Genomic DNA, 56,654 nt, shown 5'->3' on the forward strand with positions numbered 1-56,654 from the left:
CAAAAACCCGATGGCCACCGGAGAAAATTTATTTTCCATGCAAGATGCCCGCAATCTTATTCGCTACGGTGGAATGCGCTCAGACAAGGATATTCTCCAATTTGATTGTGCACTCAGCTATGGACTCGTAGAATATTTAAGAATTCTTGATATGCTTGGTGATTATGGATGGTCGCCAAGACAGTGTATTCCTCATGGAGGGCACCAAATGTCCTTGAATATTGCGGCAGGACTGGGACTTGGAGGAAATGAATCCTATCCGGGAGTGTTTGAGCCCTTTGGTGGATTTGCTGATAACCATCCGGTAGAAGATGGTTACGTAAGTCTTCCAGATGTGCCCGGAATTGGATTTGAAGCAAAGTCCAATTTATATGAGCTTTTACAGACGGTGGCCAAATAATCTTAGGAAAAGAAGTGCAGGCCGTTCAGGTCTGCGCTTCTTTGCATTTCCCGTAAGAAATATAGCTAGTTTTCCAGAAAAGGCTGTTGTCTTTTTTTTCTATTTTGAATTGTTGGCTGGTTGCTTTCACTAAACTGCTTTTTTCCTGAAGCGTATAGTAATCATACCAAGTAACAGTAATAGTATCCGTCTCGTGAAAAATACTTGAACTGCATCCATGAAAAAGATGGGTTGTAATGAAACGGACGGGCTGAGTCTTCATGAAAGAGGGAGAGGCATGAGATATACGGGAGGAAGCAAGTGAAGAAGCATCAACTCATGCAAAAAAGAAAAGAGCTTCAGCCTCATTTGCCAGCTACGGAAAAATATACTCATACAGTGTTGCTGAATTTTCTAAAAGAATATAACCAGGTAATGGTAAAGCCTGTGATTGGAAGAAGAGGGAGGAATATTTTAAAAGTAACACAGCTTGAAAATAACAAATTTGAAGTTCAGGAAAGAAGTCATAAGGTCACATACAGCAGCAGAGATAAAATGCTGGCATTTATTGATAAGTATATCAGCACCAGGAAACATCCACTGCAGCGAAACTACATTGTTCAAAGATACATTGATCTGGCCGAATATAATAACAGTCCCTTTGATATCAGGGTTATTGTTCAAAAAAGAAAAGTGACGAAAAACTGGGAAGCGACCGGGATGGTAACAAAGGTTGCTGGAAAAGGCTATATTGTAACGAATAACAAAATAAGCAAGGGTATAATTCTGTCCGTTCCCGAAGCATTAAAAAAAGCGAGCATCGATCCGTCAGTCAGCAGAAAAAAAATAATGGAAAAAGCAGAACGAGTCTCATTACTCGCTGCCAAAAGACTGGCTGTACGGTGGAAAAAGCATACCATCATGGGCTTTGATATCGGAGTGGATAAAAGGGGACACGTGTGGGTCATCGAAGGGAATTTGTGCCCTGGCATTAGAAATTTCAATAAGCTCACCGACAAAACAATGTATCGAAGAATTAAAAAAATTCGCAAGGAACATGAGAAACGGGTGCCTGGCACCTCATGAGAATGTAACACGTTTGTAATAAAGGAGAGTCTTAATAAAAAAGACCCTCCTTTTCCTGTTTATTGAATCCTTATTTTTAAAATATTTTTGACGTCTCGAAACTGCTGCTTGACTTGTCCGTGATGGATGGTGGTCATCATAATAATTACCAGGTTAAGGACTGAAGTCAGGATCATGCTCCAGACAACAAGACGGGGCACGTTGTATCGTAACATTGTTATCACCACTTTTTTTCTTACTATGTCACAAATCGAAAGGAATCATTCTTCATTCAGAGAAAGAATAATGAAAACAGAAAAAGCAAATTGTATTAAACCAGAAGATAAAATGATATGTTACGCACACTATAAAAACAGGTATACTATAGAACAGATTATTTGAAAGGATGATTGGATGCCAATTTACAACAAGCTGGTACGTGATCATATTCCTGATATGATCCGGCTGTCGGGAAAAGGGTACCAGGCCGAAGAGCTGTCAGACGAGAAGTATAAGGAAGAAGCTCAAAAGAAGCTTCAGGAAGAATTAAATGAATATCTATCTGCTGAAACAGATGAAGAAGCACTGAATGAGTTAGCTGATATTCTTGAACTTCTTCATGCTTTATCAAATCAACATGGGGCCTCTCCGGAAAAGCTTGAGGAAATAAGAAAGGAAAAAGCAAGAGTCAGAGGCGGTTTCGATGAGAAAAGATTTTAGTAATGGTTGAAGATAAGAAGTAACGAGTTCATTTGTTCAGCAGGCTCATAAGCTGTACAGTGACACCTGTTGAAGCAGAGAGACATGATCGTTTTTCTGTCTAGGAGCTTTAAAAGTTTGCCAAAACACCTTAGTTTTTACGCAGCAAGGGAGCTCGTTTCTAAAGAGCTCCTTTTTACATAGTGGATGTGAACAAGAAAGGAATTAAATTATGAACATTATCTCTGAATTTCTTTCAAAAAAACTGCCTTTGCTTATCATCTTAGCAGCTATCCTCACTTATTTTTCCCCTATTTATTGGGATGCTCCTGGCTGGGTTCCAGGTGTTCTTCTTGGAATCGTCATATTTTTTACCGGGCTTTCCATGGATATCACAGCAATTAAGGATGTGGGAAAAAAGAAAAAAGACCTTTTTATTGCGTCAATGTTAAAGTGGACATTAACGGTAGGGGTGTCCCTCGGTCTTGCTTATCTCTTTTTTTCCAGCCGCCCTGAAATAGCGGCAGGAGTGATTTTGTCAGGGACGGTTCCAAGCGCAACGGCAGCCACTCTTTATACCTTTTTGGCAGGAGGGAATACCTCACTTGTGATTGCCGCTTCCTTACTTGATGTAGGAATCAGCCCATTGTTACTTTATTGGCGATGGCAGGGCTTCCAGGAAATCAAGTAACGATATCATTTGTAAGTCTTCTTCAATCGTTTCTATTCATTGTCGTTATTCCTTTGTTTCTTGGCATTATTGTTCAGCGCCTTTTCCCAACGGCCAGAGAACACTCCAAGTCTCTGACAAGGTTTGGGTCATCCGTTTCTTTGCTCCTTATCATACATACCATCGTTGGAGATGGAAAAGACACGATTGCAAGAGAAGCAGAGATCCTTCCCCTAATTGTCTTAGCTGCCTTTTTACAGGTTGTTCTTCCTATGGGGCTCGCCTACGTCATCGCTAAGAAAATAGGAGTACAGGAAGAGGAAGCAAGAGCAGTTTTATTTCACGTCGGTTTATGCAACACAGCACTTGCGGCTATTCTTGCTTTTGAGTTTATCGGAGAATTAGGAGCTGTTCCCCCCATCATTAATATGATCATCAATCTTTCCGTAGGAGCCTTTATTGCTAACCGGCTGAGCCTGCGCCGCCCCTCTTTAGGTGCCTGGCACCCGAAAGGATTGTAATGCTTCTGTAACATAACAAAAAGGACGGGCCCAGCCCGTCCTACAAGGATAAGATGTCTCTTATATCTTCTTCTGAGAGTGAGGTTAAGTTTGTTTCTCCTGATTGAATAAGGTTGTCAAACAATGATTTTTTCTTTTCCTGCAGAGCCTGGATTTTTTCTTCAATTGTTCCTTTAGTGACCATCTTCATGACCTGGACAACCTGCTTTTGTCCCATGCGGTGAGCCCGGTCGCAGCCTGAGTTTCCACCGCAGGGTTCCACCACAAATCATATAAAATGACTGTGTCTGCCCCGGTCAAATTGAGCCCGGTCCCGCCAGCCTTCAAGGAAATAAGAAACACTTCCTTTTCTCCGTTGTTAAAACGGCTGGCCAATTCAAGCCGTTCCCTCGATGGTGTACTTCCATCAAGGTAAAAGTATGAGATTTCTTCTTTCTCGCAGGCTTCTCCAATTAAAGAAAGCATGGTGGTGAATTGGGAAAAAATAAGAATCCGGCTTTGATTTGCTAGAGACTCTTCCAGTATGGACATCAGTTCTTCCATTTTTCCCGACTCGCCTTCGTAGTCATTTATAAAAAGAGAAGGGTGACAGCAGAGCTGGCGCAGCCTGGTTAAATTGCCGAGAATCTGCATCCTGGATTTTTGAAAGCCTCTGTGCTTAACTGCTGCATTGTTTCAGATTGGATTCTCTCAAGGTAAGCTAAATAAAGCTTACGCTGTTCCTTCGTCAACTCAGAGTAGCGTGTCTGTTCAATTTTATCAGGAAGCTCTGTTAACACTTCTTTTTTTGTCCGGCGGAGGACAAACGGAGCCGCTTTTCTTTGGATCGTGTCTAACGATACTTTTTTAAATTCTGTCCTGTCAGGAAAGAGGCCAGGCATAACTACCGCCATTAATGACCAGAGTTCTTCCATGCGATTTTCAATAGGTGTACCGCTAAGAGCAAATGCCTGGGCGGCTTTTACCTTTTTGATCGCTTTAAAGGTTTGTGAAGCATGGTTTTTAAAGGTCTGTGCCTCATCTAAAAGGAGTCCCTGAAAGGATAAAGGCTCATATAAATCGGTATCTCTTCGTAAGAGAGGGTAGGAAGTTATGCATACATCTGTGTCTGTAAGATCACTGAGCATCTCTTTTCTCTCCTCTTTACTTCCGGCTATTACTTTTATTCGCAGAGAGGGAGAAAACGTCTGCCCTTCTCTTTCCCAGTTATATAGAAGAGAAGAGGGTGTGACTACGAGAAAGGGAAGTCCGGTTTTCTTTTCTTCTTGTTCAGACAGAATAAAGCTTAAGGCCTGTACAGTTTTCCCAAGACCCATATCATCAGCCAATATCCCGCCAAAACCGTAATGAGACAAAGATTTCAGCCACTGGAAACCTCTGAGCTGGTAATCTCTAAGCTCGGCATTCAGGGAGGCCGGGATCCTATGCTCTGTTGTTTCCGGGTGGAGAATGGACTGAACTAACGTTTCAAATGCCTGAGAGCGGTGAAACGACCCCTTTCCTTTCGCAAGTTCATCTGCTTCAAGAGCCTGATACTTTGGAAGGAGTGAAGGACCGTCAGCTAAGCTTTCCGGATGCAGCCCTGTCCTCTCTAAAAAATGCAAGGTATCTTTCCAATGATCTTGATCCAAAGACATGATTTTTCCTTCTTTTGTTGTATGATAATGCTTTTTTTCTTTCAGTGAAGATAAAATAGACTCTATTTCATCTCCGGAAATATCATCTGTTCTGAAGCTGACTTCAAACCATTGATTAGAAGGGTCAATATCAAAAGTAAGGACAGAGTCGGGAAGCTCATAGGCAATCATCTCTTCTGCTTCGTCGGAAAGCGTAACGGTTGCATGTTTTCTTAAGTCAGGAAGGATGCGGTAAAAGAAACGCCCGATGTTTTCATCACCGTTTAAGGATAATCTACTGCCGTTCCAATGGAAATAGGCCTCTTCAATTAATGAGACTACTTTTCGCTCTGTTTTCATGTCACGTGCAATGAGGACCTCTTGATCCTCTCGTTCTTCAAATGGATAGATGACTTGTCTTCCGTATTGAAACGACAAACGAGCAAGCAGCTGGCTTCCGTCTTTTTCAATGTCTACAACAGGGTTACACTTTTCTGTTTGGATGTTAGTCATAATGTTTTGGTCAAGACGGATAAGGTTGTATTTTCTAAAATAGGAATCACGGTACCCGCTATCTTCTCAAACTGAGGCCTTGTAAGAGCCATGGAGGAGGAGCGGGTTTTCTTTATGGCTTTATATAGGGAAAAAGCAGAAAATTGAAGCTCTTCATTTACTTTGTAAAAGATTCCCTGATCCATTATAAAGTCTGTCCCTTCCAGGCTTGTTAGGATTTTATATGAATCGGAAAGGGAAAGAACAATATAATCGTTCTCCTTTTTTACATAAAACAAAAGAGGGAAGGTTCTTTCTTTTACATGTAAAGGAAAAAAATCCCTATCGTCTTGGACATAGACTTCCTCTAAGGTGAGTAGATGGTCTATTGTCTGTTGAGAAAACATAGGAGGGATATTGATTTCATCCTTTTTCGAGCTGTAACGATAGTGGTCTTCACCGTACCAGTCATTATGATCAGAGATTTCTTTCAGCAGCTGTAAAAACTGCCCTAAAGGCTCAGCAATATAATGTTCACTCGGATCATAAGTGAAATAAGGTGTAAAATAGTGATTTCTTTTCTCGGCTATTGATTCAAGAAAATCTTTAGCGTTTTTCACCACATAAAGCTTGCTGTTCGTACCTGCCTTTAACCGCAAGGAAAAAGTCCCTTTGTTCCAGTACGTGATTCCCACATCCGGCTTGATTGTGAATTGGACTGTTAAAGGGATCTCAGGATGGAAAGAAGGATCTTGTTCATCTGTCAGCTGGGAAATAATTTCTTCAGTAAATGATTCACTCACGTGAGGATCGTAGGATACCGTTGCTCTGTTTACGAGAGGATCTGTCTCGTATGGAAGCATATCGTCATGTGAGAAAGCATTCACAGCTTTAATCAGCACAGCAGTCATGTGTTTGCAGGTATCCATCATCTCAGCTGCCGGACAGCTGCAATGTCCTGATACCTGGCCGGTCCTATGCTCTAGAAACAAGTCAACCTCATAGATCCTCCTGCCCGCAACCTTTGCAGTTACGATTGTTTCTTCTTCTTCTGTATCTATATTAAATTTATGGACAGAGCCTTTTTGATAATAAGTGAGGCCCCTGGAGTAAACGGAAACTCCTGCCAGGTTTTTAATGTCGTCTAAGGTTAGTGGAAACATATCTTACTCCTTGAGAAGTTTGTAATTCCTCTATTATACCAAGGATCGGAAGAAGATTTCCATGCTCTTATTTCAAGCAGGACCGTATGCAGGAATTTTCCAGAAAACGGTGAAGAAAGTTCATTTCAGTAAGGAAAAAAACATATCTATTAAACTAGCGAAAAATTGGGAAATATAATCTCTCATGCCATATTAGTATATTACTTGTAAAATAAGGTAGTAGATTGATAGGATGAAAGAAGGGATGGACTAAATACTTAATAAAGGGGTTATAAGTTATGGTGAAAAAACTATCAATCTCGTTATTTGGTTTTGTATTTTTATTGATGGCCGCTCTGGCTTTTGCATTGCCGGCAGGAGCTCAGGACAGAAACTGCGGGGACTTTAATTCCGGGTCTGAAGTATGGGACTTCTGGGAATCTAATGGGTATCATTCTCAAAATGACCCACATGGCCTGGATGGTGACAGTGACGGTATCCCATGTGAAAGCCTGACTCTTCCAGACTATGAAGCAGAATTCACGGCTCATGAAGAAGCCATGACTGGTACAACCGAGGAAGACACGACAGAAGATGCCACTGAGGAAGAAGAGGCAGTAGAAGAAGAGGATGCTGCTGAAGAAGCAACAGAAGAAGATGGCACAGAGGAAGAAGCATCTGAGGAAGATGCAGAGGCACCAGCACCGGTAAAAGAGGACAATGGTTCTGAAGAAGAGGGAGGAGCCCTTCCTGCAACAGCGACAGCTAATCCTTTCATGGTGCTTATGGGCACATTAGCTGCCGCAGGGGCTGCAGTGCTGTTAACCATTCGCAGACGAGCTACTGTGTAATTTTCAAAGATAAAATAGTCCATCCTCCTGACAAACGCGGCTTTTCAGAGCCGCGTTTTTTTATGCGCTGCTGTCAAATGTTTAAAACTAAAAATATTTTACGCTATTTGACCCGGTGAAAAAGATGTTATGGAGAAATACCGGTTAAATCCTTCCTCTCTTGGGAATGGTGTGAAAAGAGATTGGTAAAATGACATCAAGGAGAGAGGTGAAATGCAACGTGAGGCAGAGAGAAGTGGATGCCCAGGTCATTGCCCACCATTCAGATCTAGGAGAAAGTCCGATCTGGGATGAGGAAAAAAGAAAGCATACTGGGTGGACATTACCGGGGAGCGGATTCATGAATACAATCCAGAAAATGGAAAGGTTCGTTCCATCAAGACAGGACAGATGGTGGGAGCGGTAGCTCCTACTTCACAAGGAAAACTAGTAGCAGCGATGCAGCATGGATTTTATATCGTTGATATGGATAACCACGATTTTCACTTTCTTTCAGACCCGGAAGAAGAGAAATCCAATAACCGCTTTAATGATGGAAAATGTGACACGGAAGGACGATTTTGGGCAGGAACCCATCTCCTTAACGAGGGAGAAAGGAGCCGCAGCCTTATATTGTCTCAATGAAAGACGGAAAGTGAGAAAAATGCATTCCCCTGTCACAGTTTCTAATGGGCTGGCCTGGAATAGAGATCGGAATTGCATGTACTATATAGATACTCCTGAACAGCAGGTTGTCGTGTTTAACTATGAATTCCAGACTGGAGATATTTTTACGCCTCGGCCTGTGATTGATTTTACTGAGGAAAAAGGAAAACCAGATGGCATGACAATTGATTCAGAAGGGAAACTGTGGATTGCTCACTTTGAAGGTGGAAAAGTCAGCAGGTGGGATCCTGATACAGGAGAAAAACAGGAAGAAATTAATCTTCCCGTTTCCCTGGTAACGTCTTGTACTTTTGGGGGGAAGGACTTAAATCAGCTTTTTGTCACTACAGCCGATGTGAAGCTGACAGAAAAGGAGAAAAAAGAACAGCCTATGGCAGGGTTTACCTTTGTCATCACCCTGGAACACGTAACCGGCCTGCCTCCAAACCGCTATCAGGGTGCATAACACCCAAGGCACTTGTAATATTCTGAAGTAAAAACAGATCATATGAAAGTGTTGAACGCTATTATATGACAGAGGGCCCAGGAGTCCAGGTGGTTGTTTGTAGGAGATAAGTACCTTTTTTTACTAAAAGTGACATTTCTCACTAGATATTATATATTCTTTGCTTAAGATGAAGATAAAGGTAAAAAAGGAGGAAAACAATGGGGATGATTCCATCTGAAGCGCTGGCTCTTGATTCTATTGGTGCACCTTTGTATATAATGCTTGAAGTAGAAAAAGAAATTGAACACCTTGCTTTAACCTTTGCCAAATCAATGGAGGAAATACCGCTGTACCGATCAGCTGGAATGTATTTTTCTATTGAAGAGCTGCAGGCATGCCAGACCTACAGCAAAAAAGATGTAATGGCAGTCATAAGAATAAACGCTTTAAAGCGTATGAAACATAAAAGAAAAGAACTGCAGGGGCAAGCATTGCCAAGCCCCAGGGATATAAAAGAAACAAACGATGTACTGGTTACAAGAGAATCAAAAAGCCCAAATATTGCCGAAATTGCACGCATGCTCCATATTTCCGAAGAAGACATTCTTGAAATAATGGAATTTTCTTCCTGGTGCCTGGCACCCGATTCAGCTGTAACAGAAAAAACGGTGGAATCCTTTCATAAGAAGGATTCTGCCATTTTTTTATGACATTCGAGCAGGGTGCCAGGCACCGATTTTTCTGCAGTTTTGGTCATATGGGAGAGGTCCGACTTCGTATAAAGTCTTTCAGCCCGGCTTCCGACGAGAAGAATCCCTTTTACTTTATCATTCATTTTAATTGGCACAGCAGCTGCGGCAAAAAGGTTCTCTGCAAGCATAATTGGAGATTCCAGCCTCTTACGCTCTAAATTGGGATTCTCATTATCTAATCGAAACGGCCTTCCTGCAGTAAAGATTACACCTGCAAGACCTGAGCCATTTCTTTTGCAAATATTTTTTGTATCTGTCATTTGAAAAGCCGACAGCATCCTTCCAGCGGTGGGTTTTGCCCCCTTCCTCAGTCCAGGCAATAGCGGCAAAGTCACTATTTGTCTCTTTTTTATCATCTGTAAATCCTGTTCAAAACAAGAATTCATAAAAAGCTCTCCCTTGCTATGTCCATTGCTTCTGGACAGTTAGATTGCTGTGCTGCAAGAATAATTCTGCCGTGCCTGCTAAATAAGCCAGAATCCTGTCTTTATCTATTAACATCCCGAGAGTTAATAACCGTTCTTTTATAGCGTTGCTTTTGTTTACATCTTCTATATAAGTGATAAATTCGTCTATGCTCATAGTCTGGTTGCTTGCTTTTAAGGTGATCAGGTCATAAGCATTTATTTGATAATGAGAAAGAAAGTCCATCAACATGCTTATCACTCTCCTTTATCCTGTACTCTATTCATAAGAAAAGTATAGCAATCACAAAACAAAGGTTTTGTGATAGAAATCACTTTAAAAAGAAAAACAAAAAAAGAAAAGATGAGATCATGATAAAAAGGGAAAAGGGCAGACGCAAGGGGGAATTAGCGCAGGAAGAGTTCAGGATGGCCGCAAGGTTTATAAGGCTAATCAGCTTCCGGCTTTCTATGCACGCCGTGCAAAAGCACTTAACTGTACCAGGAGGGAAATACGCAGTTGCCACTGGATAGGCAGGAAAAACGATCAGAATAAAAACACGGCGTCCTTCAGGCTGCTGTGTTTTTTATTTTCAAAAATAATAGAAAATTTGCTTTACATTGTCATAACCATATATTGTATAATGGGAATAAAGACACAGTAATAATTGCCTATAAAAGAAGGGGTGGGGTGCCAATGATAAGATCTGCTCACGTCTTCCCTATCATTTTCATAGCAGTGTATATCATAACATACTACGTAGTGATACTTTTTTTGACTCCTGGTTCCCATTCATCCTTGCTCATCCAAAGTGTTTTTGCAATGGTTGGACCATTCCTTGCAGCACTCACAATATTTCATGCCTACACGAGAAGTGAACGCTGGATAAAACCCTTCTGGTTCTTTCTTGGAACCGGCACATTTATTTATTTTATTGGAGAGGTCTACTGGTTTTACGTGGAATCAGTTTTGCAAGAGGGCATCACTTTTCCCGGGCCAGCTGACTACTTTTATTTCCTGCAGGTCATTTGTTTTATAACCGCATTTGTTTATTTTTTGCTTCAAAAGAATAAAAATTTCCATAATGCACGCTTTTTAATAGAGATGACGATTGTAATGATAACAGCCTTTACTTTTACCTATCATTTTATCATTAGAGATATCATTGCAACTCGAGAAAGCGGAGACCTTTTTCTTCTTATTTATATAGGCTATCCGGCAGCTGATTTGGCGATTTTGTTTGGAGTCCTTTTAGTGTATTTCCGTTCGAAGGATTCGTATTTCAGGATTTGTCTACATGTTTTAACAACAGGCATAGTCCTCTTTACACTTGCAGATGCTTTATTATTATATTTGCTGGCTGCAGAAGCGTATATGACAGGAAGCCTGATTGATCCTTTGTTTACATTGGCTTTGTTCTTAATAGGGTATTCAGCTTATATGTACAGAACAGACAGGATGAAGGAGAGTCCAATCCATCAAGGGGTTCAAAGTCAATTTATTATAAGGGAAGTGATACTTCCATATGGAAGTACTGTCATACTTATTATTGTCTTTATCGCTTCAGATGGTTCAGAAGTAAACTCTCTTACCATAGGAATCAGCCTGGTCATATTTCTAATAACGCTAAGACAGGTTCTCGCTCTGTTAGGAAGCCGGAAACTTTTACATGAATTTAACAAGCAGAACAAACAGTTAGAAATCAGTACACAGAGGTACCGTTCCATCTTTGAGAATCATCCTGATCCAGTTTATTCATTAAATCTATCAGGAGAAATAACGATGATAAATTCTTCCTTTTCCAGGCTGGCGGGTGAAAAGAAGAATCTCTTCTTCTTAATCCTATTTTCATGTTTATAGAGGCCGCTTCAAAAGATGCTTTTTATATTCATTTTGAAAAAGCTGCTGGGGGCGCGTCACAAAATTTTGAGACGACGTTTCGAAATCAGGCTAAGAAAGGGTATATCACAAGCTGTACCTTTATTCCTATTTTTGTTGAAGAAAAAGTAGTAGGTATTCACGGCATTATGAAAGATATAACAAACCTTAAAGAATCCGAAGAAAAAATGGCCCGCATGGCCTACCATGATCCTTTAACAGGTCTTCCCAATCGAATAAAGTTTGAGAAGGCAGTTGAGGAAGCGTTAAACCAAATTGAAAAGGAAAAAGCAATAATGGCTGTCCTGTACCTTGATTTAGACAGGTTTAAATGCATTAATGATAAATTGGGCCATGAAATAGGAGACATGCTGTTATGTGCAGCTGCTGAACGGATGCAAACCAGCATTCGTCCCCATGATATGGTTTCAAGGCAAGGGGGAGATGAGTTTACGATCCTGGTAACAGGCCTTAAAACAAAAGAAGATGCCCTCGCACTTGTGAATCGCATGATTTCAACGTTAAGCAAGAAATATTCCATAAGGGGACACAATATCTTTTCCACACCAAGCATCGGGATTGCTTTCCCCAGGGAGGATGGGCATGAAACAGTAAAAATGCTAATTAAAAAAGCAGACTTTGCGATGTATGAAGCGAAGAAAAAGGGAAGAAACCAATATTCTGTTTACGATGAGGAGATTGGCATGCAAGACCGGGAGCTGGAAAAGCAGGGATGAGAAATAATGAATGCTTTGGAAAGCACAGAAGTTATTCTTGAACATGTGCCTGTCATGAATTTACAGACGGACATGATAATTGGAATAGAGTTTACACCTGCATGGAGTCACTCTTCAAAAGGAGAAATTCCTGAACAATTTCTTTTTCAGGAGGACGTTGCCTCCCATGTGGTTGTTCCTTTCAGCCGCTGGATGTTGAGGGAAGTGTGCGCACTGGGAAAAGAACGCGAGGAACAAGGCTGCAGTAAAAAAAATATAGTGACGATCGAAAGCAAACATTTTAAGGAGAGTACATTTGTCGACGAAGTACTAGAAGCCTTTTTTCAAACGGGTTTGAGTCCCTGGCTGTTAGAAATAAACCTGTCGCACACCACCGTAATGAAACATCTAAAGGAAGCTGAGCTGAAGCTTTCAGCACTTCAAGCCCTGGGAGTTAACATTTTTATTACAGATTTTAAGCCGGGAACTACTTTTTTAACTCAACTATCAAACCTTCCAATCCAGTATCAAAATACCCGATTTCATTATAGGAGGTCTGGAAGAATATATTCGCAACTTACTGATTATGGAAACGATTATCTTACATTGTCAAAGACTTCATTTAACAGTGAAGGCTGATGGGATTAAGACAGGCTATCAATACAAAAAAGTAAAAGAATTAAAATGTGGAATAGGACAGGGACCATACTTAAGCCCCTATTCATCTCAAGGTCTTTTGAAAAGCCGGAAAAACGTTGGAGAACACCTCCAAAGCTAAGAAAGCAAAAACGATCATGTAAGATTTGAAAACAAAGATGACGTCATGTGAAAACGAACCAGTCCTTTCACAGGTAACGTGATATGTAGCAAGCAAACAAAAAACAAAGAAAACCTTCTTATGGAGTGATGGTCACATCCAATAGAAGGTTTTTGTCGGGAGAGACTCGAACATTGTAAAAGGTTACTTTTGAACGCGAGGAAAAGAAACAGCAAGGAGGGAGAGTAATATGGTTCAAGCGATTGTTTTTGACGCATACGGAACTCTTTTTGATGTACACTCAGTGGAAAAGAAGGCAGAGCAATTATTTCCGGGAAACGGAAGGGAGATAAGTGAAAGATGGAGGCAAAAGCAAATTGAATACACGTTTTTACGTCAGCTTATGGGTATCTATGAGCCGTTTTCAAAAATCACTACAGATAGCTTGCGATATACGTGTAAAGAATTAGAGCTTGAGTTAGGTGAAAGTGACGAGCAGGCATTACGCAATGAATATCTGAATCTAGACGTCTTTCAGGAAGCCAAAGGGGTGCTCGAAGGGCTGAATGATTATCAGCGTGTGATTTTTTCCAATGGCTCCCGGGATATGATTGAACCTCTTGTAAGCCAATCTGTGATCTCTTCTCTTATTCACAAAATTATCAGTGTAAATGATTATAAACAATATAAACCTGTGCCCGCATCTTACCAGTCAGTTCTCAGGAACTTGAATGTAAAAAGAGATGAAGTATTATTTGTCTCTGCAAATGGCTGGGATATCATTGGAGCGTCCGCCTTTGGATTTCGTACAGCCTGGGTGAACCGCAAGCACTCGCCCCTTGAAGAGCTTGACGTAAGACCTGATATAGAAAGCGCTGATTTGTCAGGGGTTTTAAAGCTGTTAAATCATACTGACTGATTGGTGTGTATGATGCCGGGATAATGCTCGCGGACCCTTCTATAAGCGAGATCCAAGTCTTTGAGCCAGCGCAGGAAACCATGAAAAACAAAAGAAAAAAGAAAGCATCAATCATATAGATGATTCTCCACACATAACTGAAAATATTAAATGAGTAATGGGGATAGAACCGAGGTGAGGCTGGCTCAACCATCCGGTATAGAAAGACCATTCCCAGGCCGGTAAAGAGCTGTTTGTCATAGGTAGTAATAGTAAATGGAGAGAAAGAAATACAGCTGTGTGGAGGTAAAACCTTTGTTGCCGTTTTTGTTCGGACTGATTTTTCAGAGAAAACGCAGATAAGTCTTCCAGGATGTATCTCTTTTTTCAAACTTCTCCTTCATATACCTATCGATGCGTGAAATGTATGATTTTCCAAAGGTGGCCGCATAAAAAATAAAAAGGATCATGAGTACCTGGGTAAAGGAAACTTCTTGATTTATATAGTAATCGACTCCTACTAAATAAAGTTGAAAAGAAGTTAACGCAAGAATACTGACAATCGAGACATGAGTAAGAAACCTCGATGAAAGGAAGTAGCGGCTGAAAAATAATGACACGGCAGCTCCCCATGTCAGGACTTCGGCCGCTAGGAACAGCAGCCATCCATATTCATAAAAAAAATTCATAACAGCCCCCCTTCCATTACCTCAATGTATGTCCAAAAGGGGCAAGTTATGTTTTGTGTGCCAGGGTGTAAAGGGGTGCTCAAACAAAAAAGAGAGGACGTCCTCAAGTATTTGGGGACCTCCTCTTATCATTTACTGAATAGTTAATTCCTGACCGGGGAAAATTACGTCACTTTCTATATCGTTGTTGGCTTGCAAGGCGTGTACTGTCGTGCCTTCTGACTGGGCAATGTTATAAAGGGTATCCCCGCTTTCGACAACATATACCGCAGAATCTGGTTCAGCGGAAGGTTCCTGGGCCTCAGCATCTTCTATTGGTTCCGGAGGAAGGAGAATATCCTCTCCAGCAATAATATAAGTAGATGTTCCCATAGAGTTTTTATTTTGGATTTGCTCGACCGTCACTCCGTATTGCTGGGCTAACGAATAGAGCGTGTCTCCGGGCTTCACTTCATAAGGTTCACTGCAGGCGCAGGCATCGGAAGCGTTAGCGGATGAAACAAAGAACAACAATGCAAAGAAAGAAGCTGCTGCCAGTTTAATTGATTTCATTACGTATTCCTCCTTTTTTCTGGATACAGCTCCTTTCCCTGTTTTTTTGTTTTTAAAAGCATTAGGAGGAAAAATAAACCAAAGGTAGTGCTTGCTTATAGCTTTTAAAAGAGGTATTGACTAGGAGAAGTTCTCATTTATAAAATTTCACTTACCGTAATAAAAAATTATTTTAAAAAAGAATCATTAAACAAAAAGGACGAGATCATCTCACATCCAAAAAATAACCGCGAAAATTCTTGTGTTATTTTGTCAAACGAATAATGTTATATTCTGTTTTAATCAGGGAATAAGAGAGCTACCAAGAAGAATATTTTGAAAAATAGGAAGGAGTTATTATTATGTCTGTACTATTATTCAAAAATAAAAACGTTATCGTGGAAGGTAAGGTCATTGAGCACACGGTGCCCTATAGAGAAAAGTTTTATCAGTCCAGCTTGGCGGAGGAGCGATTTATGGAAAAGGAAAATTAGTACCGGGAACTGTGGAACTTGAATTTGTCTCTGGAATTGAAATAAATCATAATGATCAGTGCGAACTTATAATCGAAGATAGAAAAGTAAACCTTCGGATCAAAAAAATTTCGGCTTTAGTGTTAGATAACGGAGATATTGAATACAAGGTAGAGGTACTTACATGAATTAAAGAATCCAAAGCAACGTATTGAAAATAGTGCAGGCGTAATGCCATAATAAGCCTTGATTCCTTAAAAGAAACAAGGGCTTTTCAGCATGGCTACGACTCTATGCCAACAAGTACATACTCTTTCTGCTGGTTTAGCTGCTCTTTTGCAAACCTGAGTAACTGGCTCCGTTTTTCACTGGCTGGAAGCTCGTTAAGGAACAGACAGATTATGTCTGGAGTGACAAAAGCAGCCCAACCTCCCCAATCAACTTGTTTTCCTACGAACTCATTATTTTTTATTTTTTCCAAATAGAGTCTAAATGCTTTGTGGCCTTCTGGAAACCATGAGCTTATCTTCTTAGGAATATTGCCGCTCCAATTTCCACCTTCATATGAGAAACTGCTATCATCTAATGTACCGATATAAACATCTAGTAACATAAGTGGTCCCCTCCTTATGCTTCCTGCCTTTTTAAGTATTCTAAAACATTGCCTTTCTCCATTAACTAGTCGCACGCTTTTGTTTGAGTGTGATAAAAAGGGAATGTAACGAAGTGGAAGTGATCACAGAAGTTATATTATAATGAAACCCGAGCTTAGAACTTACCTATACATAAAACTCTACGTTAGGATGATATAACATGGCAGAGGAAATTACCCTTACCATCAAGAATCAGCAGGCAGGAAAAATGAAAGGCGGTTATCCTTTGATAACAAAGGAAGCCATTGTTAATATACAAGACCTTAAGGAAGAGGGTTCCTTGATCCGCCTTGTAGATGAGAGAGGAAGCTTTATTGGAAGAGGCTATTATGGACGCCAAAATAAAGGGTATGGCTGGGTGCTTACTCGAAAAGAAAAGGAATTCATTGATTTTAATTTTTTTGAAAAAAAGATCAGCTCCGCTCTAAACCAAAGAGCCATATTCTTTGATAAAGATGATACAACAGCTTTCCGCGTGTTTAACGGGGAAGGTGACGGGATTGGCGGGCTGACAATTGATTATTATGGTGGTTATTACGTAATAAGCTGGTACAGTGAAGGAATATATCAATTTAAAAGTACAATCCTCCATGCTCTTGAGAAGCTTGTAGAATATACAGGTATTTATGAAAAGAAACGGTTCAATACAGAAGGAAAATACATTGAAGATGATGATTTTATAAAAGGGGAGCGGGGCGAGTTTCCTCTTGTAGTAAAGGAAAACGGAGTCAGCTTCGCCGTTTATTTAAATGAAGGACCAATGACCGGGATATTTCTTGACCAAAAGGAAGTGAGAAAAAAGATTCGAGACAAGTATGCATCGGGCAAAACCGTATTAAATACGTTTTCATATACGGGCGCATTTTCCGTTTACGCAGCTCTTGGGGGAGCAGAAAAGACAACCAGTGTGGACCTTGCTAACCGCAGCCTGCCTAAAACAATAGAGCAGTTCAGTGTAAATGGCATCGATCATGAAGCGCATGACATTAAAGTGATGGACGTATTTAATTATTTTAAATACGCGGTAAAAAAACAATTGAAGTTTGGTATGGTTATCCTGGATCCCCCAAGCTTTGCCCGCTCAAAAAAGAATCGTTTCAGCGCAGCGAAAGATTACAAAAATCTGGTCAAAGATGCGATAGCTATTACAGAAACAAATGGCGTGATTGTAGCTTCAACTAATTACAGCGGCTTTGGAATGGAAAAGTTCAAAGGATTTATTGAAAAAGCATTCAAAGAAATGGGCAGAAAATATAAACTAGAAGAGGAATTTTCATTGCCTTCAGACTTCAAAACAACAGCGGACTTTAAGGAAGGTAACTACTTAAAAGTGGTCTTCATTAGAGTAACAAAATAATTAATTACAGGATTATTCTACAAGATACCCGGACTTTTGTTCTTCAGGAAGAATATATGGGCTTGAAGGATGTTCGTTAAGGTATTTGGAAACAATAAAGGTTTTCTTCGTTTCCTGGCCCGCTTGTACAAAAGTCATTCGATAAGGATTTACAAATTGAAAGTCGAAGAATTCTAAACGATCTATTTTAACAGAACTGTAGGGGCCAAGGGAGCCGAACTCAAAAATTAAGTTGTCGGAGCTTGTTTTGAAATCATCATCATATTGGCCTCCTATAGATCTGTTAGCTTGATCGATAAGATGTTCCGTGTTATTCACAAGATAGACGTCGTAGGCGTTGTCATAGCTTTCCACCAATGCCAAATAAATATTTGGGATTTCATTCATGCTTCTCACCCCTTCGTATGAAGATTACAATTCAATTATACCCCCAATGACAAACTTTGCCAATAAACTTCAAATAATATTCAAAATTATTTTATTTCTTATAAATTGTAATTTATTCTAACAGGTACAAGGAAATAGTACTTTTGTGCAGAAAGTATTTACTTGTAATTTACATAAAGGAGCAGAAGATGAATCAAATTGACATTTTAGAAGCATTTACAGAGTGGCAAAACCCCATACTTACTTTCTTTGCAACGATTTTCACCTTTTTAGGAAATGAAGAATTCTATTTTATTATTCTTCCGTTTGTTTATTGGTGTATATCCAAACCAATAGGCTTTCGGCTTTTTTATGTTTTTTTAGTATCAATCTTTATCAATGCCTTTTTAAAGATTCAATTTGCTGTTCAAAGGCCGATCGGGATCGAAGGAATCAACTCTCTGTTTGTTTCTTCAGCAGAAGTGGGGAGCCATTACCCATACGATTCATTTCCAAGCGGCCATGCTCAAGGATCAATGACCCTTTGGGGATATTTAGCTTTAATTATAAGAAACAAGTGGTTCTCGTTATTTGCAGTTCTCCTTATATTAAGCATTTCTCTTTCTCGTTTATATGCTGGAGTACATTGGCCAACAGATGTATTAACTGGAATAGGGATTGGGCTTGCAGTCATTCTGGCCGGGTATTTTCTTCAAGAAAAGATTGCCAGTCTGCCAGCAGGTGTACATTGGGGATTGGTTATCGCTTTTCCATCTCTGCTGACTGCGATATTCCCCCATTCAGAGGGATTAAAATACGCAGGGTTCCTCTTGGGAGCGGGGATTGGATATTTACTCGAAAAACAGCATGTCCAAATGAAAATTCCGCAAAACTGGCTCAAAAAAAGTATTGCATTTGGTGTTGGCTTTGTTGGTATCATTGCCTTTCAATCGGGGGTGAAAATAATCTTTCCAGAAACAGCTACTTATGATTTTATAAGATACGGGCTTATTGGCTTATGGGGACTCCTTGGCGCCCCTTATGTATTTGTAAAGCTTGGTCTTTATCCAAAAGGAGGACATTCAACTCAGAATAAAAAAACGTTATCGGCATAAAAAAGTAACATAATTCAAAGTGAGAGGTCCCGTGTATTTAAAAAGGCGGGTCCTCTGTTTTTTGGTGCTTTTAACGGCAGGGTCATCACAGCATAAGAGGAATGGAAACTTTCTTTAAGGACACCTTTTACATGTGTTTTCAGTTATGGAAAATACTACATGGGAAAATTCATTGTGAAAAAAAACTTTTTGTAAAGACTATGGGTGGAGATGAAAAAAGGAGGAATTTCTCTTGAAGCATGTTGTTGCACTTATTATCAAAGTATTAATGGTTGCTGTTGTTTTATTAATTGTTATGACGGGCATTTATGGATACCCAGCTGGAGCTACATTTGGCTTAAGCCTTATCATTGCAGGACTCAGCTACTTAGTTGGTGACTTAGGAATTCTTCGTGTTTCTAATAATACTGTCGCAACCATTGGGGATATAGCTTTGGCCGCTGTAGCGATTTGGCTGATCGGGCCGTTAGTGTATGGTACCGGCGTTCCTTTCACCGTTGCTGTTATTTCATCTGTTGTCATCGCTGTAGGAGAGTGGTTCTATCATAAATTTATCGCGGAAGGTGTTCTTCCGGACAGAGAGCCTACTCCGCAGTCATAAGTACGAACAGAAAGCAAAAAGCCGGTTTCGTAAACGAAGCCGGCGTTATTTAATTTTAAGGAATAAGTCAGCCATCGACTGAGCAATGTATATGCTTGCTCTTTTGTTGTAATCCACAAAGTTCTACATTCATTAGGTGGTAAGAGAGGAGATACGATGGAAGTAAAGGTAATGACCTATAACATTCACCATGGCAAGGGCATGGATAGAAAAGTAGATATTAACAGAATTGCAGATGTCATCGCTCAAAGTAACATAGATATTGTTGGTCTTAATGAGGTAGACAAACACTTTTCCAGGCGCAGCAATCATATGGACCAAATTAGCATATTAGCTGAAAAATTAAACATGTATGAGGCTTTTAGTGCCTCTATTACACTAAAATCTAAAAAAGCACTTCACTGCGGCAATATGGAAATGCAATCTTATCGCGCTTTCCGATCCTTTCTAAAAAAACTTACCAATTTGATTTTGTCCCCGGCTTACTTGAAGGCAGGTCACTCCTGCAGACATCAATCCAAGTAAACAGCAAGGTCGTTTATTTTAACATAACACACCTTAGTCTTAATCCATTTCTTCATCGCATGCAGACTAAGTTTATAATGAATCAGCTCACTGAGTACCCACCTTCCATAATAATGGGAGATTTTAATATGAGACCAGAATCAGAAGGATGGAGAAAGATAACAAGAAAGGGACAGGATGTTTGGCATTTTGCCGGGAATGGAAAAGGGCATACATACCCTTCTTTACAACCAAGGTTGAGATTAGATTATATATTTACCAGTAATAATATAGAGGTTACCGAAGCAGAAGTAGTGACCACTCACCCAAAAGCATCAGATCATTTGCCTTTAAAAGCCTGCCTGCATATTTAATGCCAAACTTTCACAGTGTGTTCGTTGTAAATAAAAGGAAAACCCTTTACACAAAGGGTTTGTAGTCTTTTGAAAAACCTGCAGCTTGGGCTAGCTTATGGAGCTTTTTATTAATAAATTGTTTGTCTAAGGAAAGCATAGCCTGATGATCTACTCCTTCAATAATGTATTGCGTAAACTCCCATACATTCTTCTTTATTGAAGAATGATTGCTTTCAGCTATTAAAGTTAACGCACCGAGAAGGGAAGAAAGAACAGAGATATCATTCGTTCCGTATTGGCGAATCTGGTAAAAGGACTTATATAAATAATCCAGAAAAGATGGTTTATCATATACCACTCGCAAATTGTTTTCTTTGTCGTTGTGGTAGGCATGAGGGAGGTGCTTCTTGCCCAGCTTTGACAGGATTTTACCTAGATTATCAATGCCATTTATGGCGGTATTGGGGTCATTTACACCCGGGGAAAGAGCCCGCAGGGCAATCTCAACCAGTTTGGTCAGTCCAAACTCAATGTTATCATAAGCAATTTTGCGTATGCCTATGGAGATGTATTTTTGATAGGCACCATGAATTTCATGTGGCTCTAAAGTATAGATAGAAAGTATGGGGGTGTCCTGGTCTACATATTCTCCGACTTTGCGTAATACTTTTACAATAGTATCATCTTTTTCTGCTTGCTTAACTAAGCCGAGTATGTCTACATCCTGGATATAACCCGCTTGATTTCCAGTTAGGGAGATCGGAACTAGATGGGTGAGTTCACCGCTTTCCCAGTCTTGCCACGCTGAATCCTCAGTGAATTCCTTTAAACTGCTGAGGTCTTGTTCAATTTTCTCCATTGTTTCCAGAGTGATGGTATGAATTAAATTACTGACCTGAATCCAGCTGCTTACATGGTGCACAAAAAATATAAATACAACTAAACATACAATAGCAAAGACGACAGCAATAGCCGGGGAAATATAGCCGGCTTCTGAACCAGGTTCATGAAGAAGAAGGAGAAGAAGGATGGTATAAATAAAGCCTCCAGAAAATACACCCAGTACACGCTGAGTATTACGGTCAGTGATAAAATTATGCAGAGCACGAGGCGAGAATTCAGATAAGTACGTGGTCAAGACGACAAGAATGGTAGAAAAGGTAATGGTCGTCATGGTAAGCAACGAAGCAGAAATAGAGCTTAGAATGGTTTCTGCCCGATCAAGGTCCGAAAACAATAAGTCAGGAAGAAACTGCTTTATTATGTCAAATCGGTAAAGGTTTACCTCAATCTGTAAGCTTACGTATGCAAAAAGGCATGCAAACAAACCATACACCAAAGGAAGGTACCAAAACCGTGACCGAAGCCAATGGATAAAATGGTGTAATGACATTGGAGGATCCTCCTTTGTACGTTTTACCCATAGGTTGTGCGCGGGAAGGAAGGATTATCCATAATTAATGGAAGGAAAAGAAGAACCCCCCTGCCAGGGAGGTTTTTCTTATGAATATAGCATGTGCAGGGTAAAGTTTCCTTCTTGATCATTCCTCTTGCAAAGGGAGTTTAATGGTAACTGTGGTGCCTTGTCCTTCCACACTGTTTATGTCAATTCGGCCATCGTGGTCTTCGAGAATCTTAAAACAGACCATTAACCCAAGGCCTGTGCCTTTTTCTTTGTTGGAAAAGAAGGGTTCTCCAAGTCTTTGTATTCTTTCAGGAGGTATGCCGACACCTTCGTCGGTAATTCCTATTTCCAAACAGGAATCAGTAATTTGGGTCTTTACAGACAAAATTCCGCCTGTTGGCATCGCTTCCATTGCGTTTTTGATGATATTTAAAAATACCTGCTTCATTTGGTTTTGATCACAGTTTATCAGAACATTTTCAGCATGAAAGATTGTCTCTATATTAATATTATTTAATAGCGCCTGGGCCTCAATGATAGAAAGAATATTTCTCAGAACGGTGATAATGTTTTCTTGTTTGAAATTGACTGCCTGCGGCTTAGCCAATGTAAGAAACTCATTGATAATCATTTCGATTCTGCTTAATTCTGAAAGCATTAACTCTGTATATTCTTTTTCAATTTTGTCCTCGAATAATTGAGTGAAGCCTTTAATTGAAGTAAGAGGGTTGCGTACCTCATGGGCCACAGCTGCTGCAAGCTGGCCTATAACTGACAGTTTTTCCGATCTGCGCAGGAGCTCCTCTGTTTTCTTTCGGTCGCGAATATCTCTTGAAATAGCTGAAATGCCGGATATGTTGCCGTGTTTATCTCTGATAGGGAATAAGTTATACTGACTTCAAATAACTCTCTATTCTTTGTTTTTCTCTTTGTTTCATAGTCCACAACTTTCTCGCCTTTTTTCACTCGTTCAAGGAGCGCATTCGTCTCCTCTCGCAATTCTTCGGGAATTAAATTCGTTTGAAGAATGTTAGAATCATCTGGTGAGTAACCATAGAGAGAGTAAAAGGCAGGGTTTGCTTTCAGCAGTTCTCCGTTTAGCTTAATAATAAGAATGGCATCAGCGCTGTTATTAAAAACAGCCTCAAGAAGTTCTTTAGTTTCTTTTAATTCCCCCTCCATTTCCTTGCGAACAGAGATGTCTCGTCCTATAGTGACCATATACTTTTTCTCGTTGTTATCACTAAATTGGGGCGCTTTTACTATTTCATAGGTTCGTGGCTTGCCATCAGAATGGACCATCTGTTGTTCATATTGAATAAATTCTCCTTTTTCCCATGCTTCTTTATCTTTTTTCACCCATTCCGACTTCTCTACTTGAGAGAACGATTCTGGATTTAACATGCCTGGAGAACCTGTTTGCGTTTGCCTATAGCTGAGCAATTGCTTTGCCGATTCATTTAGTTCAATGAGCCTTCCGTCTTTATCCTGGAAAATAACAAATTCAGGCATTGAATTCAGCAGAGCTCTCAGCTCCTCTTCACTTTCTCTTAAGCGCTCCTGTGCAAGTTTTTTATCTGTAATGTCGTTTACTATGCAATAAACCCCCACAGTTTTTCCACCAAGGATTACAGGGATATTCGTAATAAGGAGATAAACGGGCTGGCCATTTTTGTCAAGACCGACAGTTTCATAGGTAACAGCCTCGCCATTTACGGCTCTTTGGAAATACCCGTCTGTACTTTCAATGTAATCTGGATGAATATATTGCCGGTAGTATCCGTTAAATTCTTCTTTATGAAAAGAAAGCAATTTTTCCAGTGGACCATTGGTCGAGGTAATCTTCCCATCCAAGTCTAAGAGAGCAACAGGGTTGGCATTATAATAAAAGAGAGACTTATAATGCTGTTCGCTTTCTTCGAGCTTTTTTTCAGCGATTTTTTGCTCAGTAATATCCCTGCTTATCACGATGAATCGATATATATCGCCCTTGTTATTTCCTTTTAGGACGGGCTTGGCATTGCAGGCTACGGTGATGTATGTTCCGTCCTTCCTCCTGAATCGCACCTCTAGATAGCCTTCTTGCTTTGATTCATGTAAGCAGCTGATTTTTTCCTCAACTTCTGGACGATCGTCTGGATCAATATAATCAAGTACATTTTTTTGTTCTAATTCATCTCCAGAATATCCTGTGATGGGCAAGTGGGAAGGAGACGCATAAATAATGCAGCCCTCTTTGTTGAGAACGGTAATAGCGTCTCCGGCATAATGAGCAATCATTTCATATTCCTGTTTTTCTACCTGTTCCCATTTTTCTTTCATTTTTGTATGCCTGACCGCAAGAGCAATTAGACAGCTGCAGACATTTAGCAGTTTTATATCATGCTCCGTTGGTGCAGATGGAGCATTATGGTACATTGTAAAGATTCCCACGATATTTCCGTCTATGACTATGGGTTCGCACCAAATTGATCGTATATCGTATGAAGAAAGAAAGTGGTAATAATTTCTCAACTTTTCATTTTCCGAAAGGTCATAAACAAAAGAAGGTCTATTAGCAAGTACAGTTTCTCCATGGAGGCCGTCTTCTTTTGTGAGCCTTCGTCCATTAAGCCTTGGATACAAGCATTCTGTAAGAGTAGGGGAGATAACATCTGCTGCTTTATTTTTGTCTTCTAAAAGGACTAGAGAGTAGTGGGGCTCATCCAAAGCTCTCGTTTCACCACATCAGACAGGGCTGTAAGAATGTCAAGGAGAGAACCTCCATCTAATATTCTATTTGTCATCGTTTCTTTAATATCAAAAAGTTTTCAAATGTCGTCAGAGAATGGTTCCATTGAAAAAGGAGGTGCTGTTCATCCAGTACCGTCATATCAGCTGTTTTGAGGCTGCCATTAACCATGATTTCCACTTTCTCAGCAGCTTGTTTTGACATAAAAGCTTTAGGCGAGAATGTGTACTCTTTAACAATGCTTTCATAAGCAGCAGGTAAATATTGATAGAGACTGCTGCCGGTTACATCTTCTGCAACCTTTTTCCCTGCATCATTTATAAAAACAATTTTCCCATCTGAATTTGTAATCATAAGAGGAATTTGTATTTTATTAAAAAGGTCCTGAAACATGAGTATATTCTAACTCCTTTGTACACCAATTACTCGTACAACAGCTTTTTTCCAGCTTATAAGAAAGGAGAAAGCAAGCTGTCGCGCCTATTTCTAGAGTAACAGATTCCATAAGAGCGTGGTATAACTTCCACCAGTTTTTACTGAAATTGATATAGAAACCTTTCCATATAATAAAGAAACGTCTGATTATAGTAGCCAGGAAAATAGGAAACGCAGGCATGCCCCCCAAAAGGAGCCAACAAAAGTACTGATTGTAAATTGTATTGTTTGTAAGTCTGGTCAAAAGCCTGGGCAACAAATGGAGGTACCAAACCATCGTGTGTTCCTTGGAAAACAAGTGCTGGTGGACTTTTTTCAGAGATAAGCCGAGCCGGATCTGTCAGTTCCTTTGTTCCTTCTATCTCTAAATAAGGGGCTAACCCATTTGCAGGGTAGACAGAAATAATCCCTTTCACATGAAGTGATGGATTAATAAATTCATGCACTCCATTAGCGCCAAGTCCTGCAGCATTGGCTAATTGCCCGCCGGCAGAAGCTCCTGAAACAAAGACAGAATTCAAATTAGCACCATATTCCTGGTGGTGCTCAGCCAGGTAGTCTGTAAAAATCCCAATATGGCGGACCATATCATCTATGGAAAAACCGGCCACAATGTTTTCGGGCACCCGGGAAAAGGAAAAGAGTTTCTCTTCGTGGCTGAGACCGTACTGAACATCAAAAACAACAAAGCCCTGGCTTGCAAAATATTTATTTACCTGGGGATTATTAGAAGAACCTTTATCTCCGGCTGTCCACCCGCCGCCATGAATCCTGATCAGTACAGACTGTTTACCAGGAAGGTTTGATTTCCCTTCTGGAGGAAGATAGGCATCGAATTGCAGCTTGATACCTTTGTCAGGACCAGTTGTCCCTTCATAATAAGGGATGTTTTCGATCACACGGTATTCCCCAGATCGTTTTCCAAAAAAATAGTCAGGAAGGGAAAAAGGTATGTTCATCATCGTTTGAGGTTTTGCTTCTAAAGAAGTTAAAGGCTCAGAGGTTATTCCAAAGTTTTGTGTATAGGTACCCTCTGCATCAACCAGCCAGAAGGGGGTCACGGCCAGCGGGATCAAAAAGACGGATGCAGACCAAACCCCGCCAATGAGTACTGATTTATAGAAAAAAGAGCTTTTTCTGTTTCTGTGCATTTTTAAGAGGAGGCCTGTTAAAGCAAGATAGATAAGGCTGAAAAATACGGCATACTGGGGAAATGTCATTTCGATAATTCCTGCACTTTTCCCGATAATTAAATGAACCGAAGCGTATACACCAATGAAAATGGTGATGGTCAGCAGTACTGTTATCCCTTTTACAGTCAGGCTGTCTGGTATTGCCTTTTCAGAATTTGATGAACGCTTATGTAATTTCATGAAATTTACTATTAAACCTAGAAAGAGAAGAGAAAAGAGCAATACAACTGTAAGCGTGCTTCGAGACGACAAATGGCTAATATTTATTGAAGCGGCCCGGTTTAAGAGAGGAATGGCCACAAAGAATCCGGCGGTTGCCAGTAAATAAAGATAATCGATCCATGAATGGGGGCTTGGCGTAATTGCTGCGACTATATTGCCCAGCAAAGTTAACAGAAGAAGGACCCCAAGGGCATTCCACCAGGCATGAAGGGGAGCTGTGGCTAGATATACAGTGCAAAGAAGCAGAGTGAGGGTATTGGCACAAAGCAGAAGGTATAGAACCCTTTATAAAGGTTGTCTGCAGATCTACACAATTGGACCATAACAGCCTCTCCTTGTCGAAATTCAGTTGCCAAATAAGTTCTCACTATTAAGATGCACAGCATAGGGAAAATTACACTTTAAAATTTGGACTATCTTATGGGATCCTAGTGGATTAGTTATGTTAAGTTAACTATTCTTATCTGAGTAATCAGGTTAATGATGTAAAAATGGCTGTTGAGAAGAGCTTCTCAACAGCCTGAATCAGCAAGGCTGGATTCATCAGGCAGGAGAAATCCAAACGGAAAATGCTTCACTCTGCCTTTTTTAATTCCTCTAAAAGTTCCTGGTATACAGAAAGGTGTTCAGGCTTTTGCGAGAGGGACCCGGAAGTTTTCGGGGTGTTGGCCACAAATGTTTCAAACATCGGAATACTTTCAGTTACACAATAGCGCCTTGTTTCCTGCATAATCTGCTGGTGAAGGGTGGTTTCAAAATTTACTTTGACGGCAAATACACCTGCAATTTCAAGAGAAGGATGATATCTCTTGCTAAAGTCTTTGATTGTTTTAATCACCCGCTGTAAAGATCGCAGCGAGGATGAATCGGGCGCGTATGGGATGAGTACCTGATCAGCGAACTGGATAGCGTTCCCTGACAGCAAGGAAAAGTTTGAAGGCGTGTCCAGTAATATGTAATCATAGGTTTCCCGCAGCTTGGTGCACTTTTCCTTTATTAAATTAAAGGGGGCAGGGTACTTTTCTGGATTGCCTATGACTTCAATATCCACTCCAATTAAATCATCGTTTGCAGGCAAGAGATCAATATAGCGATGAACAGCAGCTGTGATTTTTGAAGGATCAACGTCTTTCATAATTACCTCATAAAGGCTTGTTAAAAAATTATCAATTGTGCTGACAAAAGAAAGGGAGACATCTGCTTCATAATTGGTGTCTATGATTAAAACCTTTTTTCCTTCCTTGGCTAAGTTTCTGGCTAAACTGATAACTGTTGTAGTTTTTAAACTTTCACTCTGATTATTATATATACAAATTACTTTCCCCATATCGATGTTCCTTTCTTTCATATAGTAAGACTAACAATAACACGTCGTTAGCAAGAATCCTGTGCCCGATATAATAGATATTCTGTAAAATCTTCCTCTTGCCTTTTTAGTCAATAGAAAAATAGTAAGTAAGGTAAGAGTAAACTATTTCCCTAGTCCCTGCTACCCTAATCGTATGAGAATTAAAAAAGAATATAAAATAAAACTAAAGATTCAAATTCACGGCTTCTATTTTAAGCACAGTCCCCTATAGGAAAGAAATGCGGCCAGCTTGAAACACGTTACGTAAAACATAAGCGAGACATATCCATCAATCGATGTGAATGGTTTGGTACAGGTTTAGAGCTGTGGGATCGGAAGTAGTATTTACCAGAGAAGGAAAACGGGTGAATACATCCGGTAACTCGAGTAACTGAGAGACAGTAAACTAGGAGAGAGGGCTCGCTCAGACTTGAAATAGAAAAAGAACCGGCTTTCTGCCGGTTCTTTTGTCTTTTATTTTATGTTTTTACTGAAACTCAGCTGCAATCTCACAGCCTTTTTGTAGTTTTCTTCTCGTGAGGCTTCAACGATCATTCGTTTATCCAGGCATCTGTCATATTCCGCGTACCCAAACCCGTGGGATTGGTACATCGCTTTTTCCATTTCAGTTGTGTGATTGGAGCTTATCCTATGGATGTCCGATCAACCCTTTCAAAATGTTTTTTTGACAGTAATAATCGTAGCACGAAGGGTAATAGTAAAACAAAAGCGATATACTGTTAAATTTTCTGACAAATCACTCTATATCTTATTTGTTATGTTTGGTATGTTTTCTTCCTAATAAAACGAATAAATGCTCCTTATTCCTCTGCTTTTTGTTTCTCTCTCAAAATTTGTTAGGAATATAACAAACAAAGTGGCAGATAGTTGAAAAAGCTAAAAAGTTATGAGAAGGAAGATGGGGTAAGAATAAGATTTATATGTTTAACGAAAATTAAAACGGGAAATCAATAAAATTGGATAACAAAGAATTATTTCATCTTACGATCGTCCATCACTGTGAGGAGGAATTTCAATTGTTGCTTGCCAAAAAGCTTTTATCCGTTTACTACAAGCCTAAGGAAATGGGTCTTTTAAAGTGTTACCGCAAATGGGGGTATCAGCCTTTTAAAGTGATCGATGGATATAAATATGAAAAAAGATAATAAATTTTCCCTTTAAAAAGCAGCCAAAGGGTGCTTTTTTGTTTGAGAACACAAATTGCAACTGATTACGAAGGGGTAAAGGGCAGCAAATTATTTTTTCTGGGATCTGTATAAGACCTTTTCTGCTTTTCATTTAGGGAATAGGCGTCAGGACAGCTTTATTAAATAAAGATCTGAAAAAACAATTGCCATAACCGCAGCCTGTTTCAAACAAATAACGGGCATCCTCCTTAGCAAAACAATCGTGTAATGAAAAAGTGGTAAAATCATTGACATTCATAACTGTAATATATATTATTACATTTAGAGGTCAACAAAAATGTTGATGGCTCACTTACCATTTAGTGAATGTTTGCAGGAGGCCATGGAAATGAACAGTAATTTTACACTAGCCGTACACAGCCTTACGCTTCTTGCCTTGAAACCAGACCGAATGTCTACAAGCGAGGCGATTGCAGAAAGTGCGTGCGTGCACCCAGTACGGATAAGGAAAGTGTTAAGTTTACTGCGAAAGCATGAGTTTATTACTTCCAAGGAAGGTACTGGCGGTGGATTTATTTTTGCCCTTGATCCTGGTCAGATAACACTGTGGGATATTTACCAAGTTACCTCTGAAGGAGCTTTGCAGCCTAAGTGTCCCGATTCCAATGAGGACTGTATTGTTGGGGCGAACATGAAAAATGTCCTGCTGCATATATTTTTAGGAGCAGAAGAGCACCTTGGTGAGTATTTAAAAGATTATACAATCAGAGAAGTTGTTAACTTTATCCATATCAAACAAAAGTAATTGACAAGGGAAATAAATGTATTAAGATAATAAACATCGAGGAAGCGCAACGCTTTCTTTTCAGTTTTTAAATGTAACAAAAATGATTACAGTTAATGAAGACCATAGAGAAAGAAATATACGTTAGCAATTTGTGAAAAACGGAAATACAATATATAAATAGTGAGGGTAACGGCCGGCGTGTCAATGAAAAAGAGCCGCTGATGGAATCAGAATGGACTGATTCAAATCGGACAAATACCACAGGAAGGTGAATGCTATTGTTTACAGTAAGTAAAGCATTTGTTGAAGAAAGCAGCTGGGTTACAGGAAAGACACCAAATGGAGAGCTAATCATAGGGTATATTGACAAGATTGACCCGGCAAAGGACATTGTAAGAGTCACTGTAGTCAACTCTGATAATGATGATATAGTGGGAGATACAATTGAAATGCTTCACCACTGGGTCGAAACAATTCCGAGCTCATTTGAAAAAAGCAAAACACAGCTTGAATTTCTTATAGATCTGGCTTTAGAAACGAAAGATGAAGAATGGTTCTTAGAGCTTTCTGCAGAATGGAAGAAAAAAGACCAAAAGGAATTATTATAAGGAAAAATGTTATCTTTCATCGGTGGCTTGCAAATCCTTACAACCAGACAGGTGCTGAACGATAAACGGAGGTGAGGGTTTGATTTTAGATTACCCGACAACCACACAAGAAGAAGTGGAAAAAGTTAATGAGGAATTAGATGGCAGGATAGCATTGGACATTGTGAAATGGGGATATGAAACGTACGGTGACGATCTGGTGTACGCATGCAGCCTTGGAGCCGAGGGGATGGTCCTCCTTGATCTTATCAATCGAGTGAAACCAGGAGCAAGAGTAGTCTTTCTTGATACCGACTTTCACTTTAAGCAGACTTACGATCTACTGAAAAAAGTGAGAGAACATTTTCCGGATGTTTCGATAGAGTCCATTAAGCCTGAGCTTTCCGTAAAGGAGCAGTCTGAACAGTACGGGGATAAACTCTGGGAAACAGCTCCTGATAAATGCTGCGCTTTGCGAAAGCTGGAACCATTGGAAAAAGAGTTGTCCAAGCATAAAGCCTGGATGTCCGGCTTGCGGCGGGAACAGTCTCCCACCCGAAAGAATACTCAATTTGTTAACATCGACAATCGTTTTCAATCCATAAAAATTGCTCCTCTGATCCATTGGACCTGGGATGAGGTATGGGAGCATATTAAAGAAAATAACCTTCCTTACAACATTCTTCATGACCAGAACTTTCCAAGCATCGGCTGCTTTCATTGTACGTCAGCTGTACTTGATGGGCAGGATTCAAGAAGCGGAAGATGGAGCGGCAGCGGTAAAACAGAATGTGGACTTCATAAGGAATAAGTAAAGAAGCGATCCTCTTTAGAGAGATCGCTCTTTTTGACAGGGAAAGTGAAAATTATCTGCTTTGGGCAAAGATGGTATAAATTACGTCTTCTGTCTCCACCTTGACTCCGTTGCTGTCTTTTTCGGTTTTTATCTCTCCACCTAATGGAATCTCGTATACATCACTAGGGAGATCTGTTGGTCCTTCATCAGTTTGAACTGTACCGGATCCATGAAGAATGATTTCTTTAGATGGAATGTAATCATCAATGGACGCTTTATTGTTTTTGACGTCTACAGAATCTAACGTAAACCGGACATTATCTGTATTCATCACTTCATCTTTCCCAGTTTCCAGTTCTTCTTTTTTGATAAAAAGGACATTTCCTTTTTGGGATTCAAGCCATTGTGATACTTGATCTATTCGCTGATCCAATTCATAACCTCCTTTAGTGAAATTTTCCATTCCTTTATCTTTACCCCAATATGACCATTTCATTCCTGAAACGCCAGATCAGGAAAAGGTAAATGTCGGCTGGAAATGAGTGGCTCTTACTACCTTACCCTCAGGCTTTCATTATTTAAACAGAAACGAAGCCAAACAAGGGAAATTCGGTAAAAAAAGAGAGCACAAGGCTCCAAAATGGAGCCCGTGCTCGTTAAAAGTGAAAATTAGATATATTATCGTAAGCTAATGTATCTCCTAAAAGGGGAGATATTAACGTAGCTATTAAAATACTTTGTCACCATTAAAGATAGAATTCTTTACGATTACATAGTCCACAGTACGAATTGATTCCAGCTTATTTCCTCCGGCATAGGAGATTGCTGATTGAAGATCCTGCTCCATTTCAGTTAATGTATCATGCAGAGATCCTTTATGCTCAACGTACATTTTCTTGCCTTCCACGTTTCTTTTTTCCCCTTTTTGGTACTCTGAAGCTGAACCAAAATATTCTTTGTATAGCTTTCCGTCTTTTTCAACTGTTTCCCCAGGAGATTCTTCGTGGCCGGCAAATAGAGAACCGATCATAACCATTGTTGCACCAAAGCGTACAGATTTAGCAATATCACCATGAGTCCGAATCCCGCCATCGGCAATGATTGGCTTACTTGCAGCTTTAGCACACCAGCGAAGGGCTGCCAGCTGCCAGCCGCCTGTTCCAAACCCTGTTTTAATTTTGGTTATACATACTTTTCCTGGGCCAATCCCCACTTTTGTCGCATCTGCACCGGCGTGCTCTAATTCTCTTACTGCTTCCGGTGTACCGACATTTCCAGCAATGACAAAGCTCTCAGGGAGGTGCTTTTTAATGTGCTGAATCATATTGATGACAGAGTTTGAATGGCCATGGGCAATATCTATGGTGATGAACTCAGGAGAAAGTTCTTCCGCTTTTAGCTGTTCAATGAAGGAGTACTCTTCCTCCTGGACTCCAACACTAATTGAGGCAATTAATCCACTTTCTTTCATATCTTTAATAAAATCTATCCGAGTTTCTGGTTCGAAACGATGCATTACATAAAAGTAATCGTTTTCAGCTAGGAACCTGGCAATCTTTTCGTCTATGATTGTCTGCATGTTTGCTGGTACAACAGGCAGCTTAAAGCTATGCCCGCCTAGAGTAACGGTTGTATCACATTCAGAACGGCTGTTAACTACACATTTTGCAGGAATTAATTGAATGTCTTCATAATCAAATACATTGTCCATAATTTACACTCCTAAAAACGAATGATGTAGAGTAAGGAACTTTTAATTGTTCGTCCCTTAGGTAATTTACCTCATTTCACGAAAGATGTCAAAGCCTTTTTGTAAGATTGTTAGGATTTAACCTTATACTGACTAGAAAATGGAGCTTAAAAGTTTTATTTCCCTAGAGAAAACAGATGCGCCATGGTGCCAGGCACCGCTGTCTGGATGTAACAGAAATCGAGAAGATCCTGTGATGTAATAGGAAAGTTATGTTACAGAGGATTGTGGTGCCAGGCACCGCTGCTGGATGTAACAGAAATCGAGATGATCCCGTAATGTAATGGGGAAGTTATGTTACAGAGGACTGTGGTGCCAGGCACCGCTGCTGGATGTAACAGAAATCGAGAAGATCCCGTGATGTAATGGGAAATTAGTATTACAGAGGACTGTGGTGCCAGGCACCATAATAAGGCACCATAATACAGGCACCATAATAAAGGCACCTTAGAATAATCTTCTGCCTTGGGTGTAAACTAACCCCGTCCAACTGTTAAGTATAAGCATATTATTTGTCGGTTCTTTTCCCAAGGTCGTAAAATTAGGGTGTAACATTAAAAAACACGTAGGAGGGGCTATTCACATGGCTAATAAACGAGTATTAATGGTAGTAACAAATCATACAACGATCTCAGACGATCACAAAACCGGCCTTTGGTTAGAGGAGTTTGCTGTGCCGTATAATGTCTTTAAGGAAAAAGGTTACGAGGTCAAGGTAACCAGCATTAAAGGCGGAGAGGTGCCTCTTGACCCAAACAGTATTCCTGAAGAGAAAAATGAAAAATGGCATGAGGCTGAAGAGGAATTAAAGAACACTGCAAAATTAAGCAGTGACGATGCCAATGGCTTTGACGCTGTTTTCCTTCCTGGAGGACATGGAACCATGTTTGACTTCCCGGATAATGAAACCCTGCAGCAGGTTCTTCAGGAATTTGCGGAAGACGATAAAGTGATTGGCTCTGTATGCCACGGACCAGCTGGTCTGGTGAATGTCACGTATAAGAATGGCACCCCGCTGGTTAAAGGGAAAAAAGTGAATGCCTTTACAGATGAGGAAGAAAGAGATATGAAGCTGGAAAAAGAAATGCCATTTTTACTTGAATCAAAGCTCCGTGAAAAAGGAGGAGAATTTGTTTCAGGGGAAAGCTGGAAGGATTTCTCTGTCCGCGATGGAAACCTGGTGACAGGACAAAACCCTATGTCCAGTGAAAGTGCCGCCCATAAAGTGGTAGAAGCCATAGAAAGTTAAGAGCAGGAAGCGTATAATAACCATGTGAAGGGAACTCCGAATATAAGGGAGTTTCCTTTTTTATAAGCAATAGCAAATAAAAAAACGAGGAGGTAAATGATGTATATCGTCCATGTATCCATGAAAGTGAAAGAAGATGCAGTCAACAATTTTATTGAGGTGGTAGAAGACAACCGAAAGCACAGTATCCAGGAAGAAGGAATCGTTCAGTTTGATGTATTTCAAGAAAAGGAGGAACCATCCCGCTTTTTAATTATTGAAGTCTATAAAACGCCTGAAGACCAGGCAAAGCACCGTGAAACAGAACATTTTACACGGTTTAAAGAAAGAGTTCCTGAATTGCTTGAAGAGCCTTATACAATTACTACATATAATAATGTATTTGCGTAAGGGCAGCGAGGAGCCACAGACAGTTACATCACTTTGTTATACCAGGCTGAATTTCTTTGCCTGGTATTTTTTATTTCTTGTTCTAGGAGAAGGGGGTGAACATATATTTTTCTCAGGGTGAAAGAGACCTGAAGGAGATGTGATAGATATAAGTAAAAAGGAGATAACACACATTGAGGGGAGGAATGAAGGATGGCACTGGATCCACAGTCTAAAGATCTTTTAGAACAGATAAAGGCAGCAGGCAGACCGCCGACACATGCTTTAACACCTGCGGAGGCAAGGGCAGCAACTGACTTCTCAAGTTTCTCCGGGGAGCCAGAGCATGTAGGGAAGGTAGAAAACAAATTGATACCAGGCCCTGAAAGACAGATACCCATACGTATCTACACTCCAGTAGGGGACGGACCTTTTCCGGCCTTAGTTTACTTTCACGGTGGAGGGTGGGTAGCAGGGGATCTCGATGGAGTAGACGTGTCATGCCGTTTACTTACTAATCGCGCTCATTGCATAGTCATATCCGTAGACTACAGGCTTGCTCCTGAGCATAAATACCCTGCAGCCGTGGAAGATGCCTACGCCGCTGTAAAATGGACAGCTGAGCAAGGGCCCACTATACAAGCTGACCCGGAATGGATAGCTGTAGGCGGGGACAGTGCCGGGGGGAATCTTGCTGCCGTTGTATCTTTAATGGCAAGGGACAAACAAGAAGTGTCTTTGAAGTTTCAAATGCTAATTTATCCTGTAACCCATCATGCCTATACTACAAAGTCCTATGAAGAAAACGGTGACGGATACCTTTTGACAAAAGACACGATGAAATGGTGCTGGGATCATTACTTAAACAGCCCAGAAGAAGGAAGGGAGCCATATGCTTCCCCTTTGCTTGCAGAAGATCTAACGGGGCTGCCTCCAGCCTTAGTTGTTACTGCCGGATATGATCCCCTTCGCGATGAGGGGAGAGCGTATGCTGAGCGTCTGAAGCACGCCGGTGTCTATGTGGAAGAGGCCCATTATGACGAGCTGATGCATGGCTTCTTTTGGATGCCAGGGGTTATAGATCAGGGAAAGAAAAGTATTGAGAAGGCAGCAGTTTCTTTGAAACAGGCTTTTAACAAGTAACTGCCTGCAATCTAATAATAAGGGACACTTCCTCTTGTGAAAAAGTGTCCCTTTCTTTCGTTTATGGATGATGGCCTGGAGCGATTAACGCACCAAAGTAGCTGTCATCTTCAGGCTCGCCTTCTAAAATGAGAATAAAGGTACCGGCCTCCTCTTCCCTGAAGGGGTCGTAGTCTTCCAACTTCTCAAAGGAATCTGCCACCAAATCACTTTGGTAAACAAGGACTTTTCTGAAATAATCAGGCTCTTCATAAGCATCTACTTTCACTGCATCCTCAGGAATCATACCGCTAAGTTCCTCAAGCACTTCACTTTCCGTTCTTCTTGGTTCATCAGTCATTTCAAATTGGGCGGTGACTGAATTTGCTATGCCTTCCAGAAAAGAAACGAGAATGTAATCATCCTGATAACTGGTCAGCGTATCACCCTCCTGTGTGGGCTCTCCGTAATTCTCATCAAACACTTCTTTTCCATCACCGATGCTCCCTGTTTCGCTCCCTGTTTCGCTCACTTGAAAGGAGCTGGTTTCCTCACTTTCCCTTTCTTCTGCTGCCGTTTCTTCAGAACTGTTGTCCCCGCACGCTGTTAACAGGACTAAGGCAGACAGTCCAAAGGTTAGCCATTTCTTTTTCATCATGCGTCCCCCTGCTTTTAATTTATGTAACGAATATTATAGTAGCATAACTATTATTAGAAAATATAACAAGCCGTTTCAAAGTGATCAACGTGGAAAAAGAGGAGGGTGAGCATATTTCTTGTTTCAAAATACAGTGGTGTTAAAATAAAATCTTAAATATCTTCTATACATTGAAAGGATGAGTAACCTTGACTTTGCACCTAGATCTACAATACATCAATGGATTCTGGAAAGAAGGCAGCAGTGAGAAAACGATAGAAAACAATAATCCTTTCTCAAATGAAAGAATTTCCACTATAAAATCAGCATCAGAAAAAGATGTAAATGAAGCTTATTCTGCTGCAGCCCATGCTCAAAAGGAATGGGCTGCTTATACACCAGCAGAAAAGCAAGGATACTTTGAAAAACTGCTTCAGGTACTTAAAGAAGAAAAAGATTTGATTACAGAGTGGCTGATAAAAGAATCAGGCAGTACGAGAATAAAAGCAGAAGCTGAGTTTGGGGCAGCTTATGAAGTAACAAGAGAAGCCCTTTCCTTTCCTTCACGGATGAATGGACAAATTCTACCTTCTAATGTGCCAAATAAAGAGAATTACGTATACCGTCGTCCCAAAGGAGTCGTTGGAGTCATCGGCCCGTGGAATTTTCCGTTCCATCTATCTATGCGCTCTGTTGCACCTGCGCTTGCAGCAGGGAATACAGTCGTTATCAAACCGGCATCAGATACACCAATGACATCAGGACTATTATTTGGATATTTGTTTGAAAAAGCAGGCTTTCCAAAAGGAGTCGTGAATGTGGTTGTCGGCCGGGGCTCTGAAATAGGTGATGCTTTCGTCCAGCATAAGGTGCCTAAACTGATTTCCTTTACAGGTTCCACAGAGGTAGGAAGCCACCTTGCATCAGAGGCAGGAAAGCTTCTTAAGGATACGGCCCTTGAGCTTGGCGGCAATAACGCGATGGTCATCCTCGATGATGCAGATGTTGACCGTGCCGTAGATGCGGCTATCTTTGGCAAGTTCCTTCATCAGGCCAAATTTGCATGGCCTCAATCGCATTATTGTGGATGCTTCTATTCATGATGAATTCGTAGAGAAATTTGTAAAAAGAGTAAAAGAGCTTCCTTATGGAGATCCAACAAATTCATTTACGGTAGTAGGACCGCTGATTAATCACTCACAAGTGGAGCGCATTCAAAAAGAAGTAGACCACAGTGTAAAAGAGGGAGCAAACCTTCTAACCGGCGGATCACATGAAGGAAACGTGTTTGAGCCAACAGTTGTAAGTAACGTGACAAAGGACATGGATATTTTCCAAAATGAATTGTTTGGGCCTGTTGTTTCTATTGTTAAAGTACAGTCAGAGGAAGAAGCCATTGAAACGGCTAATGATACAATTTACGGACTTAGCGGCTCTGTCTTTACAAAGGACCGCTTCCGGGGTATGGAGGTTGCCCGTCAAATTGAAACAGGGATGATCCATGTAAATGATCAATCCGTCAATGACGAGGCCCACGTTGCCTTTGGCGGAGAAAAGGATTCAGGGCTTGGCCGTTTTGGCGGAGAATGGGCCCTTGATAAATTTACTACCGTACAAACTGTGAGCGTAATGTCTGGCTACAGAGAGTATCCATTTTAAAAACAAACCAACATTGAGCGATGTTACGCGTCTTCTGTAGACAAGTAGTTGAACAAAAAAACCGAGCTGGAATGAATAACTCCAGCTCGGTTTTTTACGTGTAGACATCTTTTTTATTTTCTTACATTGTAGACCCAAGCACGGTCCTCATTCATCATTTTTATAGCAGCATAGATTAATAGGAACTGAATGATAATCACCGGCAAGCCCATAAGCCCCGAAATGACTTCCAGGGGAGCGAGTCCGCCCACTCTCATCAAAATCAAAGCTACTGCCGTAATAATAGCAGCTACCATGATACGCAGAAATTTCGAGGTTCAGTCTTACTCATATCTTCTGTACTTGTATAAGCTGCAATCGTGTACGTAGTTGAATCTAGTGTTGTAGTTAAGAAGATTAACGCCACAACCATAAAGACAATTAAAGCCACTTCAGGAAGTGGAAGAGAAGAGAGTATCGCAGGAATGGCTGCCATCTCATCTCCATTTTGCACGATATCAAGAACAGCCACTTCACCAGTCAGGTACTTGTATACACCAAGTCCGCCAAGAACCCCTGTTGCTGCCCATGAAATGAGCGTGGGAGCAAGGAAGTACGTGAGGATCATTTCTTTAATGGTCCGGCCCCGGGAAATCTTAGCGGCAAATACACTGTGAAGCATGGCCCATGTAGCACTGTAGGCAAACCAGAAAACCGTGTTGCTCTGGATGTGACTTACGTCACCGCCGGCTAAGGACTCTGTCATGAAGCTTATTTGCAGATAGTTGGAAAGAAGGAAAGCAACACTTTCCGTAAAGTAATCAAGGATGAAAATTCCAGGCCCTGCAATCATGATAAAGAGAGCAAAGGCGCCGGCAAGGTACATATTGAATTTACTTAGACGCTTTATCCCTTTTTCGATCCCTACATAGGCACTGATTGAAAATAACAATACCCAGATAATCGTTACGGTAAGAGTTAAGCCAAACGTTACTTCAATATCAAGTAAAGCTGATAAATTATAAGTGACAATCGGAGCTCCTAATCCAAGAGTTACAGCTGCACCAGCAAGAATACTAATGAGGAAAATAATATCCAGGAGCTTTCCTCCAAAACCATCTGTAAATCGGTCACCGAAAATCGAACGGCAGGCCTCAGAAATTCTCATAAGGGGGCGCTTTCTCACATGTAAAATGTAGCCCATAGCCGGGGCAATCATTACAAAGATTGCAAACACCTGAAAGCTCCACATGAACATACTGTAGGCGTTCCCCCACAGGATGGCTTCGGTGGACTGAGGGTCTACACCAAGGGGTGGGTCTATTGCCACGGAGGACCATTCAAGCATGCCCGTCCGCATGAGTGTTGATCCTACCCCCATGGCTACGAGAATAGAAGCATATTCAAAAAGAGTGAACCTCGGCTTTTCTGTGGGGTCTCCCAAAACGACATTACCGTACTTTGAAAATGAAAAATAAAGTCCTGCCACAACCAGGATTGCCCCGTACCAGAGATACCCCCAGCTGAATGCCCCGACAATAGAGTCAAACACTGCGTTTAATACTTCAAGAGATCCTTCTTCATTGATTGCAAACGGGATACTGATTGCAATAATGATGAATAAGGCGGGTAAAAAGATCTTATAATCTATTAATTTCAGTTTTGAATCATTTTCCGTTTTATTTACTTTTTTCGAACTCATCCAATTTCTCCTTCATTTCTATGATTTATATTCTAAGATGCAGGCTGTTGGGAGTATTGAGACTTATAAAAGCTGTCTTACAAGTCAGCCACTGTGTAACTTATAATTAATTATTGATTTCACCCACCAAGGTCATCTTCCTGTTCATATGCGCCATGGAGCTTAACGAATGCAACGCTTCCTAAAACGGTTGAAGAAACGGAGCCATCTGCATCTTTTTCCACCAGAGTGAGCTCCTGACTGTTAGGCGAACCTACAGGGATCACCATTTTTCCACCGGGCGCCAATTGCTCAAGCAATGCCGGCGGTATAACAGACGCTGCAGCTGTAACCATGATCCGGTCAAAGGGAGCATGTTCTTTCCAACCTGCACTGCCGTCTCCGAGCTTAAATGTAATGTTTTCAAACCCAGCTTGAGCTAATTTTTCTTTAGCTCGTTCATGGAGAGCTTCAATCCGTTCTACTGTATATACTTCGTTAGAAAAAGCAGCTAATAGGTCGGTTTGAAAACCAGATCCTGTCCCTATCTCCAGTACACGGTGATGAGGCTCAAGATCCAGAGTAATTGTCATTTTCGCTACAAGGGAAGGCTGGGAAATGGTCTGGCCATGGCCAATGGATACAGCCAGGTCCATGTGTGCCATATCTTTATCTGTATTCATATAAAAGCTTCTATCTATCTGGCGAAAGTATTGAATTATCTTTTTTTCTTGTAAACTCATCTCTACCTCACCCCGTTTTATTCGAAGTAACGAAGTAACCAAGAAGGCAAGCAGCCTGTCTCATTTCTTTGCATTTCCCTTTAAAGAGAAATGGAAACATACTTTTTCAATGACCTTCTAATCATTGGAAAATAAGGAAGGACCTATATAAGAATTCAAGTTTGAAGATCTTAGACTTTATCCAGAGTGAATTTTTTTCGTTGCTAAAAAAATGGTTGGAAGATTATGCTGAATCCTAGTGGTTACATATTCCATCTATATCAACGTGGAAAAAGGCACTTACATATAAAAGAGATTTCTGTAAGTGCCTGTGTTATTTATTCCTCCATGTGTTTTTATACCATGTTTTAAGAAGGCCTTGTTTTTGAGCTGGAGAAGCATTCCTTAATGTGGTTGCATCAAAAGAATTAAATTCTTTAAATCTTGTGGCTGGTTTCTTTGTTGCCAGAAAGCGTGCGTATTCAATTGGCTTTAAATATACAGCGTTAATCAATTCCTTATCATTAAGTCGTTTAACCATTTTCTTTTGTGGCCTTCCGTTTACTTCGATAATCCATGGTTTACCATGTTTATCTAGTCCAAAATCTACACACATTTCCCCCAAGTGACCGAGCTTATTTTCTAAAGCATATGCCGTGTTTAAACTTATGCTTCTCATTTTATTTAATTGATGAAATCCTAATTTCGTATTTCCTGTTACGATTCCATGATAATCTTTGATTTCAGTGCACAAGTTGCTAACATAGGAATTCGCATTTCCTATGCGGCTAAATCCTCCTGAAACTGTCCAGTTTCCATTTCCATTTTTTTGAACATACATGCGTATGTCATAAATTTTGTGATCAATCTCATCAAAAGGAACAAATTGCTGTAATAAAAATCTGCTATGACCAACTAGTTGATCAACCTTATCAGTAAAATGCTGTGCATTATCTGTGTTAATTTTGGCAGGGACAAACAGGTTTTGATTATTACTGAAAAGTTTTTTGAGGAAGTTTGCTTCTGTATTATCAGCGGGAGTCTCTTTATTCAAACTTTGATCTTGAGATATATTTCTATAAATATTTTCATACAATCGGTACTGATTATCTTCCGTTTGTTCAAGTAAATAAACACGTCTTCCTAGATAGCCTAAACAAGGTTTCAAAATAAGTCTTCGATACTTGGACAACAATTCTAATAGTTGTGCTTTTTGATAAGGGTAGGTATCTGGAAGGTAAGGTGAAACTGCAGATGTTTTTAATAGGTTGTGAATGATCGACTTATCGAATTGAGTAACACAATTAAATACCTTTCCCTTACCTGTAATCATTTCTAATTGTTTCACCAGGTAATCATTAGCGGCATAACGACGATAGTAGATAGCTGACGGAAAGGGACAGGTTTTCTTTTGCCATCGCCCTCCTGAGAGGAAGTGTCCTTTTATTTTCTTTTCTTTCCAATTTATACCATTGTAACTAAATAATAAAATGTCCACCTGTAACGTTTCAGCCTTGATATAATCTCTCTTTGCTGCTGCTATCTTAGTTACCATGATTCCAATTAAAGGTTTCTTCATGCCTATCACTCCGGTAGTAGTCATTAAGAACATTTGTTAGATACGGTGTTTTGTTATAATTTGTAAGGCGGCCAGTGGCCGCCAAAGGTTCATGGGACAAATTTTTTTATTATTGTGCAGCGACTGGCTGTGCATTAATTACAAGAGTGATATCGCCTAAAACGGGGACAGTAATACCTACCTCTAGGTCGACTGATGGACATGGTATTTCTAAGGTTGTTCCTAGAACCTCAACTACAACCAAGTTACCATTTGTTGTAGGAAATGTTCCCTCTAGAACGATTACCTCAGTGTCACCTATTGTTGTCGTGATGATGACAAAGCACAGTCCGTTTGGTACTCCCATTTTTATTCCTCCCTTTTATTAAATTTAGGTCTTACGGTGTTATCCTATGTATGTGCTTGTATTTTGGTTGTGTATTTATCACCTTTTACTAGATTTTCAAAAAAGGGGCTTTTGTAATAGAGAAAGATTGTAGTGAAATTTATGGTAGATATTAACCTAGTATTCATTTTGCCTGTTGTGTCTATAAGTAAAGACGCTGTGAACGTAATTTCAAGTGATTAATCTACTTTTTCATTACGCCTAGGGGGATCTTTCTTAAAACCAGTTCAATTGACCTTGATCACTTTATACTGGTAAAATTAAGTCCTTTGACGGTAATATTTCTTATTATTTTTATGGAGGAACAGGATGATGCGTATTTTCAGGATATTAAACAACAATGCTGTAGTGGTTGTAGACGGGCCGCAAGAGAAGATCGTAATGGGGAATGGGATTGCTTTTCAGAAAAGAAAGAATGATATCATTCCAAAGGATAAAATTGAAAAGGTCTTTTTGTTGCAGGAGAATACGTCAGAAAAATTCCAGCAGCTCCTTTCCACCCTGCCGGAAACACATATAGAATTGGCAGAAAGAATTATCAGCTATGCTGAAGGGCATCTGGAAGTTCCTTTAAATGACCATATCCATATTGCTCTTACCGATCATCTTTCTTTTGCGTTAGAGAGATTGAGTGAGGGAATTCCAATAAAAAATAAACTGACAAGCGAAATCAAGCTCTTGTACAAAAAAGAATTTGAGGTTGGGGTTTGGGCTAAAGAAGAAATTAAGAAGGAACTTGGAATAGAGATTCCGGATGATGAAGCGGCTCATATCGCTCTTCATATTCATACAGCCAAGCCTGAAAATGCTACAATGAGTGATACAATGAAGAAAGCAACGGTGATTCATGATTTTATCGCCCAGGTGGAAAACGAGATGAACCTTGAAATTGATGAAGAGAGTATTAATTACCAAAGATTGATTACTCATTTGCGATTTGCTTTGAATCGCATGGAACAGGAAAGCGAATTCGAACCTGTGGAAAAAGAAATGGCAGAGCTGATTAAAGAAAAATATGAGAAAGCCTACCACTGTGCCAAGATAGCCGCTGAATACCTGAAGAAGGAATACGGCATTGCTTTTCCATCGTCAGAAATAGCGTATCTTTCCCTTCATCTTCAGCGTCTCAAAAAGTAGCAAAATTCTTGGTTTTTTCTTTTTGTTTCTTCTTGACGGTACCGCTTTCATGGTGTAAGGTTATAAAAGTTAAATTTCATATCGCAGGATTGTGACTGGTAGTGCAGGCAAGACCTAAATTATGTAATGGGACACAAGAAGTCTGTCTTTTTTTGGACAGGATATGTGTACTTTTATATACTTTAGGTCTTTTTTGTTTGCGAAAAAATACAGGGGAGGGTATAAAATGGATCACAAAAAGATCGCAGAAGATTTAATCCCGCTTTTAGGCGGTGAAGATAATATTATCAGCGGCAGTCACTGCGCGACCCGTCTTCGCTTGGTAATTGATGACGAAAGCAAAATTGACAAAGGTGCCGTTGAAGAGCTTGATGGAGTAAAAGGGGCTTTTTCCAGTTCCGGGCAGTTTCAGATTATATTTGGTACAGGCACAGTAAACAAAGTATTCTCTCATTTTGCTCCTCTTGCTGGTCTTGGATCAGGGGAAAAAGAAGATTCAGGCTCTCATAAGGAAGCTGCTAATAAAAAAATGAACCCGATTGCTCGTTTTGCACGAACGCTGTCTAATATCTTTGTTCCGATCATTCCTGCCATAGTGGCATCAGGTATGCTGATGGGGCTTCTCGGATTAATGAGCACGTATAACTGGGTGGATGAGGACACTGCTTTATTTATAATGCTCGATATGTTTTCCTCCGCAGCCTTCATTATCCTGCCCATATTAATCGGTTTTAGTGCGGCGAAAGAGTTTGGTGCAACCCCGTATCTTGGGGCTGTTATCGGCGGAATAATGACGCATCCTGAACTGCTTAACCCATGGGGTCTTTCAGATGCTCAGCCGGAAACTATGGATTTCTTTGGCATCGGAGTTGAAATGCTTGGTTATCAGGGTACCGTTATACCAGTTCTCTTGGCTATTTATGTCATGGCGAAAATTGAAAAAGTTTTGCGCAGAATCGTTCCAAACGTAGTAGATTTACTGCTTACGCCATTCTTAACAGTCATTTTAACTGGATTTTTTACTTTACTATTTATCGGTCCTCTTGGTCGTATTCTCGGTGATGCGATTACAGGAGCACTAGGGTTTCTTTATGAGACCGCAGGGCCTGTAGCAGGCTTGATATTTGGAGGCTTGTACTCTACCATTGTGTTAACTGGTGTTCACCACAGCTTCCATGCAATAGAAGCCGAGCTCCTTACTCAGATTGGAGGAAATTACCTGCTTCCAATCTGGGCGATGGCAAATGTTGCCCAAGGCGGGGCCACGTTGGCTGTCTTCTTTAAGACAAAAAACAAGAAAACAAAAGAAGTTGCTGTTCCAGCTGCTGTATCTGCGTTTCTTGGTGTTACGGAACCTGCTATCTTTGGGGTTAACTTAAAGCACCGCAGACCATTCATTGGTGCGGCGATCGGGGGTGCCCTAGGCGGAGCATATGTCGTCTTCACACAAGTAATGGCAAATGGTATCGGTTTAACAGGACTACCAATGTTTGCTATTGCCCAGGACCCTATTAATTATGGCATTGGGGTAATTGTTGCTCTTATTGGTGCCATAATTGCTACCCTCCTGCTCGGATGGGATGATGAACCAAATAAATAAGTATTGTTTGAGGCACAACCTCGGCAGGCCTCTTGTGGCTTGCCCGGGTTGTGCTTTTATTAATAAAAAGGTGTAATAGTAAATAATTTCAGGAGGTTAACAAATGAAAAAAGGGATTATATCACTTGGTGAGGCGTTAATTGATTTTATTCCTCTTGACAAGGAGAATGTGAACTTTCAAAAAAGCCCAGGAGGCGCACCTGCCAATGTTGCAGTAGGACTGGCTCGTCTGGGAGCAAAATCAACGTTTGTCGGGAAAGTCGGGGATGATGTATTAGGTCGTTTTTTACAGGAGACACTCAGCGAGTACGGAGTAAGAACAGATCATATGCTTCTTTCAGCGGATGTAAGAACCGGGCTTGTTTTTGTGACAAACACGGAAGACGGGGAACGGAGCTTTGATTTTTATATTAATCCGAGTGCAGACCGTTTTTTGAAGCCTGAAGAAATTTCAGAAAGGGACTTACATAATCATAAAATTCTTCATTTTGGCTCGATCTCCATGATAAGCAATCCGGCTAAACAGGCCACTATTCATGCTGTCGAACTTGCCAAACAGAAGGATTGATCATTTCCTATGATCCTAACCTTCGGTTAGGGCTTTGGGACTCTGAACAGCAGGCAAAAGATACGATCATATCCATGCTCGGTAAGGCTGATGTCCTAAAGATCTCAGAGGAAGAGCTTGAATTTATTACAGGTGAGAAAGATATAGATACTGGCGTCGAAAAGTTATCCCAATATCACATCCCGTTAATTGTGGTGACCTTAGGTGCTGAAGGCAGCTATGTATTTACACAGGATGGGAAGGCTCATGTAGACGCTCTGAAAGTCAAAGCTGTGGATACAACAGGCGCCGGAGATGCTTTTGTTTCCGGAATGCTCTATTCATTGAACGAACATGAAGGATCCGTTGACTCCATAACGCTAACTGAAGCTGTTACCATGGCAAGATTTGCATCGGTTTCCGGAGCACTGGCGGCATCTACCAAAGGTGCAATGACCGCACTTCCTGTTCTGGAAGAAGTAAAGAAACATCTGAAGAAAGCGGGGATGTAAGGAATGACTCGTGATGAGCAACTGCGAAAAGAGGCTACAGCAGCTGTAAGTGAACACAAGAATACAGTCGTTAGTGACCCGTACCGCCTTCACTACCACATGATGCCTCCTGTTGGCCTGCTGAATGACCCAAACGGCTTTATACAATGGAAAGGTACCTACCACCTTTTCTATCAATGGATGCCATTTAAAACAGGACACGGAGCTAAATTCTGGGGCCATTACTCTTCAACAGACCTTGTCCATTGGAAGGAAGAAGAAATTGCCCTGGCCCCTTCTGAATGGTTTGAAAAAAATGGCTGCTATTCTGGTAGTGCCATTGAGCATAAGGAAAAGATATATGCCTTTTATACCGGGAATGTAAAGGATGAAGAAGGGAATCGAGAGTCTTATCAATGTCTGGCCGTTTCAGATGATGGTCTTACTTTTGAGAAAAAAGGACCGGTCATTGAGGTGCCGAAAGGGTATACGGCTCATTTTCGGGATCCTAAGGTATGGGAGCAGGGTGACAGGTATTATATGGTCGTCGGATCTCAGACAGAGGACCTGAAAGGAGCTGTGGCTCTTTTTAGCTCTGACAATCTAACCGAATGGACTCACGAAGGAATCCTTGCCGGAGGAGATAAAGGAAGGATAAAGGACTTTGGCTATATGTTTGAATGCCCGGACCTTTTTTCCCTGGATGACCAGGATGTGCTTATCTTCTCCCCGCAAGGGTTAGAGGCAGAAGGCATGAAATATCAAAACGTCTACCAGGCAGGCTACGTTATCGGGAAATTTGATCCTGAAACCTCATCCTTTGACCATGGTGAGTTTGAAGAACTGGACCGGGGATTCGACTTTTATGCGCCTCAGACCACTGTTGACGCAAAGGGACGAAGAATCTTATTTGCATGGATGAGTGTCCCTGACCAGGATGAACAGGCTCACCCGACGGTAGATTATAAATGGCTCCATATTATGACTCTTCCAAGAGAGCTGACGATTGTAGATCACAAGGTTATTCAAAAGCCGGCAAGAGAGCTTGAAGAGCTGCGTGAAGGAAGTGGTGTAATACACCAGGCACAGCTGAACGGGGAGACGATCTTTTTACCAGAAATAAACGGTAAAACAATAGAATTGATGCTTGAGGAGATAGACATTGAAAAGGCTGGTTTGAAATAAACATCAATGGAGCTGCTCGTTTGGTTTACTCCTCGGAACAACAATTGGTTACCCTTGAGAGAAAAAGCTACGTGGACGGCACCATAGAGAGACGCCAGTGTCAATTAAATGATTTGGAATCCTTACAAGTATTTGTTGACACCTCTTCTATTGAAGTATTTATCAATGAGGGAACGGAAACCTTTTCGGCAAGATTTTTTCCGGATCCAAAGAATAGTGAGGTCACTTTCGGATCCAGTCACAAATGCAGCTTTGTCGCTAAAAAATGGGACCTCAAAAAGGTCTTCTCCTGACTTTTGTTCTGCTGTAAGGAAATATTGGTATAGCGGTCTTTCTAATTTAAAGGAAGGCCGTTTTTTCTTTGAAAATGGAGTAAAAAGGTGAAGTCTTTTCATAGGAAAGGGAAAGCCATAGGCATAGTCGTTTTCCAAAATAGAGACATAAAAAAGACGCTGCCGGTAAGCAGCGTCTTTGTGAATTTAATTATTGTTTTTCAACGTTTCCAGCTTGTGGTCCACGTTGTCCTTCTACAACTTCAAACGTTACGTTTTGTCCCTCTTCAAGAGTTTTGAATCCGTCGCCTTGGATAGCAGAGAAGTGTACGAATACATCGTCAGCACCTTCACGCTCAATAAAACCAAATCCTTTTTCTGCATTAAACCATTTAACTGTACCTTGTTCCATGGAAAAAATCCTCCTAGTGCTTTTAAGCACGATAATTCTTAAACTTGCTCTACTTGGTGTTAAGACGAAGCGGGTTACCCTTTTTCTTCTTGAAGCAGTGAACAATCTTAAGTAATAATAGCTTACCATTATCCTGAACTAAATACAAGCTCTATGAAAAAATCCAATGATTATAAATGTTAGGAAAAATTTACAGGAGTGTGAGCCCATTAGTGAGGATGATCTAAAAAGATAGGAAAGCGGGAGGACTTTTCGTCTCACCGCCTGCCTACCCAGCGATCCATTCCTTTGCTTTTTCCTGCTCTGATAAAGTAAATCGACGGATATCCGTGTCGCTTGCCATATCCACAATTTTAGAAACAGCATCAAAAAGCTTCTGGTCTTCATCACCTACGAGGGCCAACTTTTCAATATAACCCAGATGATCTTTTAAAAAACTGATCCGGCTTTCTATCGTAGTAACTTTCCGAAATACAAAGTGGGGGAGAACGATCATGAGCCGGACGGTTTCATACTTATTAATACGGGATTTAACAGTTTCGGCTACCTGCTGGAATTCTTCTTCGGTAAGTGTTTCCTGGGCCTCAAAGGCCACAATCTCTTTCTCACTTATGGGAAGCTCTTTAATCATATGCCTCACCTCCGCGACGTAGTGTCCTTTTATAATACCCGTTCCAAGGGACACAATAATCGGATGATTAAGAGAGAAACAATTCATGATTTAAGCAGATTGAGGGAAGGTTGTATCTTTTATAGGAATAGTTAAGGGGGTATAGAGCATAAGGAGGAGAGGGAGGATGTTATGTTTGAAAAAGTGAAATTTAGTGCCTGAACGTTGGTTTTTATTGGAGCGATAATGCTCCTCATTGACTTTGAGGCAATGTGGATGTACGCATTGAGCGCCATGATCGTTGGTATTATCTTGCATGTCATCGCTTCACTTGTCGTAAAAAAGCCAAGCCTTTATTATGCAGAGTGGGTTTCCATCACTATGAACACAAGGGTTATGATCAGGAATTGAAGTCTGTTCGTGTGTATGTTTGTAAAAGATGCGGGTATCAAAAGAAGGCAATGCTGGGGGGAGCAGGATGAATAAGGGGAGGGGGCCCTTTAAGAAGAGGGTCCTTTCTTTTATCTCCTCAGTTTGTATAAACCATGGTCACCATTTTATAACAATTAGAGAAAGTAAAAAATTATTGAGAAAAGATTTTTTATGTTGTTATTGTCACCTGCAAATGTTTTTGCTAAAATCGTTTCATAGCTAATGATTATGAAAACGAGGTGGCCGTCATCCATTCCTTTGATAATGATAGTGAATTGCTTCCGGAAGAAATTGATACGATCAATCATTTAACGAAACTGCCTATCGAATCGTTACATTTAGAATCTATCGCAGTGGTTACAAATATTTATCGGATTGCACAGGGCTTGAGAAATAAAATGGAGCGTGAAGTCCTTGCAGATTACGGACTCTCCTGGACTGCGTTTCCATCCTTTATGATTTGTGGGTATGGAAAAGCGTTGAAACAAAAAGAGCTGCAGAACTCTCAGCAGTGAGCAAAGCGACGGTTAGCAACATTACGAAAACACTGGAGAAAAAGAATCTTTGCCAGCGAAGTACAGATAATCGTGACAGGCGTATGACGTACCTTTCGATCACCGAAAAGGGCAGGGAAGTCATGCAGGAGCTATATCCTCGCTTTCACCAGGGAGAGGTCGAGATTGTCAGTAGTTTAGGGGAAGAGGAAAAAAGCAAGTCTCTGAACTGTTGCGGAAAGTCATTAAAGGGAACAACTTTTAAGTAAAAGTAAATATAAAAATCGATGATAGGAACTTAGTAGTAGTCTACCTCCCTTTTGCAGAGAGTCAGTGGCTGGTGTGAACTGACATAAAGGCAGCTATGAATTACCTCCTAGAGATGTCTTTGTGAATGTGCAGCAGCAAAGAACGGGTGATACCGTTAACGAAATGAGTGGAAGAGCAGTTCATGCTCTTCAAAAAGGGTGGTACCGCGTACAACAATAACCACGTCCCTTTAGCAGGGGCGTGGTTTTTTATATTTTATTTAGAGAAAGGAAGACGATGATGAGTACAAGTGAAAAGCAATTAACAGAAGAACAGGCAAGAGAAGTCCAAAGACAATTAGATCTTTATGTGCAGGGAGTTCGTGAGATAATACCAACCGAAGAGCTGGAAAACAAATTGGTGAAATCTATTGTTGAAGGCAAGCCATTAAAAATTAAGCTTGGATTAGATCCTTCGGCTCCAGATGTTCACCTTGGCCACACGGTGGTACTCAATAAAATCAGACAGTTCCAAGAGAATGGCCATACCATTCAGGTCATTATTGGTGATTTTACTGGAAAAATCGGAGATCCTACAGGGAAGTCTGTTGCCAGAACGCAGTTGACCGATGAAGAAGTACGACAAAATGCAAAAACCTACTTCGAACAATTTGGAAAAGTAATTGATATGGAGAAAGTAGAACTTCACTATAATTCAAAATGGCTCAGTCCCTTACAATTTGAAGAGGTGATCAACCTGGCCGGGAAGGTCACTGTTGCCCGGCTCCTTGAAAGAGACGATTTTGAGGAGCGGATGGCATTTCGTAAACCGATCTCCCTTCATGAATTTTTCTACCCGGTCATGCAGGGATATGACTCTGTCATTTTAGAAAGTGATATAGAACTTGGGGGAACCGATCAACACTTTAATGTTCTTATGGGCAGGCACTTTCAAGAAAGGTTTAATAAAGAACCGCAGGTAGCGATGTTAATGCCTCTATTGGAAGGCATTGATGGTGTAGAAAAGATGTCAAAGTCAAAGAAAAACTACATTGGTATTGATGAAAGTCCAAATGAGATGTACGGAAAAGCAATGTCCATTCCAGATGAATTGCTCATCAAATACTTTGAACTCATTACAAATTTATCCCCAACTGAGGTTGAAACGATAAAGAACAAGGTACAGTCAGGGGAGCTTCACCCAAGAGATGCCAAGATGTTATTAGGAAAAACGATTGTTGAGATGTATCACGGAAGGGAAGCAGCTGAACAGGCAGAGCAGCACTTTGTCTCTGTCTTTCAACAAGGGAAAACACCAGAAGTCATTCAAGAGTATGAATGGGAGGGCAACCCCGAAGTATCCGTAATAGATCTCCTTGTTCAGCTGAATCTTTTGAAGTCTAAAAGCGAAGCCCGGCGCATGATTGAAAATAGAGGTGTCAAGGTGGATGGGAACAGAATAGAAAATACGGGAGCTGTTATTACCTTGAGTAATGGCTTAATCGTACAAGTAGGAAAACGTAAATTTGCTAAAATAAAATTATAATAGAGGGGAAGGTACAACAGCTTTGTTGTACTTTTTTTGATAATTTCTTCTTGGGGAACTTTTAAAATATTACATGGAAGTATAGCTTATTCTATTGATTCTAATCTAGCTAAATAAAAAGACCCAAGTGATCTTTTCTTGGGTCTATCTTAATAAACGTAATCTTTTAAAGAAAAGGTTATGGTTAACCGCTTATAGCTGATTTTTTTTCTTCTTCATTGGAAGTGTAAGTAAGCCTTTCTTCTGTATCAGGATGGAAGAAATGTACTTTATGCATATTGAAAGCAACCTCTAATTTACTGCACTAGCGATATCCGTTCGGGAATCAATCTTTGCAATCAATTTTTGGCCGTCTATGGTACTGTTAAGTAATGTTTCCGCTCCATTCATCTCTGCGACCTCAATATCTAAAGTGATCTTTGAATCTGGTGAAGAATCGATAAATACAAGCTCATCATGAACATCTTCAGGTCTTATCCCTAAAATCAATTTATTATGTGGCAAAGATTCTTGTTTTAATTGCTTAAGCTTTCCTTCTGGAATAGTTATTTCTGTGTTTTCTGTTACAAATTTGTTATTTTTTAATGTTCCCTCAATGAAATTCATAGCCGGAGAGCCTATAAATCCACCAACAAATACATTTATTGGTTTTTCATAAACCTCTTTTGGAGTACCTACTTGTTGGATAACTCCATCCTTCATTATGACTATCCGACTTGCCATAGTCATTGCTTCCGTCTGGTCATGGGTTACATATATCGTTGTAGATTGAAGGCGTTGATGGAGCTTAATTATTTCAGCACGCATTTGCACGCGTAGTTTTGCATCAAGGTTTGAAAGCGGCTCATCCATAAGGAAAACTTGGGGATCTCGTACAATTGCCCTTCCAAGCGCAACTCTTTGTCGTTGTCCTCCAGATAAAGCTTTTGGTTTTCTATTCAAATAGTCTTTTAAACCTAGAATGTCTGCTGCATTATCCACTCGTTCTTTAATTTCTTTTTTGCTAAACTTTCGAAGCTTCAGACCAAAAGCCATATTATCATATACACTCATATGAGGATAAAGAGCGTAATTTTGGAAGACCATAGCTATATCTCTGTCTTTAGGAGGGATATCATTCATTCGCTTTCCATTTATAACCAAGTCTCCATTACTAATATCCTCGAGCCCAGCAATCATTCTTAATGTAGTAGATTTTCCACAGCCTGATGGACCAACGAAAACAATAAATTCTTTATCTTCTATATCCAAATTAAAATTTTCTACAGCTGTGACATCTCCACCGTAAATTTTATAAATCTCATTAAGTTTGATTTTAGCCATATTCTCACTTCCTTTTTAAAGTGTAAGTATGTTTCTAGTATAAAATCAATGTAAGCGTTTTAATATATTACATCTGCATCAAAATAAGTTTCATAGTTTGTGCAGGTTGTATAACAGAAAGGTGAACTACTTTAGTACATAGGACGTTTTATACTACTGTAACTTTGTTAGCGGATAAAAAACGTTCTATTGCAAAAGCAGAAGACCCTAAAGCGCATGAATATATACCTTGATTTGAGAAGGTAACAGAAGTAGTCTCATAAAAATATGGAAGAAGCCTTTGCTGTAATACCAGTTTTATAGGATTTTGCAACCATTTCTCTAGTTTTGAGAACCTATTTCCAATGATAATCTGTTCAGGATTAAAAGAATTAATTATATTAGCTAATCCTATCCCAACGAATTCACCAACTTGAGAGAAAGTATTGATTACCTCCATATTTCCTTGTTGAGCTTTCTTAATTAGTACCTCTAATGTAAGATCTTCATCTGAAAAGTGAGGGTTTAATCTGTTGATTATTGCACTTTCTGAGCTATAAAGTTCCCAGCATCCTTTATTCCCGCATTCACATCGTTTACCGTTAGATTCAATTGTAAAGTGACCTACTTCACCAGAGATTCCTAAAGCCCCTCTATATAACTGATCTCTTATAACTACACCCGCTCCTATCCCTACCCCGATGCTTACGTAAATTAAATTTGAAGAGTCTCTCCCTCCACCATAAATTTTCTCTCCGTGAGCTCCTGCATTTGCTTCATTCTCAATTGTTATTGGTACGTTAAAATGTTCTTCCAGATATTCTTTTAAATGTACGCCATGCCAATCGAGGTTAGGAGCAAAAAGGATTCTTCCTTCATTGTTAATAATTCCAGGTACTCCAACTCCAATACCAATAATTCCGTAGGGTGAGTCTGGAGATTTTACTCCAATAGATTCAATTAAGCTTTTTAATTGTTGGAACACAGCTGCTGGTTCTTTATCAGTAATAGTAATTTCTTCTCTTTCAAGAATGTTTCCTTGTAAGTCAGTAAGAATAGCAAGAGCATAATTAACACCAAGATCAATTCCAATTGAGAAGCCTGCGTTTTTATTAAAGTAGAGCATAACAGGTTTACGACCACCACTGGATATGCCAGACCCTATTTCTTGAACGAATTGTTCTTCTAATAATTCGCTAACAAGGCTGGAAACAGTAGCTTTATTTAAACCTGTTAACTTAGAAATTTGAGCTCGAGATATAGGACTATTATTTTGGATCTTATTTAATACGATAGATTTATTTATTTTTTTACAAGGCTGTGATCTCCCGTTTTCATAGGTATCCCTCCTGTAACAACAATTTTAGAAAAAAGTAGCATGAATTTGAAAAAAATGAAAAATAATTTATAAGTTTAAAGTAATAATACCTTAACCATTACGGAATAATCAATAAACTTAGTTTAATAATATAACAAAGTTATAGGTTTTCTATTAGTTTAAAAAGCAAGGTATTAGATGTTAAAAATAATTTAACAACACTAAAGGTTATATATTCTAGGAAAAACTGATCAATAAATAACTAAATATTAAAAAACTATTTACATAAGCCCGGATTATAAGTTAAACTGCAATTAGTTTATACAGTAAACAAACTAATGAATTGAAGGACAGTGTCTATAGTTTTTAATTACTTTATTAAAGGATGGTGTGTTTTTTGAAAGCGTCTACAAAAAAAATAGTAGTTTTGTCAGTTTCAAGTTTAGTATTATTGGCAGGCTGTGGAAACGGAGCGGAAGAAGGTAGTACGGGTAATGAGGGTAATGAGGGTAATGGCCAAATTACCTTGACTGTTTGGGACTATTTTGAGAACGATGCTGCCCATGGTAGACAACAAATTGAGTTGCTTGAAGCATATGAAGAAGAAAACCCCCACATAACCTTTGAACGTACTTATGTACCAAATGCAGATCTTAATCAACGTATATCACAAGGAATAGCAGGTAATCAATTACCAGATATAGTCTTAGTAGATAATCCTGCTCACCAAGCGTTTGCTGAAGCTGGTGCTTTTGCAGATATTACAGAGGAAGTGGAAGAGTGGGGAGAGGCAGAACATTATTATGAAGGAGCATGGGAATCTACTATATTTGATGGAAGAAACTATGGGATCCCTAATAATAGTAATGCATTAGCTCTTTTTTATAATGTTGATATGTTGGAAGAGGCTGGTGTTACTGAACCTCCATCCACTTGGGAAGAACTGGAAGACGCGGCTGATCAGTTAACCACTGATGACACGTACGGTTTTGCATTTAGTGCTGTAAGAGATGAACAAGGCACCTTCCAATACCTTCCTTTTCTTTGGCAGTCAGGAGCGGATTTAGACAGCTTGTCTAGTGCAGAGGCTATATCTTCTATGGAGTTTCTGCAACAAATGATCGATGAAGGATCAATGTCTGAAAACGTAATTAACTGGGATCAACAAGATTTAAGAACTCATTTCCAGCTTGAAAACGTAGCATGATGGTTAATGGCCCTTGGCAAGTTCCAAATATAAGAAACGAGGCTGAAGATTTAAATTGGGACGTGGTTACTATGCCTGCAGGAAATCAGGAAGCGTCCATCCTGGGTGGGGAAAATTGGGCGATTACTTCGACATCTGAACATAAAGAAGAGGCTTGGGAATTTCTAAAGTATACTCAGCAGCCAGAAGTTTTAGGTCCAACTCATGAGGATGGAGGGCGATTACCAAGCAGAGTTGATGTAGGCGATGACGATGATTATATTTGGAATCAAGATGAGCAATTAAGAGTCTTTATAGATCAGCTAGAAACGGCTCAACCAAGGGCATACGGAAGCAACTATCCTGAAATTTCAACAATCATTCAAGAATCACTTCAAAGATCTTTAATGGGGGAAGATGTTGAGGAAGTTTTAAATGAAGCAGATGAACGCGTTACTCCTCTGTTACCTTAACCAAGTATCACCTCGTCACTATAAGGAGGGTAAAGATGGAAAAAAGAGTAACTCAACTTGGAAGGAGCAATAATTTGCTTCTTCCAAGGTTGATTTTTAAAAAGAGCTTATTTAAGTATTTGTTTCTTTTACCAGCTCTATTATATGTCTTGATATTCATGATTTACCCTATCGCCTATAACATAATACTTAGTTTTCAAGATGTAACCTTAATGAATTTAGGAGCTGGTGGATCATTTATTGGAATTGAAAACTATGTACAAGTATTACAGAACCCTTTATTCTTAACAGCTCTAGGTAACACGCTTATTTATACTGTTTCTTGTATCGTATTGCAGTTTGGGATTGGATTTTTGTTAGCTTTGTTTTTTAATCAAGATTTCCCTTTTTAGAAACTTTTTTTCGTTCTATTTTATTGTTAGCCTGGATGACACCAATGGTTATAACAGGAACATTGTTTACTTGGCTGTTAGATGTTGATTACGGAATTATCAATTACTTACTAATACAATTGGGGATAATTGATCAATCAGTTAATTGGTTAGGTCAGCAAAGTACAGCTTTGTTCGCAGTGATAGTAACTAATGTTTGGATAGGAATCCCTTTTAACATGATCTTAATCCTGGCAGCGCTTCAATCCTTGCCAAAAGATATCTATGAAGCAGCTAGAATAGACGGGGCTTCAAAAATAAAATCATTTTTCTCTCTTACATTGCCACTGTTAAAACCTTCTCTATTAGTAATTCTTGTACTAGGTATTATTTATACCTTTAAAGTGTTTGATTTAATTTTAATTATGACTGGCGGCGGTCCTGTAAATTCAACTTATGTTCTACCTTTTTATGCATATGAATTGGCTTTTGTAAATTATGAATTTAGTCTAAGTGGGGTTGTATCAACTGTTATATTAGTCATTTTAACTTTTGTGGCTCTAATCTACATCTATTTAAGTAGAAAGGAGGAGACAGAGTGAAGAAATATACACTTAAACAATATTTGTTATTTGTAGCAGCAATATTTATAACAGGTATTTTTCTC

General features: G+C 40.0%; 57 protein-coding genes, 9 pseudogenes and 1 other annotated feature (2 of these 67 running past the window's edge). Of the genes and pseudogenes, 38 read left to right on the forward strand and 28 right to left on the reverse strand.

The genetic code is table 11. From position 1 onward, the window contains the following. Both JCM19033_RS07195 and JCM19033_RS07200 read left to right on the forward strand, forming a co-directional pair. Positions 1-400, forward strand: partial view of a mandelate racemase/muconate lactonizing enzyme family protein gene (locus JCM19033_RS07195; RefSeq protein WP_054635808.1) — the end only. The gene continues 767 nt to the left of window position 1, outside the view; 400 of the gene's 1,167 nt are visible here — the last part of the coding sequence; the start codon falls outside the window, past its left edge; its stop codon occupies positions 398-400. Between the two features lie 300 nt (positions 401-700). Further along, complete coding sequence (locus JCM19033_RS07200; RefSeq protein WP_054635809.1) at positions 701-1,465, forward strand: YheC/YheD family protein; 765 nt, start codon at positions 701-703, stop codon at positions 1,463-1,465. A gap of 59 nt (positions 1,466-1,524) precedes the next feature. Here JCM19033_RS07200 and JCM19033_RS23280 read toward each other — a convergent pair whose 3' ends face one another. After that, the gene (locus JCM19033_RS23280) at positions 1,525-1,680 is read right to left on the reverse strand and encodes a hypothetical protein (RefSeq protein ID WP_157049782.1); all 156 of its coding nucleotides are present in this window, start codon (positions 1,678-1,680) and stop codon (positions 1,525-1,527) included. A 178-nt stretch (positions 1,681-1,858) separates the two neighbouring features. On the opposite strand from JCM19033_RS23280, the gene JCM19033_RS07205 reads away from it, so the two are divergent. Both JCM19033_RS07205 and JCM19033_RS25260 read left to right on the forward strand, forming a co-directional pair. Continuing rightward, positions 1,859-2,164, forward strand: coding sequence for a nucleoside triphosphate pyrophosphohydrolase (locus tag JCM19033_RS07205; RefSeq protein ID WP_054635810.1), 306 nt, complete (start codon positions 1,859-1,861; stop codon positions 2,162-2,164). Positions 2,165-2,528: 364 nt separating this feature from the next. Then, positions 2,529-3,334 (forward strand): annotated as a pseudogene (locus tag JCM19033_RS25260) (bile acid:sodium symporter family protein). A gap of 40 nt (positions 3,335-3,374) precedes the next feature. Here the strand turns inward: JCM19033_RS25260 and JCM19033_RS23285 are convergent. The 4 genes and pseudogenes from JCM19033_RS23285 to JCM19033_RS28020 all read right to left on the reverse strand — a co-directional run. Further along, positions 3,375-3,524, reverse strand: coding sequence for a hypothetical protein (locus JCM19033_RS23285; protein WP_157049783.1), 150 nt, complete (start codon positions 3,522-3,524; stop codon positions 3,375-3,377). Further along, a complete protein-coding gene (locus JCM19033_RS07215) occupies positions 3,521-3,967 on the reverse strand; it encodes a DEAD/DEAH box helicase (protein WP_054635811.1) in 447 nt (148 codons plus the stop codon). Before JCM19033_RS07215 ends, JCM19033_RS23285 begins: the two co-directional genes overlap by 4 nt. After that, complete coding sequence (locus JCM19033_RS28015) at positions 3,946-4,785, reverse strand: DEAD/DEAH box helicase (protein WP_374701214.1); 840 nt, start codon at positions 4,783-4,785, stop codon at positions 3,946-3,948. The genes JCM19033_RS07215 and JCM19033_RS28015 overlap by 22 nt, the downstream gene beginning before the upstream one ends. A 24-nt stretch (positions 4,786-4,809) precedes the next feature. After that, positions 4,810-6,605 (reverse strand): annotated as a pseudogene (locus tag JCM19033_RS28020) (SNF2 helicase associated domain-containing protein); the annotation flags it as partial. Between the two features lie 278 nt (positions 6,606-6,883). Here JCM19033_RS28020 and JCM19033_RS07230 point away from each other — a divergent pair. The 3 genes and pseudogenes from JCM19033_RS07230 (at position 6,884) to JCM19033_RS07245 (ending at position 9,238) form a co-directional block, all read left to right on the forward strand. Continuing rightward, positions 6,884-7,435, forward strand: a complete 552-nt coding sequence (locus JCM19033_RS07230) for an excalibur calcium-binding domain-containing protein (protein ID WP_054635814.1) — start codon at positions 6,884-6,886, stop codon at positions 7,433-7,435. Between the two features lie 315 nt (positions 7,436-7,750). After that, positions 7,751-8,546: pseudogene (locus JCM19033_RS07240) on the forward strand (SMP-30/gluconolactonase/LRE family protein). A 200-nt stretch (positions 8,547-8,746) separates the two neighbouring features. Then, on the forward strand, positions 8,747-9,238 hold the full coding sequence (locus JCM19033_RS07245) for a hypothetical protein (RefSeq protein WP_054635817.1): 492 nt from the start codon (positions 8,747-8,749) through the stop codon (positions 9,236-9,238). On the opposite strand, the gene JCM19033_RS07250 is transcribed toward JCM19033_RS07245, so the two are convergent. Together JCM19033_RS07250 and JCM19033_RS07255 are read right to left on the reverse strand one after the other, a co-directional pair. Then, positions 9,208-9,666: a GAF domain-containing protein gene (locus tag JCM19033_RS07250; protein ID WP_054635818.1), complete on the reverse strand. Its 459-nt coding sequence runs from the start codon at positions 9,664-9,666 to the stop codon at positions 9,208-9,210. The genes JCM19033_RS07245 and JCM19033_RS07250 overlap by 31 nt on opposite strands. Before the next feature lie 16 nt (positions 9,667-9,682). Beyond that, entirely contained in the window at positions 9,683-9,937 is a 255-nt protein-coding gene (locus JCM19033_RS07255; protein WP_054635819.1) for a hypothetical protein, read from the reverse strand. Positions 9,938-10,381: 444 nt separating this feature from the next. Between JCM19033_RS07255 and JCM19033_RS07260 the strand changes: the two genes are divergently transcribed. From JCM19033_RS07260 to JCM19033_RS07275, 4 genes and pseudogenes are all read left to right on the forward strand, one after another. Then, complete coding sequence (locus tag JCM19033_RS07260; RefSeq protein ID WP_054635820.1) at positions 10,382-11,545, forward strand: PAS domain-containing protein; 1,164 nt, start codon at positions 10,382-10,384, stop codon at positions 11,543-11,545. Next, a complete protein-coding gene (locus tag JCM19033_RS07265; protein WP_054635821.1) occupies positions 11,536-12,300 on the forward strand; it encodes a GGDEF domain-containing protein in 765 nt (254 codons plus the stop codon). The genes JCM19033_RS07260 and JCM19033_RS07265 overlap by 10 nt, the downstream gene beginning before the upstream one ends. Positions 12,301-12,354: 54 nt before the next feature. Further along, positions 12,355-13,057 (forward strand): annotated as a pseudogene (locus tag JCM19033_RS07270) (EAL domain-containing protein). Between the two features lie 229 nt (positions 13,058-13,286). Continuing rightward, positions 13,287-13,955 carry a haloacid dehalogenase type II gene (locus JCM19033_RS07275; protein ID WP_054635823.1) on the forward strand — a complete coding sequence of 223 codons (669 nt, stop codon included), beginning with the start codon at positions 13,287-13,289 and terminating at the stop codon, positions 13,953-13,955. Between the two features lie 323 nt (positions 13,956-14,278). On the opposite strand, the gene JCM19033_RS07280 is transcribed toward JCM19033_RS07275, so the two are convergent. Both JCM19033_RS07280 and JCM19033_RS07285 read right to left on the reverse strand, forming a co-directional pair. Beyond that, on the reverse strand, positions 14,279-14,623 hold the full coding sequence (locus JCM19033_RS07280; RefSeq protein WP_054635824.1) for a hypothetical protein: 345 nt from the start codon (positions 14,621-14,623) through the stop codon (positions 14,279-14,281). 132 nt (positions 14,624-14,755) lie between these two features. Beyond that, entirely contained in the window at positions 14,756-15,175 is a 420-nt protein-coding gene (locus JCM19033_RS07285; protein WP_054635825.1) for a LysM peptidoglycan-binding domain-containing protein, read from the reverse strand. 341 nt (positions 15,176-15,516) lie between these two features. On the opposite strand from JCM19033_RS07285, the gene JCM19033_RS25265 reads away from it, so the two are divergent. After that, on the forward strand, positions 15,517-15,648 hold the full coding sequence (locus tag JCM19033_RS25265; RefSeq protein ID WP_269758035.1) for a hypothetical protein: 132 nt from the start codon (positions 15,517-15,519) through the stop codon (positions 15,646-15,648). Between the two features lie 262 nt (positions 15,649-15,910). Here JCM19033_RS25265 and JCM19033_RS07290 read toward each other — a convergent pair whose 3' ends face one another. After that, on the reverse strand, positions 15,911-16,240 hold the full coding sequence (locus JCM19033_RS07290) for a hypothetical protein (protein WP_054635826.1): 330 nt from the start codon (positions 16,238-16,240) through the stop codon (positions 15,911-15,913). A gap of 200 nt (positions 16,241-16,440) precedes the next feature. Between JCM19033_RS07290 and JCM19033_RS07295 the strand changes: the two genes are divergently transcribed. After that, entirely contained in the window at positions 16,441-17,637 is a 1,197-nt protein-coding gene (locus JCM19033_RS07295; RefSeq protein ID WP_054635827.1) for a class I SAM-dependent rRNA methyltransferase, read from the forward strand. Positions 17,638-17,649: 12 nt separating this feature from the next. Here the strand turns inward: JCM19033_RS07295 and JCM19033_RS07300 are convergent, their stop codons facing one another. Then, on the reverse strand, positions 17,650-18,024 hold the full coding sequence (locus JCM19033_RS07300) for a hypothetical protein (RefSeq protein WP_054635828.1): 375 nt from the start codon (positions 18,022-18,024) through the stop codon (positions 17,650-17,652). A 188-nt stretch (positions 18,025-18,212) separates the two neighbouring features. On the opposite strand from JCM19033_RS07300, the gene JCM19033_RS07305 reads away from it, so the two are divergent. The 4 genes from JCM19033_RS07305 to JCM19033_RS27270 all read left to right on the forward strand — a co-directional run bounded on the left by JCM19033_RS07305 (position 18,213) and on the right by JCM19033_RS27270 (position 20,597). Next, positions 18,213-19,118, forward strand: a complete 906-nt coding sequence (locus JCM19033_RS07305; RefSeq protein WP_054635829.1) for a phosphatase PAP2 family protein — start codon at positions 18,213-18,215, stop codon at positions 19,116-19,118. 232 nt (positions 19,119-19,350) lie between these two features. Next, entirely contained in the window at positions 19,351-19,719 is a 369-nt protein-coding gene (locus tag JCM19033_RS07310) for a DUF2512 family protein (RefSeq protein ID WP_054635830.1), read from the forward strand. A gap of 156 nt (positions 19,720-19,875) precedes the next feature. Continuing rightward, complete coding sequence (locus JCM19033_RS27265) at positions 19,876-20,244, forward strand: hypothetical protein (RefSeq protein ID WP_306301269.1); 369 nt, start codon at positions 19,876-19,878, stop codon at positions 20,242-20,244. Continuing rightward, positions 20,160-20,597: an endonuclease/exonuclease/phosphatase family protein gene (locus tag JCM19033_RS27270; RefSeq protein WP_306301272.1), complete on the forward strand. Its 438-nt coding sequence runs from the start codon at positions 20,160-20,162 to the stop codon at positions 20,595-20,597. Before JCM19033_RS27265 ends, JCM19033_RS27270 begins: the two co-directional genes overlap by 85 nt. A 46-nt stretch (positions 20,598-20,643) precedes the next feature. On the opposite strand, the gene JCM19033_RS07320 is transcribed toward JCM19033_RS27270, so the two are convergent. The 6 genes from JCM19033_RS07320 to JCM19033_RS07345 form a co-directional block, all read right to left on the reverse strand. Continuing rightward, entirely contained in the window at positions 20,644-21,972 is a 1,329-nt protein-coding gene (locus tag JCM19033_RS07320) for a DUF2254 domain-containing protein (protein ID WP_054635831.1), read from the reverse strand. A 148-nt stretch (positions 21,973-22,120) separates the two neighbouring features. Beyond that, positions 22,121-22,861 carry an ATP-binding protein gene (locus tag JCM19033_RS07325; RefSeq protein WP_306301273.1) on the reverse strand — a complete coding sequence of 247 codons (741 nt, stop codon included), beginning with the start codon at positions 22,859-22,861 and terminating at the stop codon, positions 22,121-22,123. Continuing rightward, positions 22,750-24,693: a PAS domain S-box protein gene (locus tag JCM19033_RS07330; RefSeq protein ID WP_054635833.1), complete on the reverse strand. Its 1,944-nt coding sequence runs from the start codon at positions 24,691-24,693 to the stop codon at positions 22,750-22,752. The genes JCM19033_RS07325 and JCM19033_RS07330 overlap by 112 nt, the downstream gene beginning before the upstream one ends. Before the next feature lie 73 nt (positions 24,694-24,766). Then, complete coding sequence (locus JCM19033_RS07335; protein ID WP_054635834.1) at positions 24,767-25,108, reverse strand: PAS domain-containing protein; 342 nt, start codon at positions 25,106-25,108, stop codon at positions 24,767-24,769. Positions 25,109-25,248: 140 nt separating this feature from the next. Further along, complete coding sequence (locus JCM19033_RS07340; protein WP_054635835.1) at positions 25,249-26,730, reverse strand: alpha/beta hydrolase; 1,482 nt, start codon at positions 26,728-26,730, stop codon at positions 25,249-25,251. A 409-nt stretch (positions 26,731-27,139) separates the two neighbouring features. Continuing rightward, positions 27,140-27,892: a ParA family protein gene (locus JCM19033_RS07345; protein WP_054635836.1), complete on the reverse strand. Its 753-nt coding sequence runs from the start codon at positions 27,890-27,892 to the stop codon at positions 27,140-27,142. Positions 27,893-28,890: 998 nt separating this feature from the next. On the opposite strand from JCM19033_RS07345, the gene JCM19033_RS23290 reads away from it, so the two are divergent. The 4 genes from JCM19033_RS23290 (at position 28,891) to JCM19033_RS07360 (ending at position 31,246) form a co-directional block, all read left to right on the forward strand. Next, entirely contained in the window at positions 28,891-29,079 is a 189-nt protein-coding gene (locus JCM19033_RS23290; RefSeq protein WP_157049784.1) for a hypothetical protein, read from the forward strand. Between the two features lie 370 nt (positions 29,080-29,449). Further along, complete coding sequence (locus JCM19033_RS07350) at positions 29,450-29,866, forward strand: Rrf2 family transcriptional regulator (protein ID WP_054635837.1); 417 nt, start codon at positions 29,450-29,452, stop codon at positions 29,864-29,866. A 260-nt stretch (positions 29,867-30,126) separates the two neighbouring features. Beyond that, positions 30,127-30,456, forward strand: coding sequence for an IDEAL domain-containing protein (locus JCM19033_RS07355; RefSeq protein ID WP_269758037.1), 330 nt, complete (start codon positions 30,127-30,129; stop codon positions 30,454-30,456). A 79-nt stretch (positions 30,457-30,535) separates the two neighbouring features. Continuing rightward, positions 30,536-31,246 carry a phosphoadenylyl-sulfate reductase gene (locus tag JCM19033_RS07360; RefSeq protein ID WP_054635839.1) on the forward strand — a complete coding sequence of 237 codons (711 nt, stop codon included), beginning with the start codon at positions 30,536-30,538 and terminating at the stop codon, positions 31,244-31,246. 55 nt (positions 31,247-31,301) lie between these two features. Here JCM19033_RS07360 and JCM19033_RS07365 read toward each other — a convergent pair whose 3' ends face one another. Both JCM19033_RS07365 and guaC read right to left on the reverse strand, forming a co-directional pair. Continuing rightward, complete coding sequence (locus JCM19033_RS07365; protein ID WP_054635840.1) at positions 31,302-31,664, reverse strand: hypothetical protein; 363 nt, start codon at positions 31,662-31,664, stop codon at positions 31,302-31,304. 294 nt (positions 31,665-31,958) lie between these two features. Further along, positions 31,959-32,942, reverse strand: a complete 984-nt coding sequence (gene guaC, locus JCM19033_RS07370) for a GMP reductase (protein WP_054635841.1) — start codon at positions 32,940-32,942, stop codon at positions 31,959-31,961. 622 nt (positions 32,943-33,564) lie between these two features. Here guaC and JCM19033_RS07375 point away from each other — a divergent pair. The 3 genes from JCM19033_RS07375 (at position 33,565) to JCM19033_RS07385 (ending at position 35,742) form a co-directional block, all read left to right on the forward strand. Beyond that, the gene (locus JCM19033_RS07375) at positions 33,565-34,230 is read left to right on the forward strand and encodes a type 1 glutamine amidotransferase domain-containing protein (protein ID WP_054635842.1); all 666 of its coding nucleotides are present in this window, start codon (positions 33,565-33,567) and stop codon (positions 34,228-34,230) included. Positions 34,231-34,326: 96 nt separating this feature from the next. Further along, the gene (locus JCM19033_RS07380; protein ID WP_083465319.1) at positions 34,327-34,620 is read left to right on the forward strand and encodes a putative quinol monooxygenase; all 294 of its coding nucleotides are present in this window, start codon (positions 34,327-34,329) and stop codon (positions 34,618-34,620) included. A 192-nt stretch (positions 34,621-34,812) separates the two neighbouring features. Then, a complete protein-coding gene (locus JCM19033_RS07385) occupies positions 34,813-35,742 on the forward strand; it encodes an alpha/beta hydrolase (RefSeq protein ID WP_054635844.1) in 930 nt (309 codons plus the stop codon). A 61-nt stretch (positions 35,743-35,803) separates the two neighbouring features. Here the strand turns inward: JCM19033_RS07385 and JCM19033_RS07390 are convergent, their stop codons facing one another. Beyond that, positions 35,804-36,379, reverse strand: a complete 576-nt coding sequence (locus tag JCM19033_RS07390; protein ID WP_157049785.1) for a hypothetical protein — start codon at positions 36,377-36,379, stop codon at positions 35,804-35,806. 188 nt (positions 36,380-36,567) lie between these two features. On the opposite strand from JCM19033_RS07390, the gene JCM19033_RS28025 reads away from it, so the two are divergent. Both JCM19033_RS28025 and JCM19033_RS28030 read left to right on the forward strand, forming a co-directional pair. Continuing rightward, the gene (locus JCM19033_RS28025; protein WP_374701210.1) at positions 36,568-37,461 is read left to right on the forward strand and encodes an aldehyde dehydrogenase family protein; all 894 of its coding nucleotides are present in this window, start codon (positions 36,568-36,570) and stop codon (positions 37,459-37,461) included. After that, positions 37,418-38,017 carry an aldehyde dehydrogenase family protein gene (locus JCM19033_RS28030; protein WP_374701211.1) on the forward strand — a complete coding sequence of 200 codons (600 nt, stop codon included), beginning with the start codon at positions 37,418-37,420 and terminating at the stop codon, positions 38,015-38,017. Before JCM19033_RS28025 ends, JCM19033_RS28030 begins: the two co-directional genes overlap by 44 nt. Before the next feature lie 113 nt (positions 38,018-38,130). Here JCM19033_RS28030 and JCM19033_RS07400 read toward each other — a convergent pair. The 4 genes and pseudogenes from JCM19033_RS07400 to JCM19033_RS07415 form a co-directional block, all read right to left on the reverse strand. Further along, positions 38,131-39,698: pseudogene (locus JCM19033_RS07400) on the reverse strand (BCCT family transporter). Positions 39,699-39,817: 119 nt separating this feature from the next. Beyond that, positions 39,818-40,420: a protein-L-isoaspartate(D-aspartate) O-methyltransferase gene (locus tag JCM19033_RS07405; protein WP_083465320.1), complete on the reverse strand. Its 603-nt coding sequence runs from the start codon at positions 40,418-40,420 to the stop codon at positions 39,818-39,820. 313 nt (positions 40,421-40,733) lie between these two features. Beyond that, entirely contained in the window at positions 40,734-42,002 is a 1,269-nt protein-coding gene (locus JCM19033_RS07410; protein WP_269758038.1) for a YheC/YheD family protein, read from the reverse strand. Between the two features lie 85 nt (positions 42,003-42,087). After that, positions 42,088-42,324: a hypothetical protein gene (locus JCM19033_RS07415; protein WP_054635847.1), complete on the reverse strand. Its 237-nt coding sequence runs from the start codon at positions 42,322-42,324 to the stop codon at positions 42,088-42,090. A 351-nt stretch (positions 42,325-42,675) separates the two neighbouring features. On the opposite strand from JCM19033_RS07415, the gene JCM19033_RS07420 reads away from it, so the two are divergent. The 4 genes and pseudogenes from JCM19033_RS07420 to JCM19033_RS07435 all read left to right on the forward strand — a co-directional run bounded on the left by JCM19033_RS07420 (position 42,676) and on the right by JCM19033_RS07435 (position 47,616). After that, positions 42,676-43,500 carry a PRD domain-containing protein gene (locus JCM19033_RS07420; RefSeq protein ID WP_054635899.1) on the forward strand — a complete coding sequence of 275 codons (825 nt, stop codon included), beginning with the start codon at positions 42,676-42,678 and terminating at the stop codon, positions 43,498-43,500. A 226-nt stretch (positions 43,501-43,726) separates the two neighbouring features. Then, complete coding sequence (locus tag JCM19033_RS07425; RefSeq protein ID WP_054635848.1) at positions 43,727-45,100, forward strand: sucrose-specific PTS transporter subunit IIBC; 1,374 nt, start codon at positions 43,727-43,729, stop codon at positions 45,098-45,100. Positions 45,101-45,203: 103 nt separating this feature from the next. Then, positions 45,204-46,159: pseudogene (locus JCM19033_RS07430) on the forward strand (aminoimidazole riboside kinase). A gap of 3 nt (positions 46,160-46,162) precedes the next feature. Continuing rightward, positions 46,163-47,616: pseudogene (locus JCM19033_RS07435) on the forward strand (glycoside hydrolase family 32 protein). A 190-nt stretch (positions 47,617-47,806) separates the two neighbouring features. On the opposite strand, the gene JCM19033_RS07440 reads toward JCM19033_RS07435, so the two are convergent. Together JCM19033_RS07440 and JCM19033_RS07445 are read right to left on the reverse strand one after the other, a co-directional pair. Then, positions 47,807-48,007 carry a cold-shock protein gene (locus JCM19033_RS07440; RefSeq protein WP_054635849.1) on the reverse strand — a complete coding sequence of 67 codons (201 nt, stop codon included), beginning with the start codon at positions 48,005-48,007 and terminating at the stop codon, positions 47,807-47,809. A 268-nt stretch (positions 48,008-48,275) separates the two neighbouring features. Further along, on the reverse strand, positions 48,276-48,638 hold the full coding sequence (locus JCM19033_RS07445; RefSeq protein ID WP_054635850.1) for an STAS/SEC14 domain-containing protein: 363 nt from the start codon (positions 48,636-48,638) through the stop codon (positions 48,276-48,278). A gap of 204 nt (positions 48,639-48,842) precedes the next feature. On the opposite strand from JCM19033_RS07445, the gene JCM19033_RS23300 reads away from it, so the two are divergent. The 3 genes and pseudogenes from JCM19033_RS23300 to tyrS all read left to right on the forward strand — a co-directional run bounded on the left by JCM19033_RS23300 (position 48,843) and on the right by tyrS (position 51,337). Then, a complete protein-coding gene (locus tag JCM19033_RS23300) occupies positions 48,843-49,028 on the forward strand; it encodes a hypothetical protein (RefSeq protein WP_198153437.1) in 186 nt (61 codons plus the stop codon). 269 nt (positions 49,029-49,297) lie between these two features. After that, positions 49,298-49,808, forward strand: a pseudogene (locus JCM19033_RS07450) (MarR family winged helix-turn-helix transcriptional regulator). 13 nt (positions 49,809-49,821) lie between these two features. Further along, positions 49,822-50,045: a binding site (T-box leader), on the forward strand. A gap of 44 nt (positions 50,046-50,089) precedes the next feature. Then, positions 50,090-51,337 (forward strand): tyrosine--tRNA ligase, encoded by a 1,248-nt coding sequence (tyrS, locus tag JCM19033_RS07455; protein ID WP_157049789.1) that lies wholly within the window; start codon positions 50,090-50,092, stop codon positions 51,335-51,337. A gap of 184 nt (positions 51,338-51,521) precedes the next feature. Here the strand turns inward: tyrS and JCM19033_RS07460 are convergent. Both JCM19033_RS07460 and JCM19033_RS07465 read right to left on the reverse strand, forming a co-directional pair. Beyond that, positions 51,522-52,660: pseudogene (locus JCM19033_RS07460) on the reverse strand (ABC transporter ATP-binding protein). Between the two features lie 148 nt (positions 52,661-52,808). Further along, a complete protein-coding gene (locus JCM19033_RS07465; protein WP_269758039.1) occupies positions 52,809-53,765 on the reverse strand; it encodes an ROK family protein in 957 nt (318 codons plus the stop codon). 589 nt (positions 53,766-54,354) lie between these two features. Between JCM19033_RS07465 and JCM19033_RS07470 the strand changes: the two genes are divergently transcribed. The 5 genes in view from JCM19033_RS07470 to JCM19033_RS07485 are tightly spaced (at most 35 nt apart) and all read left to right on the forward strand, a layout consistent with a single transcriptional unit that may run on beyond the window. Then, positions 54,355-55,164 carry an ABC transporter substrate-binding protein gene (locus JCM19033_RS07470; RefSeq protein ID WP_054635853.1) on the forward strand — a complete coding sequence of 270 codons (810 nt, stop codon included), beginning with the start codon at positions 54,355-54,357 and terminating at the stop codon, positions 55,162-55,164. Then, positions 55,161-55,616, forward strand: coding sequence for an extracellular solute-binding protein (locus JCM19033_RS07475; protein WP_054635854.1), 456 nt, complete (start codon positions 55,161-55,163; stop codon positions 55,614-55,616). Before JCM19033_RS07470 ends, JCM19033_RS07475 begins: the two co-directional genes overlap by 4 nt. A 35-nt stretch (positions 55,617-55,651) precedes the next feature. After that, on the forward strand, positions 55,652-56,008 hold the full coding sequence (locus JCM19033_RS24155) for a carbohydrate ABC transporter permease (protein WP_198153438.1): 357 nt from the start codon (positions 55,652-55,654) through the stop codon (positions 56,006-56,008). Between the two features lie 35 nt (positions 56,009-56,043). Then, entirely contained in the window at positions 56,044-56,589 is a 546-nt protein-coding gene (locus JCM19033_RS24160; RefSeq protein WP_269758040.1) for a carbohydrate ABC transporter permease, read from the forward strand. After that, positions 56,586-56,654 carry the 5' portion of a carbohydrate ABC transporter permease gene (locus JCM19033_RS07485; RefSeq protein ID WP_054635855.1) on the forward strand. The gene runs 762 nt beyond the window's last position, so the window shows 69 of its 831 coding nt (coding positions 1-69); its start codon is at positions 56,586-56,588; its stop codon lies beyond the right edge, outside the window. Before JCM19033_RS24160 ends, JCM19033_RS07485 begins: the two co-directional genes overlap by 4 nt.

The sequence above is a fragment of the Thalassobacillus sp. C254 genome (assembly GCF_001310615.1).

What these genes read in the sequence shown, in the direction of transcription:
- JCM19033_RS23280 (WP_157049782.1), bottom strand. Translation starts at nt 1,680, where the DNA reads ATGTTACGATACAACGTGCCCCGTCTTGTTGTCTGGAGCATGATCCTG.
- JCM19033_RS07205 (WP_054635810.1), top strand. Translation starts at nt 1,859, where the DNA reads ATGCCAATTTACAACAAGCTGGTACGTGATCATATTCCTGATATGATC.
- JCM19033_RS23285 (WP_157049783.1), bottom strand. Translation starts at nt 3,524, where the DNA reads ATGAAGATGGTCACTAAAGGAACAATTGAAGAAAAAATCCAGGCTCTG.
- JCM19033_RS07215 (WP_054635811.1), bottom strand. Translation starts at nt 3,967, where the DNA reads ATGCAGATTCTCGGCAATTTAACCAGGCTGCGCCAGCTCTGCTGTCAC.
- JCM19033_RS07230 (WP_054635814.1), top strand. Translation starts at nt 6,884, where the DNA reads ATGGTGAAAAAACTATCAATCTCGTTATTTGGTTTTGTATTTTTATTG.
- JCM19033_RS07245 (WP_054635817.1), top strand. Translation starts at nt 8,747, where the DNA reads ATGGGGATGATTCCATCTGAAGCGCTGGCTCTTGATTCTATTGGTGCA.
- JCM19033_RS07250 (WP_054635818.1), bottom strand. Translation starts at nt 9,666, where the DNA reads ATGAATTCTTGTTTTGAACAGGATTTACAGATGATAAAAAAGAGACAA.
- JCM19033_RS07255 (WP_054635819.1), bottom strand. Translation starts at nt 9,937, where the DNA reads ATGTTGATGGACTTTCTTTCTCATTATCAAATAAATGCTTATGACCTG.
- JCM19033_RS07260 (WP_054635820.1), top strand. Translation starts at nt 10,382, where the DNA reads ATGATAAGATCTGCTCACGTCTTCCCTATCATTTTCATAGCAGTGTAT.
- JCM19033_RS07265 (WP_054635821.1), top strand. Translation starts at nt 11,536, where the DNA reads ATGTTTATAGAGGCCGCTTCAAAAGATGCTTTTTATATTCATTTTGAA.
- JCM19033_RS07275 (WP_054635823.1), top strand. Translation starts at nt 13,287, where the DNA reads ATGGTTCAAGCGATTGTTTTTGACGCATACGGAACTCTTTTTGATGTA.
- JCM19033_RS07280 (WP_054635824.1), bottom strand. Translation starts at nt 14,623, where the DNA reads ATGAATTTTTTTTATGAATATGGATGGCTGCTGTTCCTAGCGGCCGAA.
- JCM19033_RS07285 (WP_054635825.1), bottom strand. Translation starts at nt 15,175, where the DNA reads ATGAAATCAATTAAACTGGCAGCAGCTTCTTTCTTTGCATTGTTGTTC.
- JCM19033_RS25265 (WP_269758035.1), top strand. Translation starts at nt 15,517, where the DNA reads ATGTCTGTACTATTATTCAAAAATAAAAACGTTATCGTGGAAGGTAAG.
- JCM19033_RS07290 (WP_054635826.1), bottom strand. Translation starts at nt 16,240, where the DNA reads ATGTTACTAGATGTTTATATCGGTACATTAGATGATAGCAGTTTCTCA.
- JCM19033_RS07295 (WP_054635827.1), top strand. Translation starts at nt 16,441, where the DNA reads ATGGCAGAGGAAATTACCCTTACCATCAAGAATCAGCAGGCAGGAAAA.
- JCM19033_RS07300 (WP_054635828.1), bottom strand. Translation starts at nt 18,024, where the DNA reads ATGAATGAAATCCCAAATATTTATTTGGCATTGGTGGAAAGCTATGAC.
- JCM19033_RS07305 (WP_054635829.1), top strand. Translation starts at nt 18,213, where the DNA reads ATGAATCAAATTGACATTTTAGAAGCATTTACAGAGTGGCAAAACCCC.
- JCM19033_RS27265 (WP_306301269.1), top strand. Translation starts at nt 19,876, where the DNA reads ATGGAAGTAAAGGTAATGACCTATAACATTCACCATGGCAAGGGCATG.
- JCM19033_RS07320 (WP_054635831.1), bottom strand. Translation starts at nt 21,972, where the DNA reads ATGTCATTACACCATTTTATCCATTGGCTTCGGTCACGGTTTTGGTAC.
- JCM19033_RS07335 (WP_054635834.1), bottom strand. Translation starts at nt 25,108, where the DNA reads ATGTTTCAGGACCTTTTTAATAAAATACAAATTCCTCTTATGATTACA.
- JCM19033_RS07345 (WP_054635836.1), bottom strand. Translation starts at nt 27,892, where the DNA reads ATGGGGAAAGTAATTTGTATATATAATAATCAGAGTGAAAGTTTAAAA.
- JCM19033_RS07350 (WP_054635837.1), top strand. Translation starts at nt 29,450, where the DNA reads ATGAACAGTAATTTTACACTAGCCGTACACAGCCTTACGCTTCTTGCC.
- guaC (WP_054635841.1), bottom strand. Translation starts at nt 32,942, where the DNA reads ATGGACAATGTATTTGATTATGAAGACATTCAATTAATTCCTGCAAAA.
- JCM19033_RS07375 (WP_054635842.1), top strand. Translation starts at nt 33,565, where the DNA reads ATGGCTAATAAACGAGTATTAATGGTAGTAACAAATCATACAACGATC.
- JCM19033_RS07380 (WP_083465319.1), top strand. Translation starts at nt 34,327, where the DNA reads ATGATGTATATCGTCCATGTATCCATGAAAGTGAAAGAAGATGCAGTC.
- JCM19033_RS07385 (WP_054635844.1), top strand. Translation starts at nt 34,813, where the DNA reads ATGGCACTGGATCCACAGTCTAAAGATCTTTTAGAACAGATAAAGGCA.
- JCM19033_RS07390 (WP_157049785.1), bottom strand. Translation starts at nt 36,379, where the DNA reads ATGATGAAAAAGAAATGGCTAACCTTTGGACTGTCTGCCTTAGTCCTG.
- JCM19033_RS07405 (WP_083465320.1), bottom strand. Translation starts at nt 40,420, where the DNA reads ATGAGTTTACAAGAAAAAAAGATAATTCAATACTTTCGCCAGATAGAT.
- JCM19033_RS07410 (WP_269758038.1), bottom strand. Translation starts at nt 42,002, where the DNA reads ATGACTACTACCGGAGTGATAGGCATGAAGAAACCTTTAATTGGAATC.
- JCM19033_RS07415 (WP_054635847.1), bottom strand. Translation starts at nt 42,324, where the DNA reads ATGGGAGTACCAAACGGACTGTGCTTTGTCATCATCACGACAACAATA.
- JCM19033_RS07420 (WP_054635899.1), top strand. Translation starts at nt 42,676, where the DNA reads ATGCGTATTTTCAGGATATTAAACAACAATGCTGTAGTGGTTGTAGAC.
- JCM19033_RS07425 (WP_054635848.1), top strand. Translation starts at nt 43,727, where the DNA reads ATGGATCACAAAAAGATCGCAGAAGATTTAATCCCGCTTTTAGGCGGT.
- JCM19033_RS07440 (WP_054635849.1), bottom strand. Translation starts at nt 48,007, where the DNA reads ATGGAACAAGGTACAGTTAAATGGTTTAATGCAGAAAAAGGATTTGGT.
- JCM19033_RS07445 (WP_054635850.1), bottom strand. Translation starts at nt 48,638, where the DNA reads ATGATTAAAGAGCTTCCCATAAGTGAGAAAGAGATTGTGGCCTTTGAG.
- tyrS (WP_157049789.1), top strand. Translation starts at nt 50,090, where the DNA reads ATGATGAGTACAAGTGAAAAGCAATTAACAGAAGAACAGGCAAGAGAA.
- JCM19033_RS07465 (WP_269758039.1), bottom strand. Translation starts at nt 53,765, where the DNA reads ATGCTCTACTTTAATAAAAACGCAGGCTTCTCAATTGGAATTGATCTT.
- JCM19033_RS07475 (WP_054635854.1), top strand. Translation starts at nt 55,161, where the DNA reads ATGATGGTTAATGGCCCTTGGCAAGTTCCAAATATAAGAAACGAGGCT.
- JCM19033_RS24155 (WP_198153438.1), top strand. Translation starts at nt 55,652, where the DNA reads ATGGAAAAAAGAGTAACTCAACTTGGAAGGAGCAATAATTTGCTTCTT.
- JCM19033_RS24160 (WP_269758040.1), top strand. Translation starts at nt 56,044, where the DNA reads ATGACACCAATGGTTATAACAGGAACATTGTTTACTTGGCTGTTAGAT.